The 57,671-nt window shown below is 61.6% G+C and carries 45 protein-coding genes (1 of these 45 running past the window's edge); 21 read left to right on the forward strand and 24 right to left on the reverse strand.

Annotated features, from left to right (window positions below; all coding sequences use genetic code 11):
• The 5 genes from E8A46_RS09585 to E8A46_RS09605 form a co-directional block, all read left to right on the forward strand.
• Window positions 1–212: sigma factor-like helix-turn-helix DNA-binding protein (locus E8A46_RS09585; protein WP_291559831.1), on the forward strand; the 212-nt coding region annotated here is incomplete at its 5' end.
• Window positions 209–985, forward strand: coding sequence for an anti-sigma factor (locus tag E8A46_RS09590; RefSeq protein WP_291559833.1), 777 nt, complete (start codon window positions 209–211; stop codon window positions 983–985). The genes E8A46_RS09585 and E8A46_RS09590, both read left to right, overlap by 4 nt.
• A gap of 151 nt (window positions 986–1,136) precedes the next feature.
• A complete protein-coding gene (locus tag E8A46_RS09595; RefSeq protein WP_291559835.1) occupies window positions 1,137–2,498 on the forward strand; it encodes a cytochrome c in 1,362 nt (453 codons plus the stop codon).
• The gene (locus E8A46_RS09600) at window positions 2,495–3,004 is read left to right on the forward strand and encodes a (2Fe-2S)-binding protein (RefSeq protein ID WP_291559837.1); all 510 of its coding nucleotides are present in this window, start codon (window positions 2,495–2,497) and stop codon (window positions 3,002–3,004) included. Before E8A46_RS09595 ends, E8A46_RS09600 begins: the two co-directional genes overlap by 4 nt.
• Complete coding sequence (locus E8A46_RS09605) at window positions 3,001–5,241, forward strand: molybdopterin cofactor-binding domain-containing protein (RefSeq protein WP_291559839.1); 2,241 nt, start codon at window positions 3,001–3,003, stop codon at window positions 5,239–5,241. The genes E8A46_RS09600 and E8A46_RS09605 overlap by 4 nt, the downstream gene beginning before the upstream one ends.
• Window positions 5,242–5,354: 113 nt before the next feature.
• Here E8A46_RS09605 and E8A46_RS09610 read toward each other — a convergent pair whose 3' ends face one another.
• The 4 genes from E8A46_RS09610 to E8A46_RS09625 all read right to left on the reverse strand — a co-directional run bounded on the left by E8A46_RS09610 (window position 5,355) and on the right by E8A46_RS09625 (window position 11,546).
• The gene (locus tag E8A46_RS09610; protein ID WP_291559960.1) at window positions 5,355–6,389 is read right to left on the reverse strand and encodes a 5-methyltetrahydropteroyltriglutamate--homocysteine methyltransferase; all 1,035 of its coding nucleotides are present in this window, start codon (window positions 6,387–6,389) and stop codon (window positions 5,355–5,357) included.
• A gap of 134 nt (window positions 6,390–6,523) precedes the next feature.
• Window positions 6,524–7,156, reverse strand: coding sequence for an HAD-IA family hydrolase (locus E8A46_RS09615; protein ID WP_291559841.1), 633 nt, complete (start codon window positions 7,154–7,156; stop codon window positions 6,524–6,526).
• A gap of 99 nt (window positions 7,157–7,255) precedes the next feature.
• Window positions 7,256–8,185, reverse strand: a complete 930-nt coding sequence (locus E8A46_RS09620; protein ID WP_291559843.1) for a response regulator transcription factor — start codon at window positions 8,183–8,185, stop codon at window positions 7,256–7,258.
• Entirely contained in the window at window positions 8,175–11,546 is a 3,372-nt protein-coding gene (locus tag E8A46_RS09625) for an ATP-binding protein (RefSeq protein ID WP_291559845.1), read from the reverse strand. Before E8A46_RS09625 ends, E8A46_RS09620 begins: the two co-directional genes overlap by 11 nt.
• A 156-nt stretch (window positions 11,547–11,702) precedes the next feature.
• Here E8A46_RS09625 and urtA point away from each other — a divergent pair, with 156 nt between their 5' ends.
• The 8 genes from urtA (at window position 11,703) to E8A46_RS09665 (ending at window position 19,599) form a co-directional block, all read left to right on the forward strand.
• Entirely contained in the window at window positions 11,703–12,962 is a 1,260-nt protein-coding gene (gene urtA, locus E8A46_RS09630) for an urea ABC transporter substrate-binding protein (protein WP_291559847.1), read from the forward strand.
• 130 nt (window positions 12,963–13,092) lie between these two features.
• Window positions 13,093–14,019 carry an urea ABC transporter permease subunit UrtB gene (gene urtB, locus E8A46_RS09635; protein WP_291559849.1) on the forward strand — a complete coding sequence of 309 codons (927 nt, stop codon included), beginning with the start codon at window positions 13,093–13,095 and terminating at the stop codon, window positions 14,017–14,019.
• Between the two features lie 21 nt (window positions 14,020–14,040).
• Window positions 14,041–15,195: an urea ABC transporter permease subunit UrtC gene (urtC, locus tag E8A46_RS09640; RefSeq protein ID WP_291559851.1), complete on the forward strand. Its 1,155-nt coding sequence runs from the start codon at window positions 14,041–14,043 to the stop codon at window positions 15,193–15,195.
• Between the two features lie 10 nt (window positions 15,196–15,205).
• On the forward strand, window positions 15,206–15,961 hold the full coding sequence (gene urtD / locus E8A46_RS09645) for an urea ABC transporter ATP-binding protein UrtD (protein ID WP_291559853.1): 756 nt from the start codon (window positions 15,206–15,208) through the stop codon (window positions 15,959–15,961).
• Between the two features lie 71 nt (window positions 15,962–16,032).
• Entirely contained in the window at window positions 16,033–16,722 is a 690-nt protein-coding gene (urtE, locus tag E8A46_RS09650; protein WP_291559855.1) for an urea ABC transporter ATP-binding subunit UrtE, read from the forward strand.
• Window positions 16,723–16,756: 34 nt separating this feature from the next.
• Window positions 16,757–17,986 carry a formamidase gene (fmdA, locus tag E8A46_RS09655; protein ID WP_291559858.1) on the forward strand — a complete coding sequence of 410 codons (1,230 nt, stop codon included), beginning with the start codon at window positions 16,757–16,759 and terminating at the stop codon, window positions 17,984–17,986.
• 92 nt (window positions 17,987–18,078) lie between these two features.
• Window positions 18,079–18,417, forward strand: a complete 339-nt coding sequence (locus E8A46_RS09660) for a zinc ribbon domain-containing protein (RefSeq protein ID WP_291559859.1) — start codon at window positions 18,079–18,081, stop codon at window positions 18,415–18,417.
• A 141-nt stretch (window positions 18,418–18,558) separates the two neighbouring features.
• Entirely contained in the window at window positions 18,559–19,599 is a 1,041-nt protein-coding gene (locus E8A46_RS09665) for an aliphatic amidase (RefSeq protein WP_291559861.1), read from the forward strand.
• 56 nt (window positions 19,600–19,655) lie between these two features.
• Here the strand turns inward: E8A46_RS09665 and E8A46_RS09670 are convergent, their stop codons facing one another.
• The 3 genes from E8A46_RS09670 to E8A46_RS09680 form a co-directional block, all read right to left on the reverse strand.
• The gene (locus E8A46_RS09670) at window positions 19,656–21,155 is read right to left on the reverse strand and encodes an HWE histidine kinase domain-containing protein (RefSeq protein WP_291559962.1); all 1,500 of its coding nucleotides are present in this window, start codon (window positions 21,153–21,155) and stop codon (window positions 19,656–19,658) included.
• A gap of 14 nt (window positions 21,156–21,169) precedes the next feature.
• Entirely contained in the window at window positions 21,170–27,448 is a 6,279-nt protein-coding gene (locus E8A46_RS09675; RefSeq protein ID WP_291559864.1) for a HAMP domain-containing protein, read from the reverse strand.
• A 365-nt stretch (window positions 27,449–27,813) separates the two neighbouring features.
• Window positions 27,814–28,656 carry an MlaD family protein gene (locus E8A46_RS09680; protein WP_291559866.1) on the reverse strand — a complete coding sequence of 281 codons (843 nt, stop codon included), beginning with the start codon at window positions 28,654–28,656 and terminating at the stop codon, window positions 27,814–27,816.
• A gap of 278 nt (window positions 28,657–28,934) precedes the next feature.
• On the opposite strand from E8A46_RS09680, the gene E8A46_RS09685 reads away from it, so the two are divergent.
• The gene (locus tag E8A46_RS09685; RefSeq protein WP_291559869.1) at window positions 28,935–29,768 is read left to right on the forward strand and encodes a phytanoyl-CoA dioxygenase family protein; all 834 of its coding nucleotides are present in this window, start codon (window positions 28,935–28,937) and stop codon (window positions 29,766–29,768) included.
• A 79-nt stretch (window positions 29,769–29,847) separates the two neighbouring features.
• Here E8A46_RS09685 and E8A46_RS09690 read toward each other — a convergent pair whose 3' ends face one another.
• From E8A46_RS09690 to E8A46_RS09735, 10 genes are all read right to left on the reverse strand, one after another.
• The gene (locus E8A46_RS09690; RefSeq protein ID WP_291559871.1) at window positions 29,848–30,570 is read right to left on the reverse strand and encodes an ABC transporter ATP-binding protein; all 723 of its coding nucleotides are present in this window, start codon (window positions 30,568–30,570) and stop codon (window positions 29,848–29,850) included.
• Complete coding sequence (locus tag E8A46_RS09695) at window positions 30,567–31,316, reverse strand: ABC transporter ATP-binding protein (RefSeq protein ID WP_291559873.1); 750 nt, start codon at window positions 31,314–31,316, stop codon at window positions 30,567–30,569. Before E8A46_RS09695 ends, E8A46_RS09690 begins: the two co-directional genes overlap by 4 nt.
• Window positions 31,313–32,266 (reverse strand): branched-chain amino acid ABC transporter permease, encoded by a 954-nt coding sequence (locus E8A46_RS09700; RefSeq protein ID WP_291559876.1) that lies wholly within the window; start codon window positions 32,264–32,266, stop codon window positions 31,313–31,315. Before E8A46_RS09700 ends, E8A46_RS09695 begins: the two co-directional genes overlap by 4 nt.
• A complete protein-coding gene (locus tag E8A46_RS09705) occupies window positions 32,263–33,132 on the reverse strand; it encodes a branched-chain amino acid ABC transporter permease (RefSeq protein ID WP_291559878.1) in 870 nt (289 codons plus the stop codon). Before E8A46_RS09705 ends, E8A46_RS09700 begins: the two co-directional genes overlap by 4 nt.
• Window positions 33,133–33,210: 78 nt before the next feature.
• The gene (locus E8A46_RS09710; RefSeq protein ID WP_291559880.1) at window positions 33,211–34,473 is read right to left on the reverse strand and encodes an ABC transporter substrate-binding protein; all 1,263 of its coding nucleotides are present in this window, start codon (window positions 34,471–34,473) and stop codon (window positions 33,211–33,213) included.
• Window positions 34,474–34,573: 100 nt separating this feature from the next.
• Complete coding sequence (locus tag E8A46_RS09715; RefSeq protein ID WP_291559882.1) at window positions 34,574–35,755, reverse strand: ABC transporter substrate-binding protein; 1,182 nt, start codon at window positions 35,753–35,755, stop codon at window positions 34,574–34,576.
• A 252-nt stretch (window positions 35,756–36,007) separates the two neighbouring features.
• Window positions 36,008–38,848, reverse strand: coding sequence for a PAS domain S-box protein (locus E8A46_RS09720; protein ID WP_291559883.1), 2,841 nt, complete (start codon window positions 38,846–38,848; stop codon window positions 36,008–36,010).
• Between the two features lie 262 nt (window positions 38,849–39,110).
• Window positions 39,111–40,106, reverse strand: a complete 996-nt coding sequence (locus E8A46_RS09725) for a c-type cytochrome (RefSeq protein WP_291559885.1) — start codon at window positions 40,104–40,106, stop codon at window positions 39,111–39,113.
• 20 nt (window positions 40,107–40,126) lie between these two features.
• Window positions 40,127–42,340 (reverse strand): acetate--CoA ligase family protein, encoded by a 2,214-nt coding sequence (locus E8A46_RS09730; RefSeq protein WP_291559887.1) that lies wholly within the window; start codon window positions 42,338–42,340, stop codon window positions 40,127–40,129.
• Window positions 42,341–42,480: 140 nt separating this feature from the next.
• The gene (locus E8A46_RS09735) at window positions 42,481–43,197 is read right to left on the reverse strand and encodes a DUF1614 domain-containing protein (RefSeq protein WP_291559890.1); all 717 of its coding nucleotides are present in this window, start codon (window positions 43,195–43,197) and stop codon (window positions 42,481–42,483) included.
• A gap of 234 nt (window positions 43,198–43,431) precedes the next feature.
• Here E8A46_RS09735 and E8A46_RS09740 point away from each other — a divergent pair, with 234 nt between their 5' ends.
• Complete coding sequence (locus E8A46_RS09740) at window positions 43,432–44,082, forward strand: glutathione S-transferase family protein (RefSeq protein WP_291559892.1); 651 nt, start codon at window positions 43,432–43,434, stop codon at window positions 44,080–44,082.
• A 99-nt stretch (window positions 44,083–44,181) separates the two neighbouring features.
• Here E8A46_RS09740 and uraD read toward each other — a convergent pair whose 3' ends face one another.
• From uraD to E8A46_RS09755, 3 genes are all read right to left on the reverse strand, one after another.
• The gene (uraD, locus tag E8A46_RS09745) at window positions 44,182–44,778 is read right to left on the reverse strand and encodes a 2-oxo-4-hydroxy-4-carboxy-5-ureidoimidazoline decarboxylase (RefSeq protein ID WP_291559894.1); all 597 of its coding nucleotides are present in this window, start codon (window positions 44,776–44,778) and stop codon (window positions 44,182–44,184) included.
• A 28-nt stretch (window positions 44,779–44,806) separates the two neighbouring features.
• Window positions 44,807–45,208 (reverse strand): hydroxyisourate hydrolase, encoded by a 402-nt coding sequence (gene uraH, locus E8A46_RS09750; protein WP_291559965.1) that lies wholly within the window; start codon window positions 45,206–45,208, stop codon window positions 44,807–44,809.
• 168 nt (window positions 45,209–45,376) lie between these two features.
• Window positions 45,377–45,721, reverse strand: coding sequence for a hypothetical protein (locus tag E8A46_RS09755; RefSeq protein WP_291559897.1), 345 nt, complete (start codon window positions 45,719–45,721; stop codon window positions 45,377–45,379).
• A gap of 174 nt (window positions 45,722–45,895) precedes the next feature.
• On the opposite strand from E8A46_RS09755, the gene E8A46_RS09760 reads away from it, so the two are divergent.
• Window positions 45,896–46,567: a spermidine synthase gene (locus E8A46_RS09760; protein ID WP_291559899.1), complete on the forward strand. Its 672-nt coding sequence runs from the start codon at window positions 45,896–45,898 to the stop codon at window positions 46,565–46,567.
• Between the two features lie 86 nt (window positions 46,568–46,653).
• On the opposite strand, the gene E8A46_RS09765 is transcribed toward E8A46_RS09760, so the two are convergent.
• Both E8A46_RS09765 and E8A46_RS09770 read right to left on the reverse strand, forming a co-directional pair.
• Window positions 46,654–48,204, reverse strand: a complete 1,551-nt coding sequence (locus tag E8A46_RS09765) for an AMP-binding protein (RefSeq protein WP_291559901.1) — start codon at window positions 48,202–48,204, stop codon at window positions 46,654–46,656.
• 17 nt (window positions 48,205–48,221) lie between these two features.
• Window positions 48,222–48,437, reverse strand: a complete 216-nt coding sequence (locus tag E8A46_RS09770; protein WP_291559904.1) for a hypothetical protein — start codon at window positions 48,435–48,437, stop codon at window positions 48,222–48,224.
• A 563-nt stretch (window positions 48,438–49,000) separates the two neighbouring features.
• On the opposite strand from E8A46_RS09770, the gene E8A46_RS09775 reads away from it, so the two are divergent.
• The 5 genes from E8A46_RS09775 (at window position 49,001) to E8A46_RS09795 (ending at window position 56,666) form a co-directional block, all read left to right on the forward strand.
• Complete coding sequence (locus E8A46_RS09775) at window positions 49,001–50,110, forward strand: efflux RND transporter periplasmic adaptor subunit (protein ID WP_291559967.1); 1,110 nt, start codon at window positions 49,001–49,003, stop codon at window positions 50,108–50,110.
• Window positions 50,107–53,265, forward strand: a complete 3,159-nt coding sequence (locus tag E8A46_RS09780) for a multidrug efflux RND transporter permease subunit (protein WP_291559906.1) — start codon at window positions 50,107–50,109, stop codon at window positions 53,263–53,265. Before E8A46_RS09775 ends, E8A46_RS09780 begins: the two co-directional genes overlap by 4 nt.
• A 118-nt stretch (window positions 53,266–53,383) precedes the next feature.
• Complete coding sequence (locus E8A46_RS09785) at window positions 53,384–54,580, forward strand: ABC transporter substrate-binding protein (protein WP_291559909.1); 1,197 nt, start codon at window positions 53,384–53,386, stop codon at window positions 54,578–54,580.
• A gap of 231 nt (window positions 54,581–54,811) precedes the next feature.
• The gene (locus E8A46_RS09790; RefSeq protein ID WP_291559911.1) at window positions 54,812–55,525 is read left to right on the forward strand and encodes a hypothetical protein; all 714 of its coding nucleotides are present in this window, start codon (window positions 54,812–54,814) and stop codon (window positions 55,523–55,525) included.
• Between the two features lie 208 nt (window positions 55,526–55,733).
• Window positions 55,734–56,666 (forward strand): LysM domain-containing protein, encoded by a 933-nt coding sequence (locus E8A46_RS09795; protein ID WP_291559912.1) that lies wholly within the window; start codon window positions 55,734–55,736, stop codon window positions 56,664–56,666.
• Between the two features lie 46 nt (window positions 56,667–56,712).
• Here E8A46_RS09795 and E8A46_RS09800 read toward each other — a convergent pair whose 3' ends face one another.
• Together E8A46_RS09800 and E8A46_RS09805 are read right to left on the reverse strand one after the other, a co-directional pair.
• Window positions 56,713–57,339, reverse strand: a complete 627-nt coding sequence (locus E8A46_RS09800) for an isoprenylcysteine carboxylmethyltransferase family protein (RefSeq protein ID WP_291559914.1) — start codon at window positions 57,337–57,339, stop codon at window positions 56,713–56,715.
• Between the two features lie 67 nt (window positions 57,340–57,406).
• On the reverse strand, window positions 57,407–57,671 hold the 3' portion of the coding sequence (locus tag E8A46_RS09805; protein ID WP_291559916.1) for an NAD-dependent epimerase/dehydratase family protein. 722 nt of this gene lie beyond the right edge of the window; only the last 265 of its 987 coding nucleotides appear in the window; its start codon lies off the right edge, out of view; it ends in the stop codon at window positions 57,407–57,409.

Consider the following 57,671-nt stretch of genomic DNA (forward strand, 5'->3'; position numbering starts at 1 on the left):
TAGCCGTTTTCAAGGCCGACGCCGAGCAGGTTCAGAAAGCCCTGGCGCAGTTGCCGGTGCAATTTCGCGAAGTCATCGTTTTGCGGGAAATAAACCAGATGAACTATCGCGATATTGCCGAGGTCACCAATGTTCCGATCGGGACGGTCATGTCCCGTCTGTCCCGGGGCAGGCAGCTTCTGACGGCCCTTCTGGGAGATCGAAAGCAATGACGGTTGCATCCTCGAGAGACAGCGACGAATTGCAGTTGAACGCTTATTGCGATGGCGAACTCGATCCGGTTTCCGCGAACCGGTTCGAGCGCCGGTTGGCCAGTGACCAGTCCCTGAAGGCCCGATATGACCGGCTGGTGTCGTTGCGACAGGCCGTTCGTTCGCTTCCGCAACTTGACATGCCCCCCGGGCTGCAAGCCCGCATTCAGTCGAGACTGGACGCGGAGCGCCCGAGCCCGGTCAGGGTTCTGCGTCAACGAAGCCGGTCATTTCAGGCCTTGGCGGCGGCAGCGGTGTTCGGCGCGGTGATCTCAAGTTCCGCCATGATGACGATTGAGCGCTACAGTCAACGCGAGGAGGTTGCGAGGGAAGTGGTTGCCGGCCATATCCGGAGTTTACTGGCGCCTCAACCCTTCGATATTGCGTCTTCCGACCGCCATACGGTCAAGCCCTGGTTCACGGCCCGCCTGCCGGAATCGCCGCAGGTGCCTGACCTCACGGCGCAAGGCTTTGCGCTGTTGGGGGGCAGGGTGGATGTCATCGGCCATGATCCCGTTGCCACGATCGTCTACAAGCATGCGGCGCATACGGTCAGCCTGACGACGCTGCGGCCCGGTCAATCGGTCTCGGAGCAGATGATTGCCGGATACAATGTCCGGAGCTGGAGCGATGCGCATTTCACCTATGTTGCGGTTTCGGATTTGCCGAGCCCGGATCTGGCAACGTTCGAGCGGGTATTCTCAGCCGCAGCGCCGGCGCCCGAAATCAAATAGCGGTGATCCCGAGACGGGCTTTTCCCGGTTGAATGTCCTGACCTGTCGACCGGCCCGCCCACCATGAAACCGGACTCAGGCTCGGGGTGGCGCACTGGCCGTGGATTTGTGCTAGCAATATCCCCAACAGCAACAAGAGCTGATGGGACGGATGCCAAAGCCACGAACTACCGCCGGCATTATCGCGGCGCTCTTGATCGGCGGCGCGGTCGCGGTCTTTGCGGTCGTGTGGCGACCGGCGATATCGGCGACTGAACCGCCGGCGCCGCAGTCGTTCGACGCAAACCTCGTCAAACGGGGTCGTGATCTCGCAGCGATCGGCAATTGCAACGATTGCCATACCGTGCGAGGCGGCAAAGCCTTTGCCGGCGGCCTTCCGGTGCCGACGCCGTTCGGCACGATCTATTCGTCGAACATCACCCCGGATCCGGAAACCGGCATCGGCCGGTGGTCGGAGGCGGCGTTCCTGCGGGCAATGCGCTCCGGGGTTGATCGCGCCGGCCGGCACCTCTACCCGACTTTCCCCTACGACCACTTCATCAATGTCAGCGACGAAGACGACCGCGCGCTGTATGCGTTTCTGATGACGCGGCCGGCGGTCCACGCTCCCGCCCACGCCAACGATCTCGCCTTTCCGCTCAACCAGCGCTTTGTGGTTGCGGGCTGGAAATTGTTGTTCCTCCGGCACGGAACTTACCAGCAGGATGCGGCGCAAGGCGCGGAATGGAATCGCGGCGCCTATCTGGTCGAAGGCTTGGCGCATTGCGGCGCGTGCCACACGCCGCGCAATGCCCTGGGCGCGGAGCGGGCGAGCGCCTCATTTTCCGGAGGCGACGTCGATAACTGGCATGCTTATGCGATCAACGCGCGTTCGCCTGCGCCGGTGCCCTGGGACACCGACGCGCTGTTCCGCTATCTTCGTCAGGGTTGGCATCCCGATCATGGCGTCGCGCGTGGACCGATGGCCGAGGTTGTCAGCAACCTGTCGTCGGTGCCGGAGAGCGATGTGCATGCCATCGCGGCCTATATGGCGAGCGTGTTCGGCCCACCTACGCAGGATCACCTCCGCCAGGCCAGCGATGTCCGGGCGCAGATCAAATCTCCCCCGCTTGAATTGTCGCCGACCCACGCGGCCGGTGCGTCGATCTATTCCGCGGCCTGCGCGAGCTGTCATGAAACCGGCAGACCGCTGCCCTATGGCGGGGTCAATCTCGGTCTCAGTACCGCCCTCAGCGCTCCCGATCCACGCAACGCCGCCAACATTGTTCTCTCCGGTATCCGCCCCGTGGAGGGAGAGCGCAGCCCGATCATGCCGGGATTTGCCAGCAGCATGACCGACCAGCAGGTTGCGGCGCTGCTGGACTATCTGCGCTCCCGCTTCAGCAACCAACCGCCGTGGAACGGCGTTGAAAAAGCCGTCCAGGATGCCAGGCTCACGCAGACCGTGTTTGTCCAGACCTCTGCGGGGCCGCAAAACGCTCCCGCCGATCCCACGCAGCGAGACAAGCCATGATGACATTGAAGGTCAATGGTCACGATCACCAGATCGATGCGGACCCCGATACGCCCCTGCTTTATGTCCTGCGCGACGACATCAAGCTCAATGCCGCCAAATTCGGCTGCGGGCTCGGGCAATGCGGTGCGTGCACCGTCATCGTCGACGGCAAGGCGGTGTTGTCCTGCGTGACGCCGCTGCTTCTGCTTGAGGGCAAGCAGGTGACGACGCTTGAAGGTTTAGGCACGATCGACGCGCCCGCGCCGATCCAGCGCGCCTTCATGGAAGAGCAGGCGGCGCAATGCGGTTACTGCATTGCCGGAATGATGATGCGGGCGCAGGCGTTGCTGCAGAAAAATCCCAAGCCGACCGACGCGCAGATCAGGGCCGAACTGGAGCCGCATCTCTGCCGCTGTGGCACCCATATGCGCATCCTGCGCGCGGTGCACCGGGCCGCGAGGCTGATGGATACCGCCGAATTGTCATCGACCACCCAGGCAATCGTACATGGGAGCGCGCCATGAACGTCCCTGTGATTCTCGACCGCCGCAGCGTGCTCGCGGGCGCCGGCGCGCTGATCGTCAGCTTCTCGATGTCGGAGGCCTTCGCGCAGGATCAAACCCCTCCCGCCGCCGCCCCGCCCCATCCGCCAAGCCTTCCTGGCAGCCTGAAGGACGCGCCGTTGCTGGATTCCTGGGTCCGCATCGATGCCGACGGCAGCATCACGGTATTCACCGGCAAGGCCGAACTCGGCCAGGGTTTCAAGACCGCATTCCAGCAGATCGCCGCCGAAGAACTCGACGTTCCCTTTGCCTCGCTGAAGGTCATCACCGCCGATACGGGTCTCACCGCCGATGAAGGCTACACGTCCGGCAGCCAATCCACGCAATACAGCGGCACCGCGATCCAGAACGCCGCCGCGCAGGTCCGCGAGCTTCTGGTCGCGGAAGCCGCGCGGCGGCTCAATCTGCCGGTGGAGAATTTCCGAACCGAAAGCGGCGCGGTGATCGCGCCGGACGGCCAGCGCTTCGGCTATGGCGATCTGGTCGCAGACGATATGCTGCATGTACAGGCGCAACCAAAATCGAAGCTGAAGAATCCGGCGACCTACAAGGTGATGGGGCAGCCGGTGCCGCGCGTCGACATTCCGGCCAAGGTGACGGGCGGCGAGGCCTATGTCCAGGACATGCGGCTGCCCGGCATGGTGCATGCCCGCATCGTGCGACCGCCGAGCTATGGCGCCGAACTGACGGAGTGCGACACGTCGGCGGTCGAAAAACTGCCCGGTTTCGTCAAGGTCGTCCGTGACGGCAATTTTCTGGCCGTTGTCGCCCAAAAGGAATTCCAGGCGATCAAGGCTATGAAGCTGTTGTCGGCGGCGGCGAAATGGAAGGAGAAGCCGAGCCTGCCGAAGCAGGACGACCTGCTTCGCGTCCTCACCGGCCTGAAGTCGAACGATTCGACCATCTTCCAGCAGAGCAATCCGTCCGCTACCGGCCAAAAGACCATTGAGGCCATCTATACGCGCCCCTATCAAGCACACGGTTCGATCGGACCGTCCTGTGCGATCGCGCAACTCGTCGACGGCGCGATGACGGTGTGGACGCATACCCAAGGTGTCTATCCCGATCGCCAGGGCATCGCCGAGATGCTGAAAGTCCCACCGGCGAGCGTCCGGCTTATCCATGTCGAAGGCTCCGGCTGTTACGGCCATAATGGCGCCGACGATGCGGCGGCGGATGCCGCGTTGATTGCGCGTGCGCTGCCGGGCATGCCGGTTCGGGTGCAATGGAGCCGCGAGCAGGAGCATGCCTGGGAGCCGTTCGGACCGGCGATGGTCACGAAGCTGAAGGCGTCGCTCGACGGCAACGGCAAGATTGCCGACTGGAATTTCGATGTCTGGACCAACACCCACTCGATGCGGCCCGGCGGCGCCGGGTCGATGCTGGCGGCCCAGCACATGGCGCAGCCATTTGCGGTGCCGGAGCCGAAGCCGATTCCGTTGCCGGCAGGCGGCGGCGACCGCAACGCGATCCCGATCTACAAATTTCCCAATGCGCAGGTGGTGCACCACTTCATCCCGGCCATGCCGGTTCGGGTCTCCGCGATGCGGGCGCTCGGCGCCTATCACAACGTATTTTCTATCGAAAGTTTTATGGACGAACTTGCGAGCGCCGCCGCTGCCGACCCGGTCGAGTTCAGGCTGAAGCATCTGGAGGATCAGCGCGGCCGCGATGTGATCGAGAAGGCTGCCCAGGGTTTCGGGTGGCGGAAAGGCCAGAAAGCGCCGCCGGATCGCGGCTTCGGCTTCGCCTTTGCGCGCTACAAGAGTCTGGCGGCCTATTGCGCCATTGCGACCGAGGTGGAAGTTAACCGGGAGACCGGGCGGCCGCGTCTGGTACGCGCGGTGGCAGCGGTCGACAGTGGTCAGGTGGTCAACCCGGACGGGTTGATCAACCAGATTGAAGGCGCGATTCTGCAGTCGATGAGCTGGACGCTCTACGAGGCCGTCACCTTCGACGATACCAGAATCACCAGCATCGACTGGCAGACCTATCCGATCCTGCGGTTCAATTCGGTGCCGGAAAATATCGAGGTGCATATCATCAACCGGCCAGGCCTGCCCTTCCTGGGCAGCGGCGAAACCGGGCAGGGCCCGGCTGCGGCATCGATCGCCAACGCCATTGCCGACGCCACGGGAAAGCGGCTGCGCGATCTGCCGCTGACGCGGAAGAAGATCAAGGACGCGATCGACGCCTAGGTCCGCGCGCTCTTGCGCCCTTTCCGTTTCGATTTAATCGAAACGGGGCTCCAGATTCCTGATCTGACGCGTTGTCTTGACGCGAACCGATCGCCACTTCGCTTGAAAACGCTCTAGCTGATTTCCTTGCGCACGATGGCCGCCGCGTCGCACATCGCCTTGAGCTTTCCGAACGCGATATGGCGCGGCATGTATTTCATGCCGCAATCCGGCGCCGGGATCAGCCGGTTGGCGTTAACATATTTGAGGCCGTGCCGAATGCGGTTGGCGATCACAGAGGCAGTCTCGATGTTCGGGTCGCCGAGGTCGATCACGCCGAGCATGATGGTCTTGGATGACAGGTCGGCGAGGACGCCAAGATCGAGCCTGGGTTGGGCTGCCTCGATCGAAATTTGCTCGGCGGTGGAATCCGCCAGTTCAGCCAGGAACGAATAGCCGGTCGGCTTGGTCTCGCCGGGAACGACGGCGGCATAGCCGAAGCAGACATGGACGGCCGTAGGCACCGTGATGCCTTGCAGCGCCCGGTTGATCGCCTTCACGGCATAGCGTTTGGCGGCCGCGGGATCTTGGCGCACCCACGGCTCGTCGAGCTGGATGACGTCGGCGCCAGCCTTCTGCAATTCCAGCGCCTCGGCGTTGACGGCGGCGGCCAGGGCCATCGCCAGCTCTTCATCGTCCTTGTAGAACTCGTTTTTGGCCTGCTGGCTCATGGTGAAGGGGCCGGGCAGGGTGATCTTCGCGGCATGATCGGTATTGCGGCGAAGGAACTCCATGTCACGCAATTCGACTGGACCTTTGCGGCTTATTTTCCCGACAATGCGGGGTACCGGCGTCTTCTGGCCCGAACGCGAGACGATCATAGCGGGATTTTCGATATCGATTCCCTCCAGCGCCGTCGCGAAGCGATTGGAGTAGCTCTCGCGCCTGATTTCGCCGTCGGTCACGATGTCGATGCCGGCGCGCTCGAGGTCGCGGATCGCGACGACCGTCGCGTCATCCTGAGCCTGCTCAAGATAGGCTTGAGGGATGCGCCAGATCTCGGTCATGCGGGTGCGGGGCACCGATTTGGACAGCATCTCGCGATCCACCAGCCAATCGGGCTGCGGATAGCTTCCAACGACGGTCGTCGGCAATAGATGTTTGGGCAGTGGCAATTTTTCGGCTCCCCGGCGGCAAGACGGGCCGTTCCGTTATTGGATTGTATTGGTATTGGACAAAACCTTGTCAGTCCAGAACCGGCCCGGCCTAAAATCGTTGGCCGGTCGAAGATCGAGTTCAGCACCTACCGCAGCGACAGCCCGGTCGCCGCCTCCAGCTCGGCGAGGGCCTGCGGCGCGTTGAGCACCTTGATCGTGGTCATGCCCATTTCGCGCGCCGGTTTCAGGTTGACACCGAGATCGTCGAGATAGACGCAGCCTTTCGGATTGACACCGAGCGCAGCCACCATCATCTGATAGATGCGCGGGTCGGGCTTCCTCAAGCCGATTTTGGCCGACTCGATGACATGGTCGAACAGTGCCATCACTTCTCCGACGTAAAGCGTTCGGCCGCTCACGCTGCCGATGGCGTTCGCGGGAAGGTTATTGGTAATGCAGCCGGTCTTGAGCGTGGTCTTTACCCGCTTCAGCGCTTCCACCATCTCCGGTCGCAGATCCCCGAAAAGCAGCGGCAGCACGTCCCGGCCTCGAACCTCAGCTCCCAAGGCAAGCGATTCAGCCGCGAACAGCCGATCGAACGCTTCAATGTCCACCTCGGCCCGCTCGAATTTCGCCCAGGCATTCTCCAGATGATTGGCGGCATTGGTGCGCCGGATGATATCGGCGGGCAGCCCGCGCTCGGTCTCAAAGCGGGCGAACGCCTCAAACGGCGATGACGTGAGCACGCCGCCAAAATCCCAGATCACTGCTTCGAACATCAATTGCCTGCCATGCGCGCCAGTTTGCAAGCGGCTAACACGATGCAACGGTCTGCGCCAGCCCCGCGTCAGAACGGTCGAACGATGCGGGTTCGGGAATTACGAGTTGCGCCGGCCGGTGCTGGTCGCGATGGCCGCGGCCGCGGTGCGGTTTTCGACGCCGAGCTTGGCGTAAATTTGCTCAAGATGTTTGTCCACCGTCCTGGGGCTGAGGCCGAGAATCTGGGCGATGTCGCGGTTGGTTTTTCCTTTGCTCAGCCACGACAGCACCTCTCCCTCACGGGTGGTCAATCCGAGTTCGCTGGAGAATTCCGCGGGCGTGTCGGTGCCTGCATCCTTTGCCAGCCGCAGCAGGAATTCATTCGGCCCGAGTTTTCCCATATATTGCAGCCGAAGCTGCTCATTTTCCGGAAATGACGCCATGGCCTGGGTCCTGGGTCCGGCTTTGCCCTTCTGGGCCTGCTCGAGCCATTGCAGCATGGGGTCGGGTAGCACGAATTCGTCATCCGCGGAGCCCGACAGATTCTCCGACAGCAACTTCTGCGCCTGCGGCGTCGCCCACACGATCGTGCCTTGCCGGCTGACGGCGAGCAAAAAGCGGCCGGATACGTCAAGCGCCGCGCGGGCGCTCTGGGTCAGTCGGGCGTTGGCAAGATGAACGCGGATCCGCGCCAGCATTTCTTCGATGACGATCGGCTTGGTGACATAATCGACGCCACCGGCTTCCAGCCCGCTGACGATGTGCTCGGTCTCGGCCAACCCGGTCATGAAAATGACCGGCACATTGCTCAAGCCGGCATCGCGCTTGAGGCGCCGGCATGTTTCAAAGCCGTCCATGCCAGGCATGACGGCGTCGAGCAGAATGATGTCGGGCGTGATCTGGTCGACAATTCGCATGGCGGCCGCGCCGTCCATCGCAACCATGACGGTCATGCCGGCATTATCAAGGGCATCGGTGAGCAGGCGCAGCGTTTCCGGCGAGTCGTCGACGACCAGTACGACGTCGCGCTTTTTGGGTTCAGTGATCATAGCTGTGCAGCGTCTTCAAGGTGGCCATGTACTGATCGAGGTCGAAGCGATCGATCAGGGAATGCATCTGCGATACGAAGCCGGCATGCTCGGGATAGTCGGTCCCTATTTCGTCGAGCTTGACCTGAATCGCCCGAATATATCCCAGCTGCCCAAGGCTGATCAGTTCCTCGACATGCCTCAGCGGCGGCCGCGAGCCGCTGTCCGGCTTCCAGTGCGGAACGGCGGCCTGATAGGTTTCATACTGCCATTCGATCTTGAGGAGCTGGCGGATTGATTCCAATAACCTTGGAATATCGATTGGCTTCATCAGATAGCCGTCGTGAAAGGGCCGCGCCAGCGGCGCGCCGTGCGCTTCCAATGCGCTGGCCGAAACCATCAGGATACGGGCCTGATGGTGACCGGTCGAACGCAGCGTCTCCGCCACCGTCCATCCATCCATGCCCGACATCGAGATGTCCAGCAGGAACAGGTCCGGTCGGCAATGCTGGGCAAGCGCGAGACAACCAGCGCCATCCGGCGCGCTGAGCAGGATAAAGCCAAGCGGTGTAAGCACTTCGCGCAGCAGATCGAGCTGGACGGGATCATCGTCGGTGATCAGGATCGTCTTGCGCGGGCCGTGATAGCCGAACACCGGCGCGTCGACGGGCGCGATCCGCGTCGGGTTCGTCACTTCCGACAGCAGGATTTTCATCCGGAAGCTGCTGCCGACGCCAACGGTGCTGGTAACCCGAATGTCGCCGCCCATCACGCCCGCGAGCAACCGGCTGATGGTGAGCCCGAGACCGGTCCCGGTCTGCGGCTGCGAGACGCCCAGCGCTCCGCGCTCGAACGGTGCGAAGATGCGCTCAAGGTCGGATGCCTGAATTCCAGGGCCGGTGTCGATCACTTCGAATTCGGCGACGGGGCTGCGATAGTGAACGACGAACTGCACGCTGCCGGCCTGGGTGAACTTGATGGCGTTCGACAACAGGTTGATCAGGACCTGGCGTAGCCGCTTTTCGTCGGCGAAGACCACGACCGGCAGCACTGCCGGCCGCTTGAACACGAAATCGATGCCCTTGGCGGCGGCCTGCAGGCGAAACATGCCGACCAGCTGTTCGAGGAATTCGCCGAGGCGAACTTCGTCCCGCGACAGATAGAGCCGGCCGGCTTCGATCTTTGAGATATCGAGAATGCCGTCGATCAGCCCGGACAGGTGATCGGCGCTGCGGCGGACCACGCGAACCTGATCTCGCGGCTTGGCGCTCAGGCTAGCGTCCTGCTCCAGCAATTGCGCGTAGCCGGAGATCGCATTCAATGGCGAACGCAATTCATGGCTTAACCCGACCACATACCGGCTCTTCGCGAGGTTGGCGGACTCCGCGACCTCCTTGGCGCGCTGCAATTCGGCGTCGGTGCGCTTGTGGGCGTCGATCTCCTGAATCAGGAGCGCGGTCTGTCGCCTGGTTTCCGCTTCCGCCGCGCGCCGGCTCTGCTGTGCAAGGACGAACAGCCACGCAACGACACCGATAATGATGGTCAGTGCGAAGAATACCTTCCAGAGAACGTCGGATAGCTGCTGACTATCGGCTTGAACAGCCGCGGACGTCTGCAGATAGATCAGGCCGAGCGTCAGTCCGACCAGCCCGGCGGAAATCGCAAAGACGCCGAGATAATGTCCGAGCTGCGAATTGATCCGCGCATAAATCGGCTGCGGCAGCAATTTGCCGAGGGTCTCGGAGACCTGCGCCTGAATCCGCGCGTGCGGCTTGCAGAGATCGTGGCAGCGCGCGTCAAGCGAACAGCATAGCGAGCAGATCGGTCCGGCATAGGCAGGGCAGGCCGCCATGTCCTCGGGCTCGAAGGTATGTTCGCAAATGCAGCACTGGATCGCCTCGACATTCTGCCAGCTGCGCTTGGGCTTTCGCGCGATGTAATATCTGCCGCCGGTAGCGAATGCGATCAGCGGCGCGGTGACGAAGGCGACGATCAGCGCCACAAAGGGCGCCAGCGCTTTTGCCGTCGGTCCGAACAGGCCATAGAACGCGCTGATGGAAACGATGGTGGCGATGGTCATGGCGCCGACGCCGACCGGATTGATGTCGTAGAGATGAGCGCGCTTGAACTCCATGTGTTGCGGGCGCAGGCCGAGCGGCTTGTTGATGACGAGGTCGGAGACCAGCGCGCCGACCCAGGCGATTGCGACGTTTGAATAAAGCGCCAGCGTCTGCTCCAGCGCCTTATAGACGCCGATCTCCATCAGCAGCAACGCGACCAGCACGTTGAACACCAGCCAGACCACGCGGCCGGGATGGCTGTGGGTCAATCGGGAGAAGAAATTCGACCACGCGATCGAACCGGCATAGGCGTTGGTGACGTTGATCTTCAACTGCGAAAGGATCACGAAGGTGCCGGTCAACGCCAGAGCGAGATTCGGCTCCGACAGTACGTAGCGAAAGGCTTCGAGATACATGTGCGCGGGCTCGGCGGCGTGCTCGTTGGTGACCCCGTGGCTGAGCGCAAAGAAGGCCAGGAAGGATCCGGCCAACAGCTTCAGCGCGCCGAGAATGATCCAGCCGGGGCCGGCGCTTAGCAGCGCGATCCACCACGAGGTCTTCGAGGTCCGCCGGTCACGCGGCAGGAAGCGAAGAAAGTCGACCTGCTCGCCAATCTGCGCCACCAGCGAGAACACCACCGAGGCGGCGGTGCCGAACAGCAACAGATCGAGATGGCCCGCGGGGCTGCCGTGCTCGCCGGGAAATTTGGTCCACTCCGCAAAGGAGTGCGGATTGGCGTAGGCGATCGCCGCGAACGGCATGATGTGCAGAACGATCCACAGCGGCTGCGTCCACAGCTGGAAACGGCTGATCAGCGTGATGCCATGGGTGACCAGCGGAATGATGACGACGGCGCTGATGAGATAGCCGAGCGGGCGGGGAATTCCGAAGCACATCTCCAGCGCGGTGGCGAGAATGACGGCTTCGATCGCAAAGAAAATGAACGTGAAAGACGCGTAGATCAGCGAGGTGATGGTCGAGCCGATGTAACCGAAGCCGGCGCCGCGGGTTAACAGATCGATGTCGATGCCGCATTTCGCGGCGTGGTAGGCAATCGGCAGACCGCAGCAGAAAATGATGACGCTGACGACGAGGATGGCGGCCGTTGCGTTGGTGACGCCGTAATTGAGCGTGATGGTGCCGCCGATCGCCTCAAGCGCCAGGAACGAGATGGCGCCGAGCGCCGTATTGGCGACGCGGGCCGCCGACCATCGCCGCGCGCTCTTGGCCGTGAAGCGGAGCGCGTAATCCTCCAGCGTCTGGTTTGCAACCCATTGATTATATTGGCGTCTGACGCGGTCGATCCGCTGCCGCCCTGCCACTTTCCAACTCCCTCACCCCGACTGGAAACCCGGTGACAAAACCTACGTCGCTATTTTGCGGTGCAATATACGCGATCTTGCGTATCTGTGCACTGCACAATTTCAGCAATCCTCGTCTGACCAATAGCGCGTCCTCGAACCAAAAATGGGGTAATCATGTCAGACGACACTAAACAGGGGCTGCAGTCGGCATTTCGCCGCAAGCTGCTGATGGGAATCGCGGCGATACCCGCCCTTACCGTGCTTCCTCGCCCATCTTTTGCACAAGCGCCGGCAACCTCCGCGATCAACACCACGGGTCTCGCGGTTACCGATACTGAAGTCACCGTCGGCATCCTGCATTCGGCCACCGGCACGATGGCGATTTCGGAGACCGGCTCGATCGAAGCCGAGAAGCTTGCGATCGAACAGATCAACGCCGCCGGCGGCATCCTCGGCCGCAAGATCAAGTTCATCCAGGAAGACGGCGCCAGCGATTGGCCCACCTTCGCCGAAAAGGCCAAGAAGCTTCTCGTCAACGACAAGGTCGCGGCGATCATGGGCTGCTGGACCTCGGCGTCGCGCAAGGCGGTGCTCCCGGTCGTCGAACAATACAACGGCATGCTCTACTACCCGACCTTCTACGAAGGTCTCGAGCAGTCCAAGAACGTGATCTACACCGGCCAGGAAGCGACGCAGCAGATACTCGCCGGCCTGAACTGGATCGCCAAGGAGAAGGGCGCGAAATCGTTCTTCTTCGTCGGTTCGGACTACATCTGGCCGCGCACCTCGAACAAGATCGCGCGCAAGCATGTCGAGAACGTGCTGAAGGGCAAAGTCGTCGGCGAAGAATACTACCCGCTCGGCAACACCCAGTTCAATTCGGTGATCAACAAGATCAAGCTGACCAAGCCCGACGTGATCTTTACCGACGTCGTCGGCGGATCCAACGTCGCGTTCTACAAGCAGCTCAAGGCGGCCGGCATCGACCTTTCCAAGCAGCCGCTGCTCACGATCTCGGTGACCGAAGACGAGATCGACGGCATCGGCGGCGAGAACATCGCGGGCGCCTATGCCTGCATGAAGTACTTCCAGTCGCTCGACAATCCCAACAACAAGGCCTTCGTGCCCGCGTTCAAGAAGATGTGGGGCGAGAAGACCGTGATCGGCGACGTGACCCAGGCCGCCTATCTCGGCCCGTGGCTGTGGAAATTAACCGTCGAGAAAGCCGGCAGCTTCGACGTCGACAAGATCGCGGCAGCTTCGCCCGGGGTCGAGTTCAAGGGTGCGCCGGAAGGTTACGTCCGGATTCACGAGAACCATCACCTCTGGTCAAAGACCCGGGTCGGACGTGCGAAGCTCGACGGACAGTTCGAGCTGATCTACGAGACCGCCGACCTGGTCGAGCCCGATCCGTTCCCCAAGGGCTACCAGTAAGAACGCGCGGACTTTATCGCGCTTTCTCCCCAGGCAAAGCCTCTCCCTGGCGTGGATCGTCAATCCACGCTTAAGACCCCCGCGTCGCGAATCCACTTGCGACGCGGGACTTCCCCGACGGAGGACATCGATGTTCGGCGAATACTCGATTGGTGATCTCGGCTCCATCTTCGTGATGCAGGGGTTCGCCGGCCTGATCCTGTTCTCCGTCTACGTGCTGATGGCGCTCGGTCTTGCGATCATCTTCGGCCAGATGGGCGTCATCAACATGGCCCATGGCGAGTTCATGATCCTCGGCGCCTACGTCACCTGGATGACGTCGAATTTCTTCCAGACCTACCTTCCCAATTTATTCAGCGGCTATTTCTTCCTGGCGATGATTCTGGCTTTCATCGCTTCCGGGGCGCTGGGAATGCTGGTGGAATGGGGGCTGATCCGGCATCTCTACCGGCGACCGCTGGATACGCTGCTCGCCACCTGGGGCTTGAGCCTGATCCTGCAGCAGGCCTATCGTTCGATTTTCGGTGCGCGGGAAGTCGGGGTCGAGCTGCCGCAATGGATGCTCGGATCCATGCATGTTACCGACAACATCGAAGTGCCAATCAACGGCGTCTTCGTGATGGGGCTGACGGTGCTGATCACCGTGGCGGTCGCCTACATCATGTACAAGTCGCGCTGGGGCCGCCAGGTCCGCGCCGTGGTGCAAAACCGCGTGATGGCCGGCGCGGTAGGCATCAACACCGAAAAGGTCGACCGCTACACCTTCGCGCTTGGTTGCGGCATCGCCGGAGTTGCCGGCAGCGCCTTCACCATGATCGGCTCGACAGGCCCGACCTCCGGTCAGCTTTACATCGTCGATACGTTCCTGGTGGTGGTGTTCGGCGGCGCGGCAAGTCTGCTCGGCACGATCGCGTCGGCGTTCTCGATCTCCCAGACCCAGTCGACCCTGGAATTCTTCATGTCCGGCTCGATGGCCAAGGTTCTCACGCTGCTCGCCGTTGTCGGAATTCTGATGCTGCGGCCGCAGGGTCTCTTCGCTCTCAAGGTTCGCAAGTAAGCAAGAAAAAGGGCTGAAGCCATGATCGACAATCCGCGCTTTGCCAACCGATCGGAACTTATCGGCATCCTCGTGCTTGCGGTCCTCCTGGTGGTCATTCTGCCGCTCTGCCTCGACGTGTTCCGTCTCAATCTGGTCGCCAAATATCTGACTTACGCATTCGTGGCGCTGGGACTGGTTATCTGCTGGGGTTATGGCGGCATCCTGAGCCTCGGGCAGGGCGTGTTTTTCGGGCTTGGCGGCTACTGCATGGCGATGTTTCTCAAACTGGAGGCTTCCAGTCCCGAGAATACCAAGATCCAGTCCACGCCCGGCATCCCCGATTTCATGGACTGGAATCAGATCACGCAGCTGCCCTTCTTCTGGAAGCCGTTCCACAGTCTCAGCTTCACCATCGCGGCCGTTATCCTGGTGCCGGCATTCTTCGCATTCATCATCGGCGCGGCGATGTTCAAACGCCGCGTCGGTGGCACCTACTTTGCCATCATCACCCAGGCGGTCGCGGCAATTCTCACCATTCTGATCGTCGGCCAGCAGGGCTACACCGGCGGCATCAACGGGATGACGGACCTGCGGACCCTGAAGGGCTGGGACATCCGGCCGGATCACGCCAAGGTCGTGCTTTACTTCTTTGAAGTAGCGTGCCTGTTCGGCTGCATCTTCATCGCGCAATTCATCCGCCACTCCAAGCTCGGACGAATCCTGGTCGCCATGCGCGAAAAGGAAGATCGCGTCAGATTCTCCGGCTACAGCGTTGCGAATTTCAAGATCTTCGCCTTCTGCATCGCCGCCATATTCGCCGCGATCGGCGGCGCCATGTTCGCGCTCAATGTGGGTTTCATGTCGCCGTCCTTTGTCGGCATCGTGCCATCGATCGAAATGGTGATCTATACCGCGGTCGGCGGGCGGCTTTCCATCCTGGGCGCGATTTACGGCACGCTGCTGGTCAATTTCGCCAAGACCAGCCTGTCGGAATCCTTTCCCGAATTGTGGCTGTTTGGACTCGGCGGCCTGTTCATTGCGGTGGTTCTTGCCTTCCCGAACGGTCTGGCCGGGATCTGGGGCGACTACATCCAGCCGCAGCTGAACCGGTTGATGCCGTCGGGCAAATCCGGCTCCGGACCGAAGGCGGGCTGGCACGACAGTTCAGTCGCCGACGGCGCGCCGGCCGAGTGAGGAGATCACCATGCTGATAGGTCACCAGCCCAAACCCTTCCTGCTCTCGGTCGAGGCGCTGACGGTCTCTTTCGACGGCTTCAAGGCAGTCAACGACCTGTCGTTCTATGTCGATGAAAACGAGATCCGCGTCATCATCGGTCCGAATGGCGCCGGCAAGACCACGGTACTCGATCTGATTTGCGGCAAGACCAAAGCGACGTCGGGATCGATCCATTTTCGCGACAAGGACCTCACGAAAATGAAGGAGAACCAGATCGTGCAGGCCGGCGTCGGCCGCAAGTTCCAGACGCCGTCGATCTATGACGATCTGACCGTGTTCGAAAATCTGGAGATATCCTATCCGCGCGGCCGCACGGTGTTTGGCGCGCTGACCTTTACCCGCGACGCCGTGGTGCGCGACCGGGTCGAGGAAGTCGCCGAGATCATCTTCCTCAAGGACCGCCTCAATATGAGTGCCGAGCTGCTCAGCCACGGCCAGAAGCAATGGCTGGAAATCGGCATGTTGCTGATTCAGGACCCCGAACTTCTGATGCTGGACGAGCCGGTGGCCGGCATGAGCGTCAGCGAGCGCGTCAAGACCGCGGAACTGCTCAACCGCATCATCGAGGACCGCTCGGTGCTGGTGATCGAGCACGACATGAAATTCGTCGAGGACATCGCGCACAAGGTCACGGTGCTGCACCAGGGCCAGATCCTGTCGGAAGGCTCGATGGAACACGTCAAGAATGATCCCAAGGTCATCGAAGTCTATCTCGGGCACTAGCGCATGATCCCGGAAAGTGATGTCCGGTTTCCGGACAAGATCATGCGAAACGCAGGACAAGGAGCATCTTGATGCTGGCTATCTCCGATCTGCATGTTGCCTACGGCCAGAGCGAAGTGCTGCACGGCCTCAACGTGTCCGTCGCGCCCAATGAGATCGTGGCGATCATGGGCCGCAACGGCATGGGCAAGACCACGCTGATGAAGTCGTTGATGGGCATCGTGCCGACCAAGAGCGGCTCGGTGAACATGGAAGGTGCCGAACTCAGCAAGCTGAAGAGCTATGAGCGCGTTGCCAAGGGGTTGGCCTATGTGCCGCAGGGCCGCATGATCTTCTCGGCCATGACGGTCAAGGAAAACATCGAGACCGGCCTGGTCGCTTCGGGCGAGAGGGAAGTGCCGGGCGACCTCTACGAATTGTTTCCGGTGCTGCTGGAAATGAAAGGGCGCCGCGGCGGCAACCTTTCGGGCGGACAGCAGCAGCAGCTCGCGATCGCACGCGCGCTGGCGACCAAGCCCAAGGTTTTGCTGCTGGATGAGCCGACCGAGGGCATTCAGCCTTCGATCATCAAGGAGATGGCCCGCACCCTGAAGCGGATTCGCGACACCCGCGGCCTTTCGATCATCGTCTCCGAACAGGTATTGAGCTTCGCGCTCGACGTCGCCGATCGCGTGCTGGTCATCGAGAATGGTGAGATTGTTCGCGACGATCCGCGCGACGGCGTCGATGCCGCGCAGATCTCGAAATACTTGTCCGTCTGATTCCTGACCGAGCTTGTAAACAGGGGAGCTTTAGATGCCAGAGACACTGATCAAGGTTGATCTTTCCAAGTCGGCTTACGACAATGACATGATCCACAACCGCTGGCATCCCGACGTTCCGATCGTCGCCTGGGTCGGCCCGGGGGATGATTTCATCATCGAGACCTATGACTGGACCGGCGGGTTCATCAAGAACAACGACTCGGCGGACGACGTGCGCGATATCGACCTGTCGATTGTGCACTTCCTGTCCGGCCCGATCGGGGTGAAGGGCGCCGAGCCCGGCGATCTCCTGGTGGTCGATCTGCTCGACATCGGTCCGAAGAAGGAAAGCCTGTGGGGTTTCAACGGCTTCTTCTCCAAGAAGAACGGCGGCGGGTTCCTTACCGAGCATTTCCCGTTGGCGCAGAAGTCGATCTGGGACATCAAGGGCCTCTACACCTCGTCGCGCCACGTCCCCGGTGTGAATTTTGCCGGTCTGGTGCATCCCGGCCTGATTGGCTGCTTGCCAGATCCGAAGCTGCTGGCGAAATGGAACGCGCGAGAAAACGCGCTGATCGCCACCAATCCGACGCGCGTGCCGCCGCTTGCCAATCCACCTTTCGCTGCCACCGCTCACGCGGGGCGCGCGAAAGGCGATGCCAAGGCGAAGGTCGCCGCGGAAGGTGCACGGACGGTGCCGCCGAGAGAGCATGGCGGCAACTGCGACATCAAGGACCTGTCGCGCGGCTCGAAGATCTACTTCCCGGTCTATGTGCCGGGCGGCGGACTATCGATGGGCGACCTGCATTTCAGCCAGGGTGACGGCGAGATCACCTTCTGCGGCGCCATCGAGATGGCCGGCTGGCTGCATCTCAAAGTCGATATCATCAAGGATGGCGTCGCCAAATACGGCATCAAGAATCCGATCTTCAAGCCGTCGCCGATCACGCCGAACTACAAGGACTATCTGATTTTCGAAGGTATCTCGGTCGATGAGAAGGGCGAGCAGCATTACCTCGACGTTCATATCGCTTATCGTCAGGCCTGCCTCAACGCGATCGAATACCTCAAGAAGTTCGGCTATTCCGGCGCTCAGGCCTATACGATTCTGGGCGTTGCGCCGGTGCAGGGACATATCAGTGGCGTGGTGGATATCCCGAACGCCTGCGCCACGCTGTATCTGCCGACGGAGATTTTCGATTTCGACATCATGCCGTCGTCGGCCGGGCCCATCAAGCACATCAAGGGCGGTGTCGACGTGTCGCTCTCGCCCGACAAATAGCTCCCTGCGCGACGGGATGCGGGACGGTCTTCTGAGTATACCGCCCCGCATGCCCTCGTCGCTGCTGTCCGCTTGAACGTGCGAGGTGACAAATGCCGGTCTATGACTATCTCTGCAACGATTGCGGTCCGTTCACGGACATGCGGCCGATGGCGGAGTGCGACGCGCCGCAGAGCTGTCCGAAATGCGAGAATTCGTCGCGACGCGCGATTCTGACAGCGCCGAATTTCTTCTGCATGCCTTCCGACAAGCGCAAGGCCTACGCCACCAATGAACGCAGCGCCAATGCGCCCAAGACGATCGGTGAATACAAGGCGTCGCATGCGCCCGGCTGCGGGTGTTGCTCGGGCAAGCCTTCCCGCCTTGTCAAGAAAACCAGGAGTGGCGCGAAAGGCTTTCCGACCGCGCGTCCGTGGATGATCAGTCACTGATGCCTCGCGATCTTTCGGGATCACCAGGAAAGGTCACGCCGCGGCGCTCGAACCGATCGATACGCTGGCCGGCAACCTTATCCACCCCTCACTTGGCCGTTTGATTGACGGCAAACCCAAACCAAAACAGGAGGCGATCCCATGCTTCACGGTGACATTTCCAGCAGCAACGACACGGTCGGCGTAGCCGTCGTCAATTACAAGATGCCGCGACTGCACACCAAGGCCGAGGTGCTCGACAACGCCCGCAAGATTGCCGATATGCTGGTGGGCATGAAGACCGGCCTGCCGGGCATGGATCTGGTGATCTTCCCGGAATACTCGACCCACGGCATCATGTATGACTCGAAGGAGATGTACGAGACCGCCTCGTCGATCCCGGGTCCCGAGACCGACATCTTCGCCGAAGCCTGCCGCAAGGCCAAGGTTTGGGGCGTGTTCTCGCTCACCGGCGAGCGCCACGAGGAGCACCCCCACAAGGCGCCGTATAACACCTTGATCCTGATGAACGACAAGGGCGAGATCGTCCAGAAATACCGCAAGATCATGCCGTGGGTGCCGATCGAAGGCTGGTATCCCGGCAATTGCACCTATGTTTCCGATGGTCCGAAAGGCCTGAAGGTCAGTCTGATCATCTGCGACGACGGCAATTTTCCGGAAATCTGGCGTGACTGCGCCATGAAGGGCGCCGAGCTGATCGTGCGTTGCCAGGGCTATATGTATCCGGCCAAGGAACAGCAGATTCTCATCTCGAAGGCGATGGCCTGGGCCAACAATGTCTATGTCGCGGTCGCCAATGCCGCCGGCTTTGATGGCGTCTATTCCTATTTCGGTCACTCCGCGATCATCGGCTTCGACGGCCGCACCCTGGGCGAGACCGGCGAGGAGGAATACGGCATCCAGTATGCCCAGCTGTCGAAGAGCCTGATCCGCGATGTGCGCCGCACCGGCCAGTCGCAGAACCACCTCTACAAACTGGTCCATCGCGGCTACACCGGCATGATCAACTCCGGCGAAAGCGCGCGCGGCGTCGCGGCCTGCCCGTACGATTTCTACAAGAAGTGGATCGCCGATCCGGAAGGCACGCGCGAAATGGTCGAGGCGATGACCCGTTCGACCGCGGGGACTGACGAATGCCCGATCGACGGCATTCCGAATGAGTCTTCCTCGAGCAATTTCTAGACCAAAGAGCGCAACCCGGGGCTGACTTGCTGGCGGGAGTTTGCCGGCAAGGACCCTCAGGCTCCCGCGGACACCGAAGCATGCCCGTTGCCGGCAACCGGCGAGTTTTGGCGATTGTTGGGCTGCCGCGCTGCTCCGCCCTGCATCAGCGGGACTGACAGCTGGCAGATCAGGCCTTCGGAACGCCAGTCGAACCTGGCCTGTCCCCCGAGTTGCGATTCGATGCTGGCGATCACGCTTCTCGTTCCGAACCCGCGCGATACCGGCCTTTCCACCGTGGGGCCGTTCCGCTCTTCCCACGATAGCTCAAGGATGTCTCCCTGGACCTCCCATTTGATCGTGAGGCGGCCAGACAGCGTGGACAAGGCCCCATATTTTGCCGAGTTCGTAAACAGCTCGTGCAGGGCCAGGGCCAGCGTTTGCGCGGTCGCGGGCTGCAGCTGAATGTTTGAACCGCTGAATGCGATCTGATCGCCCATGGCATAGGGCGCGATTTCCTCGTCGACCAGCTTTGCTATTTCTGCGCCCTGCCAGCTCGACAGGGACAGAATGGTATGCACCCGCGCCAGCGCGCTGATCCGTCCTTCCACCGCCTGGATGTAGGCCTTGACGCTTTCGCCCTGGGTCAGCCTGACAATCGATTGCGCCAGCGCCAGCGCATTCTTCGCGCGATGATCGACCTCGCGGGTCAGAAGATTTTGCCGTTCCTCCGCCCGCTTCCGTTCGGTGATGTCGACGGTGACCCCGCTGACGCGGATGACGCGGCCGGTCTTGTCGACGGTTGCGGCCGCCGTGCCGACGCACCAGCGAATTTCGCCGTCGGGTCGTATGATTCGAAACTCGGCTTCGTAAGACCTTGTGCCTTTGTTGAATTGGGCCATCGTCTTGCGCAATTCGTCAAAATCGTCGGGATGCAGCAACGCCTGGACATTTTCCGGATTGACGACAAAGCTTCGTGAATCGACGCCGAAAATCCGGAATTGCCCTTCGTCCCACATCCAGTCCCCGTTGATCCAGTCCCAGTCCCAGGAGCCCATGCTTCCCGCCGCAAGCGCAAGGCTGCGGCGCTGCTCGCTTTCGAGCAGCCGCGCATTTGATTCTTCAAGCTCGCCCGTGCGCGCACGAACCCGATCTTCCAGCTCGGCATTGAATTGCTCCAGTTGCCGGGTCTTGCGATAGAGTTCGGCGAACACCCTGATCTTTGCGCGCAGGACCTCCGGGATCACCGGCACCGGCACGTAGTCCACCGCGCCCATCTCGTAGCCGCGAAGGCGGTCCAGATCGCTGACCTGGATGGCGGAAATGAAAATCATCGCCGTTTTCTGGAATCGCGGATGGTCGCGGATCATGGCGGCAAGCTCGAACCCGTCCAGTTCCGGCATGCAGACGTCGACCAGAATGACCGCAACTTCATTCTTGAGCAGGTATTCGAGCGCCTCGCGCCCCGAGGCCGCGACGACAAGATTTTCGCCGAGCTCCTTGAGAATGACTTCATAGGCCAGCAACTTCGCCGGCTGATCGTCGACCAAAAGGATGTTTACCTTTTCGTGGTCCATCATCTGGCGCACCATCAGCGATGTAGCCACATGCGTATCGCAAGCAGCAATTGCTCGGTATTGACGGGTTTGGCGAGATAGTCGGAAGCGCCCGCCTCCAGGCATTTCTCCCGGTCACCCTTCATCGCTTTCGCGGTGAGGGCGATGATAGGAAGCCGGCGGAATGACGGGTTGGTCCGGATCGCCCCGATGGTTTGGTAACCGTCCATCTGCGGCATCATGATGTCCATCAGAACGACGGCGATCTCGGGGTTGGATTCCACCAACGCGATCGCCTCGCTGCCGGTCGTGGCGGTAAGCACCTTCATGCCGCGCCGCTCCAGCACGCTCGAGAGCGCGAAGATATTGCGGGCATCGTCATCGACCAGGAGCGCGGTCCGACCGACGAGGTCCTCGTCAGAACTGTTGAGCTTCTCCAGCATTCGCTGTTTTTCGACCGGCAGTGCCGTGATCACGCGATGCAAGAACAGCGATGTTTCATCGAGCAGGCGCTCGGGCGATTCCACGCCCTTCACCACGATGCTCCGGGCCATCGTATGCAGTTCCGCGTCTTCCTCCACCGAGAGCTCGCGGCCGGTGAACACGACGACCGGCACGTCAGACAACGAATCGTCGTTGCGGATGGAGTCCAGTACTTCAAAGCCGCTCATGTCAGGCAACCGCAAATCAAGGACGACGCAGTCGCAGGGATTTTCGCGCAACATGGAAAGCGCGCTCGCGCCGGTGTCGGTGGTGACGATCTCAATGTCGTCGTGGTCCAGAAGTTCCCTGATGCTCATTTGCTCCGCCACATTGTCCTCGACGATCAGGAGGCGCTTGCGACGGGGCTTGGCGTATTCCTTGATCTGGGACAGCGCTGCGCTCACCCCTTCGGTCGTGGTCGGCTTGCTGACAAAGGAGAACGCGCCCCGCGCCAGCGCATGCTGGCGATCTTCGTCCAGCGTGATGATCTGGACGGGGATATGCCGCGTCAGCGGATTGTGCTTGAGCTGGCTCAACACCGTCCAGCCGAGCATGTCGGGCAGGAAGACGTCGAGCGAGACGGCGGCGGGCTGATATTGCTTGGCCAGATCCAGCGCCTCCGAGCCCCGCGCCGCGACCAGGACCTTGAAGTCCTTGTCGCGCGCGAGATCCACCAGCACCCCCGCGTAATGCGGGTCGTCTTCAACAATGAGGAGAATGGTATCTCCCGGTTCGAGATCTAGCCGGTCGTCCGAGAGCTGTTCGACGGCGCGTTCCTGCGCGGCCGGCAGCGCCGGCGCGACGCTGTATTGCGACGATGCGCTGACCCGCGGAGCCACCGTCGGCCCGGCGTATTTGAGCGGCAGATACAGCGTGAAGATGCTGCCTTTGCCGGGCGTGCTCTGAAGATGGATTTCGCCACCCAAAAGGCTCGCGAGTTCGCGGCTGATGGCGAGTCCGAGACCGGTGCCGCCATATTTTCGGCTGGTGCCCGCATCCGCCTGCTGGAACGCCTCGAAGATCAGCTTTTGCTTCTCCTGGGGAATGCCGATGCCGGTATCGGACACCTCGAACGCGACGACGGCGGGCGAATGGTTGAGAACAGGATGTTCGGCGCTCCAGCCGCGCAGTGCCGCCGAGACGCTGAGGCGCACGCCGCCCTCGGCGGTAAATTTGAAGGCGTTCGACAACAGATTCTTTAGCACCTGCTGCAGCCGCTTCGAATCGGTGTAGATGCTGCGTCCCAGATTGGGGTCGACATCGATATCGAACGACAATTGCCGGTTTTCCGCTTCGTGCCGGAACGGCCGTCCGACCGTCTCCAGGAGGTTGGAAGTCAGGATATCCTCGGCATCCACGGTCACGGTTCCCGATTCGATCTTCGAGAGGTCGAGGATGTCGCTGATCAGGTTCAACAGGTCGGTGCCGGCGCCATGGATGGTGCGGGCAAATTCGACCTGCTTGTGGGTCAGATTGCCGTCGGGATTTTCGGTCAACTGCTGGCCCAGGATCAGGATGCTGTTGAGCGGCGTTCGCAGCTCGTGGGACATGTTGGCGAGGAATTCCGACTTGTACTTGGACGTCAGCGAAAGTTCGGTTGCCTTCTCTTCCAGCGCGCGCCGCGCCTGCTCGATTTCCTGGTTCTTGCGCTCCACTTCGACGTTGCGCTCGGCAAGCTGCTGAGCCTTCTGCTCCAGCTGTTCGTTGGTCTGCTGCAGTTCCTTCTGCTGTGTCTGCAGCTCTCCGGCGAGCTGCTGGGACTGTTTCAGCAGTCCTTCGGTCTGCATCGTCGCTTCGATACTGTTGAGCACGATGCCGATGCTGTCGGTGAGCTGCTCGAGGAAGGTCATTTGGGAGGTGGTGAACGAAGTAAGTGAACCTAGCTCGATGACAGCCTTGACCTGGGTTTCGAACAGCACAGGAAGCACAACGAGATTCTTCGGCACCAGCCGCAACAGCGCCGAATTGATCGGAACCGCGTCGTCGGGGATTTCCGATACCAGCCGCTGGCGCTTGTCCATCGCGCATTGCCCGATCAGGCCCTCGCCAAATTGCACGATTTCCCGATGACGATCGGCGCCGTCGCCGGCGTAAGCCGAAAGCAGCCGCAGGTGCGGGTTTTCCTCATTCTCGACCTGGTAAATCACGCCCATGTGGGCATTTACCAGCGGGGTGAGCTCGGTCAGCAGCAGGCGGCCGACCGTCGTCAGATCGCGTTGCCCCTGCAGCATGTTGGTGAACTTGGCGAGGTTGGTCTTCAGCCAGTCCTGCTCGGTATTGACGTCGGTGGTCAGCCTCAAATTGCCGATCATCGTATTGATGTTGTCTTTCAGCTCCGCGACTTCGCCCCTGGCATCGACCTGGATCGAACGAGTCAGGTCGCCTTTTGTCACCGCGGTCGCAACTTCGGCGATGGCACGCACCTGCGAGGTGAGGTTGGCCGCCAGCAGGTTGACGTTCCCGGTCAAATCCTTCCACGTGCCGGCCGCGCCGGGCACGTTGGCCTGACCGCCGAGCCGGCCTTCCACGCCCACCTCGCGCGCGACGCTGGTGACCTGATCTGCGAAGGTCGCCAGCGTGTCGGTCATGTTGTTGATGGTGTCGGCGAGCGCGGCGACCTCGCCCTTCGATTTCACCGTCAGGTTCTGCTTCAGGTCGCCGTTGGCGACCGCGGTCACCACCTTGACGATGCCGCGAACCTGTTCGGTCAGGTTGGCCGCCATGAAGTTCACGGTATCGGTCAGGTCCTTCCAGGTTCCGGCGACGCCGGGCACTTGCGCCTGTCCGCCCAGCTTGCCTTCGGTGCCGACCTCGCGCGCGACGCGCGTCACTTCGCCCGCGAATGCGTTGAGCTGGTCCACCATCGTGTTGATGGTGTTCTTGAGTTCGAGGATTTCACCCTTCACGTCGACGGTGATCTTGCGCGACAGGTCGCCGCGCGCCACGGCGGTGGTGACTTCGGCGATGTTGCGGACCTGGGTGGTAAGGTTGGCGGCGAGCAGATTGACGTTGTCGGTCAGATCCTTCCAGGTGCCGCCGACGCCTGGCACTACGGCCTGGCCGCCCAATCGCCCCTCGGTACCGACTTCGCGCGCCACGCGCGTCACTTCGGCGGCGAACGAGCGAAGCTGCTCGACCATGGTATTCAAGGTGTCCTTGAGCAGCAGGATTTCGCCGCGCACGTCGACCGTGATTTTCTTGGACAGGTCGCCACCGGCGATCGCGGTCGCGACTTCGGCGATGTTGCGGACCTGGGCGGTCAGGTTCGACGCCATGAAGTTGACGTTGTCGGTGAGGTCCTTCCAGGTGCCGGCCACCTCGGGCACCTCGGCCTGTCCGCCGAGCTTGCCCTCGGTGCCGACCTCGCGGGCCACGCGGGTCACTTCCGAAGCGAAGGCGTTGAGCTGGTCCACCATCGTGTTGATGGTATTCTTCAGTTCGAGGATCTCGCCCTTCACGTCCACCGTGATCTTGCGCGACAGGTCGCCGCGCGCGACGGCGGTGGTCACTTCGGCGATGTTGCGGACCTGCGCGGTCAGGTTGCCGGCCATCGAATTGACGCTGTCGGTGAGGTCTTTCCAGGTGCCGGCGACGCCGGGCACGTTGGCCTGGCCGCCGAGGCGGCCTTCGGTGCCGACCTCGCGCGCCACGCGCGTCACCTCGCCGGCGAAGCGGTTGAGCTGGTCGACCATCGTATTGAGCGTTTCCTTGAGCTGCAGGATCTCGCCGCGGACGTCCACGGTGATCTTGCGGGAGAGGTCGCCCCCGGCGATGGCCGTCGCCACTTCCGCGATATTGCGGACCTGGGCGGTAAGGTTGCCGGCCATCGAGTTGACGCTGTCGGTGAGGTCCTTCCAGGTGCCGGCCACGCCGGTCACCTGAGCCTGGCCGCCGAGCTTGCCGTCGGTGCCGACTTCGCGCGCGACGCGTGTCACCTCGCTGGCAAAGGCGTTGAGCTGGTCGACCATGGTGTTGAGCGTTTCCTTCAGCTGAAGGATTTCACCCGACACGTTCACGGTGATTTTTTTCGACAGGTCCCCCTTGGCCACGGCGGTTGCGACCTCGGCGATGTTGCGGACCTGTCCCGTCAGGTTGCTGGCCATCGAATTGACGCTGTCGGTCAGATCCTTCCAGGTACCGGCGACGCCGCGCACCAGCGCCTGACCGCCCAGCTTGCCTTCGGTGCCGACCTCGCGCGCGACGCGCGTAACTTCGCCGGCAAAGGCGTTGAGCTGGTCGACCATCGTGTTGATGGTGTTCTTCAGCTCGAGGATTTCGCCGCGCACGTCCACCGTGATCTTCTTCGACAGGTCGCCATTGGCAACCGCGGTCGTCACCTCGGCGATGTTGCGAACCTGGGCCGTCAGATTGCTCGCCATCGAGTTGACGCTCTCGGTCAGGTCCTTCCAGGTGCCGGCGACGCCGAGCACGTTGGCCTGGCCGCCCAATCGGCCTTCGGTACCGACCTCGCGCGCGACGCGCGTGACCTCGCCGGCAAAGGCGTTGAGCTGGTCGACCATGGTGTTGAGCGTTTCCTTCAGTTGAAGGATCTCGCCCGACACGTTCACCGTGATCTTCTTGGAAAGATCGCCGCCCGCGATCGCGGTCGCGACATCGGCGATATTACGGACCTGAGCGGTGAGGTTGCTCGCCATGAAGTTGACGTTGTCGGTGAGGTCCTTCCAGGTGCCGGCGACGCCGGGGACCTGGGCCTGGCCGCCGAGCTTGCCTTCGGTGCCGACTTCGCGCGCGACGCGAGTCACTTCCGAAGCGAACGAGTTGAGCTGATCGACCATCGTGTTGATGGTGTCCTTGAGCTCCAGAATTTCGCCGCGAACGTCGACCGTGATCTTGCGCGAGAGGTCGCCGCGCGCGACCGCGGTGGTGACGTTGGCGATATTGCGCACCTGCGCAGTCAGATTTCCGCACATCGCGTTCACCGAATCGGTGAGATCTTTCCAGGTGCCGGCGACGCCGGGCACGATCGCCTGGCCGCCGAGCTTGCCGTCGGTGCCGACTTCGCGGGCGACGCGGGTGACTTCGGAGGCGAACGAGCGGAGCTGGTCCACCATGGTGTTGATGGCTTCCTTGAGCTGCAGGATTTCGCCGCGAACGTCCACGGTGATTTTCTTGGAGAGGTCGCCGTTGGCGACCGCGATGGTGACTTCGGCGATGTTGCGAACCTGGCCGGTGAGATTGTTGGCCATCGAATTGACGCTCTCGGTCAGGTCTTTCCAGACGCCCGTCACCTCGGGGACCTGCGCCTGGCCGCCGAGCTTGCCCTCGGTGCCGACTTCGCGCGCGACGCGCGTCACCTCGGAGGTGAACACACTGAGCTGCTTGATCATCGTGTTGACGAGGGTTGCCGACTGCAAAAACTCGCCGCCCAGCGGGCGGCCATCGACATCGAGCTGCACGGTTTGCAGCAGGTCGCCTTGCGCGACGGCCGCGACCGCTCGCGTCACTTCGCGTGTTGGCCAGAGCAGATCATCGATCAGCGTATTGACCGAGCCTTCCATGTCGGCCCATGAGCCACTGGCAAGCCCGAACTTGACGCGCTGGCGGGTCTTTCCTTCGCGGCCGACCACCTGGCCTACCCGCTCCAGCTGTTGCGCCATGCGTTGGTTGGCGGCGACGATTTCATTGAAGGTATCGGCGATCTTGCCTTCGATGCCGAGATGATCGCCGGTCATTCGCACCGAGAAGTCGCCGCTTCGCATCGCCTGCAATGCTTGAAGCAATTCCTGCGAGGGATCCGGCTTTCCATTGGTGTACGGTTTGAGCTTGGTCCGGCGCCGGGTGGATGGAGCAGCAGAGCCGAGATCACTCATGGCATTCCCCTCAAATGGCCAAAGGCAGCTCAAAACACTGCGCATGCGAACCGAGTTTCAGCCGATAAAATCGCGCGAACGATCTCGACGCAAGCGAAATACCTTAGATATTACAGTTTGTTAGCTCGATGAACAGGGCCGGAGGAAAATAATTCCGTGGTGGAACAATTGTTCCCGCGCGGTGAATTAAAATTATTCGAATCGCGACGTCGACGGCTCGATTCCAGCGGATTTTCGCGACGCTTTTGAGGCTGGCGTCGCGGAACAGATGGGTGTCGAGCGCTTTGGTTTGCCCCGTTGTTCCCCGGTTGACACCTTCTCCGCGCGCCGCGTCTGAAATCCAGCGCGGTGAACGGCGGCAACCATCACTGGCGCTTTGGGTTCGGCTTCCGTGGCGGCGGCGGGTTGCCGCCACTGACCGCCTGCGGATTGAACTTGCGTGTCACCTTGACGGCGCCCTCGCTGATATCCAGAAGCGAGCGCCGGCCTTCCTCGATGAAAGCGCCGGACTTCTTGTTGAAGGTCTCGGCGAATTCACGAATCGATTTCACCTTCTCAAACAATTCGTCGGCCTTTCCGTCGGCAAGGCCGGGAATGACGTTGTCGATCTTTGTCACGGCGCTGTCGAAGCTCGCGAAGGCGTTATTGGCCTTGCCTAGAACCTGTTCGATCGCGTCACCCTTGCCTGCCAGCGACGCGGTGTAGGTCTCAAAGCTCAGCAGGCCATCCTTGATCGTCGCCTGGTTGCCGACGAGGATACGGTCGACGCTGTGCAGGGTGTCGCGGATCGATTGGATCTCGCTCAGGTCGGCGGTCAGGGTCGGAACACCGTCGGCATCGAGCGGAACCGGAGGCGCCTCTGCCGCACCACCGGTCAGCGATATCGCCGCCACGCCGGTCAACCCCTGGAATTCCAGACCCACAACCGTATCCTTGCGGATCGGCGCGGTGTTATCCACCCTCGTGAAAGCGACGATCTTGCGGGGATTGTCGAGTTTGAGCGACAGTATTTCCCCGACCTGAACTCCATCGAAATTGACGCTGCCACCTTTTTGCAGGCCGCTCGCGGAGCCCTCGAAAACGATGCGCAGCGGCCCCCGTTGCTGGATGCTGTGGATTTTCCGGAACCCGAGAACGCCGACGAACGCCGCGGCGATGACCGCGAGCGTCGTGGTTCCGATCATTAGGTTGCTGGCCCGTGCTTTCATCCAGGGATCCGGCTGCGCTCTCTTCGGTCGGGACGGCCAACGCCCCGCGTCACTTCCTGATTGTATGGGTAAAGCAAATCAGGCGAAAGCCCGATCCGGCGCCGCGACACCCCTGCGGGCAAAGCCTGATCGGGAAATGCCGCTGCAATCGCATCGCCAAAAAGCCGAACATGGCCCCAGTCCCGGTCGGCGGCGTCTTGACAGCGCAAAGGGGCAGCGTCAGCCTTGGTCAAGTACGCGCGGGCCAAAAAAAATGGCAGGCGTTTCGGAGGGAACACATGCCAAGACTGCTGGGTGAGGGTGAGGTCGCGGCCTACCATGATCGTGGCTACCACTTTCCGATCGATGCTTTGAGCGCGAGTGAAGTCGCTGATTTTCGCCGCAAGCTCGAGGATTATGAAGCCGGCAGTGGAGGCCCGATCAAGGCCGAGATGCGCCATCGCAGCCACGTCCTGTTCACCTGGATCGATGAGATGGTGCGTCATCCGAAAATCCTCGACGCCATGGAGGATCTGCTCGGACCGAACATCCTGTGCTGGAATACCAGCTTTTTTATCAAGGAGGCCCGCGATCCCGGTTTTGTCTCCTGGCATCAGGACGCCACTTATTGGGGCCTCAGTTCATCCGATGTCGCGACCGCCTGGATCGCGATGTCGCCGGCCAACAAGGTCTCCGGCTGCATGAAGTTCATTGCCGGGACTCACCGGAGCCAGGTCCAGCACGAGGACACGTTCGACCAGAACAATCTGCTCACCCGCGGCCAGGAGATCGCCGTCGAGGTCGACGAAGCCAAGGCCGTCTATGTGGAGCTGAAGCCGGGCCAGGCATCGCTTCATCATGTGCTGCTGTTTCATGGGTCGGAGCCGAATCGCTCCGATGACCGGCGCATCGGGCTCGCCATCCGCTATATCCCGACCCATTTGAAGCAGGCAGTCGGCGCGCGGGACTGGGCGACGCTGGTCCGTGGCAAGGATGACTATCATCACTTCCTCCCCGCCCATGTGCCAAAACGCGACCTCGAGGCCGAGGCCTTGGCTTTTCACAAGGAGGTATCGGAAGAGCAGGTTCGCGTGCTCTATCGCGGCACAAGCAAGACCGCCTACCGCGCGTGAGGCCTGGAAATCGTCACGGCCGGGACAGGCGCGGCCATGACGGAAAAATTCAATCAGGTCGGCACCGCCGGCCGCGCACCTAGGTCAGTGTCCATTCTTCGGCGCTGGCGCCGGCAAGCGCCCGGACACGGGCTTCGTCGGCGCCAAGTTCGCGGGCTGATCCCGAATAGACGACGATCCCGTCGTCCAGAACATAGGCGTCGTCGGCGATTTCCAGACTCATTCGCGCATTTTGTTCGACCAGCAGAACCGAGATGCCCTCGGTCTTCATCTGCTGGACGATGCGAAATACTTCACGGACGATAAGTGGCGCCAACCCCTGCGAAGGTTCGTCGAGAATCAGCAGCCTCGGATTCAAGAGCAGCGCGCGGGCAATCGACAACATCTCCTGCTCGCCGCCGGAAAGCTGACGGCCGCGATTGAGTTTGCGTTCCTCAAGGCGGGGGAACAGCTGGTAGATTCGCGCGATGGTCCACGGACCGCCGCGTTCCAGCGGAACCTTGAGATTCTCTTCGACGCTGAGATTGGCGAAGATGCGCCGGCCTTCCGGCACATAGCCCACCCCTCCGGCCGCGATGCGAAAGGTCGGCCAGCGCGTGGTATCCTGGCCGAACACCGTGATCTTGCCTTCGCGCGCAGGGGTCAGCCCCATCAGGCTGCGCAGCGTGGTGGTTTTGCCCGCGCCGTTGCGTCCCAGCAGTGCGGTGATCTTGCCCTCGGCAACACCGAGGCTGACGCCGTGCAGGATGTGGCTCTTGCCGTAGTAGGTGTGAAGGCCTTCGGCTGTCAGGGCTGGGGTCATGCGGCGTTACCCAGATAGGCGGCCTGAACGGTCTCGTTGGCGGCAATTTCCTGCGGTGTGCCTTGCGCCAGCATCCGGCCCTGATCGAGCACGCAGATGCGGTCGGCGAGATGAAACACCACGCGCATATCGTGTTCGATCAGCACGATGGTGTAGTTGCTTTCACGGTGCAGCCGACGGATCAGCTGCGTGACCTGGAACGTTTCCTGATCGCCCATCCCAGCGGTCGGCTCGTCAAGCAGCAACAGATGCGGCTTCAAGGCCAGCGCCATCGCGATCTCGGCGGCGCGCTGGTCGCCGTGGGCAAGCTCGCCGACCAGCCTGTCGGCCTTGCCTTCCAGCGATACCAGCTTGAGGGTGCCTTCGACGATGGCGTGAAGCTTTGCGGCTTCCGAACGGCTGATCCAGGGTCGCAAGCGATATCCGCCGGCGACTTCCGCTGATATGCGGACGTTTTCGAACACGGTGAGTTCCGGGAAGATTTCAGTGATCTGGAAAGTTCTCGCCATGCCGCGGGTGACGCGCTCATGCGTGGAAAGCCGCGTGATGTCGCGGCCGTCGAAGACGATGTTGCCGGAGGTCGGCGGAAAGAATCCGCTGATCAGGTTGAAGAAGGTGGTCTTGCCGGCGCCGTTCGGCCCGATGATCGCGCACATTTCACCCTTGGCAACGTTAAGTGAAACGTCACGCACCGCCACCAGATTGCCGAACCGCTTGGTGACATTGTTGATTTCGAGAACGTTCATGCCTTGCTCCGCTGCAGGAAGCCCAGCAGTCCGCGCGGGAAGAACAGCACCACCAGCACAAAAAGCAGGCCGACGAACGACATCCAGTTGACGGTGATGCTCGATAGGTAATCCTGCAAAACCACAAACACGGCGGCGCCGAGCAACGGACCCCAGAAGCTGCGCATCCCGCCCATCACTGCCATCATGACGAAATCGCCGGACTGGCTGTAGTGAAGTCCCCTTGGATCGGCGAAGTTGTTGACGAGCGCATAGAGTGCGCCGGCAAACCCCATGAAGAAACAGGACAGCGTAAACGCGATCCAGATATGCCGCTCGACCGGGATACCGAGGAAGCGGGCGCGGCGCTCGTTCTCGCGGATCGCGATCATGGTGCGGCCGAACGGCGAGCGCAGGATAAATGCCATGGCGCCGGCCACCAGCGCAAAACAAAACAACACAAAGTAATAGAAGTTGTTGGCGCTGGAGAGAATGTCGAGCTTGAACAAGCCGAAATCGATCGGCTGACGCGAGAATCCGCGCAAACCGTCGTCGCCGCCGGTCAGCGAGCTCCACTGAAAGGCGATGTAATAAAACACCTGCCCGAACGCGATCGTGACCATGGCGAAATAGACGCCACGCCGTCGTACGATCAGCGTGCCGAGGATGGCGCCACAAACACCGCCCAGCAGCATTCCGAGAACGAGCGCAAGCGGCGTGCTGGCGGCCAGGAATTTCAACGTCAACCCGGCGCCATAGGCGCCGAGGCCGAAATAGGCGGCATGGCCGAACGACAGCACGCCGGTAAATCCCAGCAGGAAATTCACCGACATCGCCGCCAGTCCGAGCACCAGCACGCGGGTCGCGAGCGCGGTATAGCCGCCCAGCGGCACCATCCAATAGGGGGCGAGCAGCAACGCCGCCCAGATCGCCGCGAGGACGACCAGCTTGCGGATCTGTTCGGCGCTCAACTCATCATTCCTTCTTCGCCGAACAATCCGCGCGGGCGCAACAGCAGCACCACCGCCATCATGACATAGATCACGGCCTCGCTGGCGGCCGGGAGAAACACCGCCGTCAACCCCGAGGCCACCCCGATCAGCAGGCCGCCGACCAGCGTTCCCGGCAGGCTGCCGATGCCGCCGACGATGATGGCGATGAAACTCGGCATCAGCAGCCCCGTGCCCATGGTTGGTTCAAGCCCGAGTTGTCCGGCGGCGAGAACGCCGCTGAGACCCGCCAGGTAGATGCCGACGGCAAAATTGAGCGAGCGCAGCATCTGTACGTTGATGCCGAGTGCGGCGACGGTCTCGAGGTCGAGCGTGCCGGCACGGATGCGAATGCCGAGACGGGTGTGGCGCAACAGCAGGAACAGGAGTGCCACCGCGATCATCACCACGGCCACCATGAACAGGCGATAGCCGGTGATGAAGAACAAATCGTTGCTCAGCGGCTGCGCCAGAAAGGGTGGAATGGTGACCGGCTTGCCCTGCGGGCCCCAGATGAAGCGCGTGCCATCCTCGATGATGAACGCCAGGCCGAAGGTCAGGAGCAGGCTGTAGAGCGGATCACGCCCGTACAGCGGCCGGATCAGCACGCGCTCGACCGCAAGCCCGATGACGGCCGTCAGGGGCGGCGCAAGCAGCAACGCACCCCAGAACCCGACATAGGGCGTGATCGTATAGGCGATATAGCCGCCGATGACGAGAAATCCGCCATGGGCGAAATTGATGACGTTGCTCAAATTGAGAATGAGCGAAAGGCCGAGCGCCATCAGCACGTAGAAGGCGCCGATGATGAGCCCGTTGGTGACGTTAAACAGGAGCAGTTGCGTCATAATTCACCGGAAGAAAAACCCATGCAGCTGACCCGGGAGATGTCAGCTCCCGGATCGTAAGGAAAAGAAGGCTTTATGCTATGCCGGCCACTGGATGGTGCAGCCGGTGTCGCCGACCGCCGGGGCCGTCTTGTCGCCGGGAACGACTTGGTCGACGCGATAGAGATCTTCCGGGTCGTCCTTGCCCTTCGACTGCGCCTCGCCGACGAAGGCCGACGTCATCAGCTGATGATCGCCCTTGCGATAATAGACCTTGTTCGGCTGCAGCTTGACGTCATCGGGCAGCTCGAAATTCTCGAGCGCGGCAGCGAGCTTGACCGCGTCGGTGGTTTTCTGCTGGTTCGCGACCAACGCAAAGCTCATCGCCGAAACATAGCCAAACCAGTGCCGCGCGGTCGGTACATTGCCGGCGTTGACCTTGCGAATATCGGCGACGAATTTTTCGACGCCGGGAACGCCAGGTTGTTTCCAGTACCATTCGAACATCCAGATGCCGATACGCGCTTCCGGCGGCAGGCCGGCAAGCGATTCGAGCTCCTGCTGGGTTCCTGCCACGTGGATCTGCTTGTTGAGGCCGAACTGCACGATCTGCTTGAGGCAGTTGATCATGTCGGAGCCCTGCACCAGGAGCAGCAGCACGTCCGGATTGGCCGCGCGCGCCTTGATCAGGTAGGCGGAGAAATCAGTCGTGCCGAGTGGTGTCAGCTCGTTGCCGGTCACGGTGCCGCCGAGCTTCTTCAGATTGTCGGTGCAGGCGCTATAAAGCGTGTGGCCGAAGGCGTAGTCCGGCGTGATGAAGTGCCACTTCTTGCCGTACTTGCTGAAGAGCAGATCGGAAACCGAGTTGGCCTCCATCCGGGTGGTGTTGCAGACGCGGAACACGTTCCATTTGCAATCCTTGCCGGTGATCGAATCGGTGTGGCCGCCGGAAACAATATGCAGGATCTTCTTTTCGGCGGTGACCTGGGCGATCGCCGCCGCGATACCCGAATTGACATCGCCGATCATGAAGTTGACCTGATCCCGTTCGATCAGCTTGCGCGCCTTTTGCACGCCGGTGCCAACGTCATTGGCGGAATCCTCTACCAGCAGCTCGACCTGGCGTCCGAGCATGCCGCCTTTGGCGTTGATCTGTTCGACCGCGAGCTTGGCGCCCATCACCTCGTTGCCGGCCGGTGCTGCGTAGACGCCGGTGAGGGGATCGACCATGCCGATCCGGATCGGGGTCTCGCCGCGTGCCTGAATGAGGAAGGGGGAAGCCACCTGAAAGGCGCCAAGCGCGGCGGCGCCCTTCATCAGCCTGCGCCGATCGAATTTGGGGGTGAAAGTCTGCGATGTCATGAGTTCTTCTCCGAACGGTCATTGTTTCTGTTGTTGGACGTTTCGTCTCGTCTGATGCCCCGAAGCGCCAGCCGCCAAAGCCTGCCCTGTGTGATTTGTGTCAGGCTGGCCATTGTATCTTGCAGCCGGTGCCCTCCGCCGGACCCGCGGCCTTCTCTCCCGGCACGAGAGTGCGTACCGTGAACATATTGTCGGGATCGCCTTGCGGCGGGTGCGCCTCGCCGACAAACACGCTACTCATCAATTCGTGGTCTCCGGCGCGGAACGCCGGCGCGCCCGGTTGCAAGGCGATCTCCGGCGGCAGCTTGAATCCGGAAAGCGCACGCGACAGCTTCACGGCGTCGAGTGTTTTCTCCTGGTTGGCGATCACCGCCAGCGTCTGCACCGACGCATAGCCGAACCAGTTGCGCGCGGTGGCCGAGAGGCCTGTGATCTTCTTCATCGCGGCGTTGAACTCGGCGACATGCGGCACGCCCGGCTGGTCCCACCACCATTCCATAGTCCACCATCCGACGCGTGCGCCGTCGGGCACGGCACGGATGCTCTCGAGTTCGAACAGGGTGCCGCCGACCGCCATTTGCTTTTCCAGGCCGAATTGGACGAATTGCTTGAGACTGGAGACCTGATCGCCGCCGCCCATGACGTTGATCAGCACCTGCGGGCCGTAAGCCCTTGCCTGGATCAAATAGGCGGAATAATCCGGCGTGCCGAGCGGGACGAGGGACCCGGCGGAAGTGCCGCCCGCGGCCTTCAACAGCTTCTCAAAGCCGGCCTGGACCGAGTGTCCATACGCATAGTCCGGCGTCAGGAAGTACCACTTCTTGCCGAATTTCTCGATCAGGGTCGATGCGATGGCATTGGCGTCCATCGCGGTAGAATTGCAGACCCGAAACACGTTCCACGAGCAGTTGGTGCCGGTGATTGGATCGGTATGACCGCCGGACACGATATGGAGCACCTTCTTCTCGCTGGTGACCTGCGCTATCGCGATCGCAATGCCGGAATTCACGTCGCCGATGATGAAGCTTACCTGGTCGCGTTCGATTAGCTTCCGCGTCTTCTGCACCCCGGTGCCGACATCATTGGCGGAGTCCTCGATCAGGAGTTCGACGGGCCTGCCCAGAATGCCGCCGTTCTTGTTGATCTCTTCGGCGGCGAATTTGGCGCCCACCACCTCGCCTTGAGCGATTGCGGCATAAACCCCCGTCAGCGGGTCGACCAATCCGATCCGGACCGGCGTTTCGCCTCTGGCCTTGATGATGAACGGGGATGAGAATTGCACTGCAGCAAGCGCCGCGCTTGTCCGCAAAATGGCTCGCCGGTCGACCGGCCAGGATCGTTGCGAGATGCCCATGCTGTCCTCCCAGACAAGGTGATGTGTCTTGAAACCCGGCATTCTTCGATGCCGTTGGAGGCGGTGAACGTAGCCTTTCCGGCTCGTCTTTGCCAATGACGATCGCAGGGAAAATCCCTGCAACCTTCGGCCTAGGTTGCGCGCTCTGAAAACGCCGCCGGGGCAAGCGTGTTGATCGGGTTATAATCGTTCCGAAATGGCCCTGCGCAACGTACGGGACAGCGCTTCGACCGAATATGGCTTCTGAATCAGTTCGAAGCCGTGATGGGCATTCTCCGCCAGCACGCTGCTGTAGCCGCTGGTCAATACCACGGGCAGGCCGGGGTATCGCTCGCGGATGATCGTCGCCAGTTCGACGCCGTTCATTCCGGGCATGATGACGTCGGAAAACACCAGATCGAACGCCAATTCGTCCGCGGCGATCAGCGCCAGCGCCTGCTTGGCGTTATCGGCACGCCTGGTGGCGTAGCCCAGGTCCTGCAGCAGCTCCGTCGAGAATTTTCCGACATCTTCGTTGTCTTCCACGACCAGAATGCGATGGCCGCGCCCGCTCGTCGTCGCCTCGCTACTGGCGGCAGCTGCGTCCGCCTGACCGCTGGGGACCTCCGCTTGCGGCAAGTAGATCGTGAAAGTCGAGCCCTCGTTCAAAACGCTGGTCACCACAATCTCGCCGCCGGATTGCTTGGCAAATCCGACGGCCTGGCTAAGACCGAGGCCGGTGCCTTTTCCCACTTCCTTGGTGGTGTAAAACGGCTCAAAAATCGCTGTCAGCCTCTCGGGTGGGATGCCGGTACCGGTATCTTTGACCGAGATGGCGATGAATTTCCCGCTCTGCTTTCTGCTCGTGCCCGAGGCCGGGATCGCCTCGGCCTTCTCGACATTGATCGAAATCAGACCCTCATCCTGCATGGCGTCCCGGCTGTTCACGGCAAGATTGATAAGGGTGGTCTCGAATTGTGCGACGTCCGCCATTGCAAAACACTCGGGATCGCGAATCGTCAGTTCGATCTGGATTCTTCCGCCAACCAGCGGGCGGATGAGCTGCGCGATGGCTTCGACTTGCACGCCGACATCGAACACCTGGGGCGTCAAAGGTTGTCGCCGCGCGAATGCCAGAAGCTGCCGGGTCAATTTCGAGGCACGGTCTACCGTATCGGAAATCGCATCGATGTAGCGTCGGCGCCGACCCTCGTCCAGATCGCGGCGGCGAAGGAAGTCCGTGGCCGAGCGAATAATCGTCAGCAGGTTATTGAAATCGTGGGCCACGCCGCCGGTAAGTTGACCAATGGCTTCCATCTTCTGGGATTGACGAAGGGCTTCTTCCGCCTGGCGCCGCTCGGTGATATCGACCGCCTCCGGCAAGACGGCGGCCACCGCGCCGTGCTGATCGAATACCGGCCGCATCGCAAAATCAAAATACCGGTCGCCGATCGGCAAATGCAGCAGCATTTCCGCCCGTACGCTCTCGCCACGAAGGACCGTGGCAAAGCCATCGCTGACCACTTCGCGCGCGCCCGATGTTCCCGAAAACCATGGCGAATCCCAATATGGCTTGCCGGCGACGTCGGCAGCAGCAGCCCGAATACCCGCCAGCGCGGTCTTGTTCGCGTAAATGACGTTGCCCTGCAGGTCCAGAAGCCCCTGATACTGGTTGCTGGTCTCGAACATGGCGCGCAGTTGTGCTTCGTTCGACTCAAGCTGCGAGGTGCGCTCCTTGATGCGCTGCTCCAGCGTTTCATTGAGGCCGCGCAGTTCGTTCTCGGCTTCCTTGGCGGTCGTGATGTCGTGAGCCACGCCGATGAAGCCGATATGTTTTCCCGCCGGGTCCCAGCGCGGCTGCGATTCCGATCGCATCCATCGCCATGCGCCGTCCGCCCGGCGATACCTCGCTTCCAGGACGAACGGCTTGAGGGAGGCTTCTCCGGCGACGCTCTCTTTGACAATTCGGCTGAGATCGTCGGGGTGAAGGACCTTGCGCCAGTCGAATACCAGCGCCTCGCCGTAGCCGAGGCCGAGAAACTCCAGGTAAGCCTGGTTTGCAAAACCCCGCGTGCCGTCCAGTTTGCTGACCCACATCGGCACCGGCGCACTGTTGGCGATCAACCGAAAGCGCGCTTCGCTTTCCCTGAGCAGTTCCTTCGCCAGATTGCGATCGGTAATGTCCATATGCGCGCCGACAAGACGGAGCGGCTGGCCCTTTTCGTTCCGCTCGATCTCGGCCTCGCAGGCGATCCATCGAATTTGTCCGTCGTTCGGACGCACGATCCGGTATTCGGAAGAATAATGTGTTGCGCTGCCGTTCACCGCTTCCAGAAAATGTTGCAGCGCGCGGTCGCGGTCATCGGGATGAAGTCGCCTGACCCAGTCCTCGTGGGTGTCGGTGGTATTCGGAGCAAGTCCATGCACTTCAAGATATTCAGGTGCCCGCCTGCCATTGTCGAAGCCGTGTCTCAGGTCGACGTTGACGCCTCCAATGCGGGCGATTTGCTGAACGCGGGCAAGATCGCTTTCACGGTCCTTTAGCGCCCTCTGTGATTCGAACAGGACTTCATTGACACGACGCAATTCGTCGCGTTTTTCCCGTACGCGGCGTTCGGCGATCACCCGTTGCGTTGTTTCGACCACGACGGCGATCACGCCCGCGGGCTCGCCCGCCTCGTTCAGAACGGGCGAGTAGTCGAGATTCATCCAGACTTGCTCGGGCTGGCCGTGACGATAGAGCGTGAGCTCCTGATCCTTGTAGGCAAGCGTGCGGCCGCTTAAGCCCACCTTCATGACGTTGTCGTTAAAGTCGGTGACCTCGGGCCATCCGTCGCGCACTTTCGATCCCAGCAGCTTCGGATGTCTGCCGCCGGCAAAAGCCGAGTAGGCGTCGTTGTAGATCATGATGCCGTCCTCGCCCCACAGCAGCACGATGGGGACGGGGGATCGGAGCAGGGTTTCAGTGACGGTCTTTAGGCTTTGAGGCCACGTCGCGAGCAGGCCAAGGCTGGTCGTTGCCCAATCGAATCGCCTGATCAACGCGCCAAGTTCGCCGCCCCCGGTCGGGAATGATCCACCCGATCGGGCAGATAGACCTTGGTTACGCAACGCCCTTCCCCTCGCAATGCCCCAGGCTCAACCAAAACGGTGAACCCCGGCCAACGCCGTGCACCGGCCTTTGTTCCAGGGGGTAACGGACATTTCTCACCCGAAACTCACCCGAACCGGCACAATTGGACGACCTAAAGCCGGCAGCCGCAGCCTCGCCCAGCCGGAAAGCGCGTTCTCGCGCCGCAGTCGGTCAGGGCTTCAGGGACGAAACATAGGCCGCAAGCGAGATCATGTCGCCATGCGTGAGTTTCTCGACCACCGGTGCCATCGGCGCACCCGCGCTTCCGGCTCGGGCGTGTTGCTGGAAGTCATAGATCTGGCGCACGAGATAGCTGGGCGAGCGTCCGGCTATTCCGGGAACGGAATCCACGCCCCTGAGGTCGGGGCCATGGCAGGTGGCGCAGGGCGTTGTAATGCCATTCCCCCCGGTTTTGGCCAGGGCTTCGCCCTTGGCGATGCTTTCCTGCGGGACATAGGCGATGAACTGCGAACGGGTGTCGCGGTGCTCGAACTGTTCGGCATCCACCGGAACCTCGACGATACGTTCGCCGATCGGCTCGGTGCCGCCATCCTTCGAAAGCATGTAGAACACGCGGGCAATCTGCGTCTTCGGCACGGTATCGGCCTCGACGACCCTGATATTTGCCTTTGGCTTGAGCGCCGCGAAATAAGCCGCCGCGGCTTTCGCTTCTTCCTCGGTGGTGGCTTTGGCGATGGCCGTCATCAGCAGGCTCGGACTTCGCTGTGGGCCGGCGAATTTCCGCGCGCCGCTTTTATAGTCGGCTATCTGCTGGACGATGTAGGAAGCGGGCAGCCCGGCCAGGCTTGCATTCTCCGGGCCGCCGGTCCCTTCGGCGCGATGACACGAGCCGCAGGCCCGAACGTCCGGCTGTCTGCCGTGTGCGACGACGTCCGGCATCGCCGGATGGTCGTCGGGATGCCAGTCCGGAACGAAGAACAGATTGCGCTCCTGGGTGAGCGTGAAGGCTGCCGCGCTGTCAGGCACGTGGCGGGGAACGCCGTCGTCAGGTGGGCCCTTGAAGTCGGGAGCCCATGGATAGGCCCACGCCGGAAACGATGGCGACGGCACGGATGCAGAAGAAGAACCAGCCGCTGGCGCCTGCGCCATCGCGGCGCCGGAAACGGTTGCGCCCACCATCGCCAGGATACCTAACGCAAATCTCATCGGAACCCCCATTATCAGCATCAATGGCCGGCGGCGCCGTCGGCCGCGGCACTATTGAGGACAATCAGGCCGTCGACGGCAACGCCGGTCCGAGTATTGACGAGAAACGGATTAACGTCGATGGAGGAGATCCGGCTTCCCGCGTCGGCCATCATGTTGGACAGGCCGACGAGCGCCCTCACCACTGACGCTTCGTGCAGTGCGGGTTTGCCGCGATAACCCCTGAGCTTCACGCCGGCCTTGGTGCGGCCGATCAACTCCCTGGCCTCGGCCGCATCGAGCGGGGCGCCGGCCAGCGCGACATCCTTCATCAGTTCGATATCGACGCCGCCGGTTCCGAACAGCACCACCGGACCCATTTCGGCATCGAGTGCGGCGCCGACGACGAGCTCAAGCTCGGACTTGACCTGTTGTGCGACCAGGATGCCTTCGAGCTTCGGCTTGCTCTTCAGCTTCTTCACCCGCGCGGTGATGTCGTTGAAAGCCTTCCTGACCTCGGCGACGCTGTTGATGTTCAGCACCACGCCGCCGATGTCGGACTTGTGCAGGATCTCCGCGCTGACAACTTTGGCGACGACGGGAAAGCCGATCTTCCTGGCTATCCTGACGGCGTCAGCCGCGGTCCGCGCAATCTCTTCCCTCGACACCGGAATGCCGTAGGCCCTCAGCAGCTTTTTTGAGGCGACTTCGTCGAGTGCCGGCCCTTTGGCGTTTTTGAGCATGCGCTCCAGCGTCGCGCGCGCCGAGGCGCTGGAGCTCGACACGATATCCGGCACTTGCTTGCGCAGCGAGGCGTAACCGATCAGCGACTTGATTGCGCCCACCGCCCGGTCCAGACCCTGCATCACGGCGATATGCGGCAGCGACTGGCGCAATCCCTTGGTGAATTCGGTGAAGCCGATCGACATCGCCGAGACATAGACAACCGGTTTGCCCGCGGCCGACGCCATCTGGTTGACGATACGCAAATTCCGCTCGCGCAATTCATGCGGCGCCTTCGGCAATTCAGAGTCGATGATGACGATGTCGGTGTCGGGATCATCGACCATGATCCTGATCGACTGCATGTAGACCGAAGGGTCGACCACGGCCGCGAACCCGGCATCGAGCGGATTGCCGACGATAGAGCCAGGCCCGAGCATTTTCGCGAGCTTGTCGCTGACGCCTTGGCTCAGTTGAGCGAAATTGAGGCCTGCCGACGAGAAGGCATCGATCAGCAGGCCTCGCTTGCCGCCCGACAAGGTCACGGCAGCAAGGCGCGAGCCCTTCGGCAGGTCGGCGTGGACGAAGCATTCGGTGGTTTCGATCAATTCGTCCAGACCCCGCGCGCGGATCACACCTTCACGGGTCGAGATCGCGTCGAAGGTCTCGATCGAACCGGCCAGCGCGCCGGTATGCGCCATCGCGGCGGCGCGGCCACCTTCGGACGCCCCGAGCTTGAGCGCGATCACCGGCTTGCCGGCAGCGCGGGCGGCCTTGCAGGCTTCGCGGAAGATCTCGGTATTGCGCACGCCTTCAAGATAAACCACGATCACGCGGATCGAGGGGTCGGCCGCGAAATAGGTCATCAGGTCGGGTGTCTCGAGTCCGGCCTCGTTTCCGGTCGTGACCATGTAGCCGACGCCGACGCCGCGATCTTCCAGCGCCTGGCGGATCGCCATCACAATCGCGCCGGATTGGCCGGCGATCGCGACCGGACCGGCCTCCATCGTGACCACGCGGTCGTCGATGTTGGTGAATAATTTTTCGCCGGCGCTCAGATTGCCAAGACAATTCGGCCCGGTGACGGCGAGGCCGGTTTCCCGGATCGCCAGTTGCAGCTCGGCGGCAAGTTTCTGGCTTTCGTCGTCCTGCAATTCGCTGAAGCCGGAGGTCACGATCGTCGCCGAGCGGGCGCCGGCCGCCGCGGCCTCCCGGATCACCTGAACCGCGAAACGGGCCGGCACCAGCACGAGCACGTGATCGGGTTTGTCCGGCAGGCTGGCAAAATCCTTGTAGCAGGGGACGCCCCAGATCGTTTCGCGCTTGTTGTTGAGCGGATAGAGGCCGCCTTCGAACTTGTAATGTTTCAGGTTGTTCCAGATGCGCTCGGCGTAATTACCCGGCTTGTCGGTCGCGCCGACCAGCACAATATTGCGCGGGTGCAGCATGGCATGAATGCCTTTGACGACGCTGCTGGCATGGGAGGAGGGCGACCATTTACCGGTCGGCGCACTACTTGACCGAGCTTCCATAGGCGTAACCGCGACCCCTTGTTTGTTGGACGGAATGGACGGTCGACAGGGATCGCCCGCTCCGGGATTTTTCATTTCTTATTATTGATAGTTGGGGAGGGTAGCAACTCGCCGGAGAGAGTGCCGGCACAGCCCTTCGCTCACCAGGCTGGTCTCGGGCGTGAGGGAGAAGCAATGCCGGCGAGCAGGACGGCGAGAATCCCGGTGAGAAAGATGCCGTCGAACGTTCCCGCGCCGCCAATCGATGCGACCGGAGCACCCAGGCCAGCGATCTTGTCGAGATTGAGAAGATCGGCGCCGATCAGCGTTCCCATCGAGCCGCCGATATAGGCCAGTGGGGCCGCGTATTCGCGGGACAGGATGAACGCAAGGATTGCCGTGGTCACAACGGGCGCGAAGACCGGCACCGCGATGCCGATTCCATGTACCGGGGTGGCCATGGAATGGATGATGAAAGCGATGGCGGCGATCGCGATCGCTGACTTGAGCCATAGCTGATATCGGATCACCAGATAGGTCGACATGATCGTCGGTATCACCGCGCCGCCGACATTGACCGCGAGAACCGTGCCGGGCCATGAGGTCACGAGCGGCACGACGTATTGCATGCCGAAGAAATCGACGATTTGCCCCGACCTGACCAGCGGTCCGGGCAGGAAGGTAACCGGAATATTGAAATAGCTGCCGATCAGCGAGCCGAACAGCAGAACAAGCGCGCCCCCCGGACTCAACCCGAGCTTCATATAGGCATATCTGAGAATGCGAAGCTGAACCAAGATGATCAGCCCGATAACCAGGAAGACCAGGATGGAAAACAATACTGGCGTCAGCGGCAGATAGTGCATCTGCGATCCCATGGCGGTTCGGCGTCGTTTGCTCCAGCTCTTTTACTTGGGGCACCTCCCGCAGGACCGCAAGGCGCGTTGTTGCGAGGATTAACGATCAGCGGTCCAGACTTTACGGCTGTCCTCGAAGGGACACTAGCGGCTTTTGCTTGCCGCGCGGTTTAGCTTCGAAAGGCGCTTCCGCAAAGATAGAGAACGCTTTCGAGATATAGAGCGGCCGTGAATCTGAGGCAGGAGTGGAACGACATGATCACACTTTATCACTGCGCCGCGGCGCGCTCGTTCCGGCCGTTATGGACGCTCGAAGAGCTCGGACTGACCTACGATCTCAAGATGCTGCCGTTTCCGCCAAGGGTGTTCGCCAAGGAATATCTTGGCCTCAATCCGCTCGGCACCATTCCGCTGCTGCTCGAAGGCGATACGCGCATGACGGAATCGGCGGCGATCGCGCAATATCTGGTGACGCGCTACGGTCCGACGCCGCTCGCGGTAGGCGTCGATGAGCCTGATTTCGGTGCGTATCTGAACTGGCTGCATTTCGGCGAGGCAACGCTGACCTTCCCGCAAACCCTGGTGCTGCGCTATACCGAGCTCGAACCGGAAGAGCGGCGCAATCCGCAAGTGGCTGCGGATTACACCAAGTGGTTCTTCGGCCGGCTGCGCGGTGTGGAAGCCGCCGTCACAAATAGCGGTATGCTCTGTGCCGGCCGATTTACTGCTGCCGATATTTCCGTCGGATATGCGCTGTTGCTGGCGCAGAGAATCGGACTCTCCAGGGAGTTCGGTCCGGCGGTTGCGGCCTACTGGCAGCGATTGCAGGCGCGCAAAGGGTTTCGCCGGGCTGTCGCGGCCGAGAATCTCGCCGGTGAGCAGCAGAAGGTCGCGCGACGTTTCTAGAGTCTTTGACCCTCCTTCACAATGCGTTTTCTTCACGCGGCCCGGTGCCCGCCCACGGATCAAGTCCGAGGGCATGCTTTGCTTGAAAACGCGTTCCGCTCAACTCGCGTCCAGCAGCTTGTTCAGCCGCAGCCTGGTGATGATGTAGACATTTTCCAGATCGTTGGCGAATTCGGTTTGGGTATCGTTCTGCAGCCGGCGGTTAAACTCGAACAGAATTCCCTCTTTGGTGTGCATCCTCACCGCGATGATGAACGGAAATCCGAACTTCTTCTTGTAGGCGGCATTGAGGTCCGACATCCGCGTCATCTCGGCATGCGACAGGGCGTTGAGCCCGGCGCTGGCCTGCTCGGCGACCGATGACGCGGTCATCGTGCCGGCCTCGGCCTCCTTGCCGGCGAGGTCGGGGTGGCTCTGCAACAGGGCGAGCTGCATCGCCGCCGGTGCGTATTTCGCCGCCGCCACCATCGCCGCGTGCATGTCATCGAGGCTTGCAAACGGCCGCTTTTCCCAGGCCTTTTCGGCGACCCATGGCGAGTTCTCGAAGATGCCGCCAAATTTCTGGACGAAGGCCGCGCGATCCATCGCATTGATCGATGCCATGTCGACCGGGCCGGCGATCGCGACGGCGATCATGACCGGCCCAAGCAACCAGGCACCGAGCAAGGACGACAGTATTCTGTGACGGCTCATCATCGCGGCCCCCCGCTTGAATGCGACGTTCCTAGCTGCCGCGATAGGTCGTATAGCTCCAGGGTGATGCCAGCAGCGGGACGTGATAATGCGAAGCCGCATCGGCCATGCCGAACTGGATCACGGCCTTTTCGATGAACGGCGGATTGGGCAGCACGGTGCCGAGCTTCGTGTAATATTCGGCGAGATAGAACACCAATTCGTATTGCCCGACTTTCATGTTCTCGGGGGTCAGCAGAGGTTCGGCGTTCCGGCCATCGGCGTTGGTGTGAACCGTCTTGATCAGTTTGTACGCGCCGCCCTCGAGCACACTGAAATCGATCCTCACGCCTTCCGCAGGCTTGCCGTTGGCCGTGTCGAGCATGTGGGTGGTCAATCCCGGCGATCCCGCCGCCAGGGCGGCCTTGCTGCCAAACGCCGCGAGCGCCAACATGGCGGATCCCGTGCCCAGCAGACCCCTTCGATTTAGTAGCGTCATGACGTTGCTCCTCTGATTGGCCTCGCTTGCTGTCGGCAACGGGCTAGCCGATTAAAGTCTGCAAAAATCGCGCCATGCAGGCCGTTTTCCCCGCGCTTGGGGACCGCGTCGGCAAGATCCGGATCAATGTTTGCCCGGCTGATGGCCCGGCGCCGTGGATTGGTGCTCCGTGGAAGCGCGAACCTTCGCCAGGACAGAGTCACAATATTCGTCGCGGTGACGATTGAAGAGCTCCTGGTGGGCGCGGAACGCCGCCACCCTTCCCCGGATTTCTTCGCGAAGTTCACTGTGACGAACCGGAGACGGGCGCATGATCGCTGCGGTCTCGACAGGTCGTTCCACCTTGTCGGGTTCATTCAGCGGAATTGGTTCAACCCGGCCTGCAACCTCCGTCGTCTTCACTGCGACGGACTGAACAAATGCCATTGTTTGCGCGATCAGAAGGTCGCGCTCCTTTTTCCACTTCATTGTGCACCTCAGCCCGCACCCATTTCAGCAAAAACCTGCAGATCAATCAAGCGGCGTATTTTATGGCTATCGGCGAGGGTGATCGAATAGGGTGGCGATCCGGACCCGACGGCGGTCGCGCAGGCTGCCTGTGCTACTCCGGGTTGCGAAACCTTTATAGCATAGAAGCGTCGCATGATTCCATGGTTGCAGATCGATACCGCACGGGTGCCTGGCGCAGACATCGAACTTCGCCTGATGCGAAGAGGCGCCGAGTTCTCGATGATGCTGGGCCAGAACGAGTTGATGAACAGCCGCCTCAGCGGATCCGAGGAGGTGCTCGCCACGCTCGCCTGCAAGACAATCGAAGCGGTCAAGCGTCCACATTTATTGATCGGCGGATTGGGCATGGGGTTCACGCTCCGCGCCGCGCTTGCCGTGCTGGGATCCGACGCGCGGATCACGGTGGCCGAACTGGTGCCCGCCGTGATCGCGTGGGCGCAAGGTCCGATGGCTGACATTTTCGGCGATAGCCTTGCCGATCCTCGCGCAAGCATTCGCGCCGCTGACGTCGTCGATGTGATTCAATCTCATCGGTCGGCGTTCGACGCGATCCTGCTCGATGTCGACAACGGGCCGGAGGGTCTGATCCGCAAAGCCAACGATGCGCTCTACGATCTGAAAGGGCTGAAGACCATCCGCCGGGCCTTGCGGCCGGGCGGCGTGCTCGCGGTTTGGTCGTCGGGGCCGCATCCCTTGTTTTCCAAGCGGCTTCGCGACGCCGGCTTCGCTGTGAACGAGGTTGCCGTGCGCGCCACCGCAAGGCGCAGCGGTGCGCGCCATCTTATCTGGCTTGCAACGAGGTAAGATGCTGCGCGTGGGAGCTACGCCGAGGGTTTTGCCGTCGCGCCGGTGTGTTTCAAGAGCGCCGCCCCTTGCGAATGCTGGCACTATCACAAAATGCGTGATGCCTTGTTGCCCCAGTAACGGTCGCGCAACAGCCTCTTGTAGAGCTTGCCGGTTGGCAGCCGCGGCAGTTCGTTATCAAAATCGATCGATCGCGGCACCTTCTGGCGCGACAGCGACTGGCTGCAGAAAAGGATCAATTCCTCGGCGAGATCCGGCCCCGGCTGGATCCCGGGCATCGGTTGCACCACCGCTTTTACCTCCTCGCCAAGATCGGTGTTGGGGACGCCAAACACCGCGGCGTCCGCGATCTTGGGATGGGTAATCAGGAGGTTCTCGCATTCCTGCGGATAGATGTTGACGCCTCCCGAGATGATCATGAAGGTCGCGCGATCCGTCAGATGCAGAAAGCCGTCGCTGTCGACATAGCCGACATCGCCGACCGTGCTCATGCTGCCGTCCGGCGAACGGGCCTCGCGGGTCTTGTTCGGGTCATTAAAATATTCGAACGGCGTCGCGGTCCTGAACCAGACCGTGCCGGGCGTGCCGGCGGGGCTGGGCTTCATGTCCTCATCGAGAATGTGAAGTTCGCCAAGCAGGACCCGGCCCACGGTCCCTCGGTGGGCAAGCCACTCGGCGCTGTTGCAGGCGGTAAACCCGAGGCCTTCGGTGGCGCCGTAATATTCGTTGATGATCGGTCCCCACCATTTGATCATGTCGTCCTTCACCGCCGCGGGACAGGGGGCGGCAGCGTGAATCGCGATCTCGAGGGATGACAGGTCGTAGCGCTTTCGTGCCGCCTCCGGCAGCTTCAGCATGCGCGAGAACATCGTCGGCACCAACTGGCTATGGGTCACACCCCATTTCTCGACGAGTTCGAGATAGCGTTCCGGGTCGAAGTTCTCCATGATGATGACGGTGCCGCCCATCTTGATCGTGAGATTGACCGCAGCCTGGGGCGCCGAATGGTAGAGCGGCGCGGGTGACAGATAGATCATGCCCTCGCGGTACTGCCAAAGTTTTTGCAGGAAATCGAAAAGCGGCAGCTGCTGTCCCGGGGGCTGTTCAGGCAGTGGCCGCAAGATGCCCTTCGGCCGCCCGGTCGTGCCCGACGAATAGAGCATCGCGGTGCCGATATACTCGTCTTCTATCGGCTTCTTGGGCAATCCGCGCGTGGCTTCGTGCAGGCCGACAATGCGCTCGCTTTCGCTGGCGCCGTCCACCACGATGCAGAGTTCGACCTTGGGGCATTGCGCGAGCGCCTCGCGGGCAACCTCAAGCTTTGCACCGGAGGTGATGAGGATCCGGGATTCGCTATTGGCGACGATGTAGGCCAATTCGCTTCCCGTCAGGTATGAATTGACGCAGGTATAATACAGGCCGGCTCTCTCGCCCGCGCCGCAGGCCTCCAGATAGCGGCTATTGTTCTCCATGTAGATCGCGAAGTGGTCGAGCCGCTTCAGGCCGTGGTTGCGAAACAGGTGCGCCAGGCGGTTGCTGCGCGCCTCGAGTTCGGCGTAGCTCACGGCCTCGCCGGAATTCGCCATGATGAAGGCGGGCTGAAGGGGACGCAGATGAGCATGCTTGCCGGTATACATCTTTCCTCCAAACGATTTTAGGATGCAGGCAAAAGAAGAGCTTCGCGTATGGGTGCCGGGCGCTCGATCTTGCGCGGAATCTCCGACGTTGTTTTCCTGATCGCGTTCTTGATCGCGGAGGTCCCGCGGCTGAGCGTGTCGCTGACGATCAGAAATGCGCGGGCAGCGCCGAAACGGTCGATTTGCCCGACCACGGCGTCGGCGGCCCGGCGGCCGAAAACGACCTCCGCCATCGCGCCGAAAGCTGTGCGCCCCCCGTACACGGCGATTGTCCTCCCCGGACCCTTGGTTTTGTTCGTTAGAGGCAATCTAGCGGAGTAGCTGCAAGCTGGGGAGCCTCAAAATGCGTTCCGCCATGTTCGGCGCTCCAGCCGGGAGCGGGCCGGTTTGCTTTGACGCGAACGTAAGGTTGCACGCGCACGCAGATCCGACCGTGTGTCGGCGCCGTGCAATGTGCCTGTCACACAGCACCTTGAATGGAATTGCGCCGGAGGCTGCTCTTCAAACTTGCCGGCCAGTAAATTATTCCGGCGGTTCCGGCCGACGCAGATATTTTTTTGTTTGCTGGCCGCGCTGCGCAAGACAAATTTTGCTTGATCCCGACCGGTTCTTGAACAGACTGTCGGCTGATCTCATCTTGGTCCTGCCGCGGGTCCTGGTCACCTCGATCGATCGCGACAATAGTTCAGGGGAGAAGGCAGTGAGCGCGACTGAGAAATCGGGGCGTTTGGCTCGAATTGTCAATATTGGTTCGTTCTGCAGTCTCGGGCCGATCATCGTTCTGCTCGCGGTCAATTTGTCGGGCTGCGATGACAAGGCGGCGCCGCCGGTCGCGGCGGCTGCACCGCCCGTCACGGTTGCCCAGCCCACCAAACGCACCGTCACGGACTGGGACGAATTCACCGGACGGTTTGACGCGGTCGAAGAGGTTCAGGTTCGCGCCAGGGTCGGCGGGTTCGTCACCAACGTCGAATTCCGCGACGGCGCCTTCGTCAAGGCCGGCGACCTCTTATACATCATCGATCCGCGCCCCTTCGAAGCAGTTGCCGAGCAGGCCGATGGCCAGCTCGCGGATGCGCGCGCCAAGGCGGAACTTGCCAAGCGTGAACTCGACCGTGCGCTTACGCTGATTAAAACCCAGGACGTCGCGGACTCCACCGTCGACCAGCGCCGCCAGGCGCTGCAGGCGGCGAAGGCGGCGCAGACCCAGGCCGAAGGTCTGCTCAAGGCGGCCCAGCTCAATATCGAATTCAGCCATGTCGTCGCCCCGATCGGCGGCAGGGTCAGCCGGCATCTCGTCAGCGTCGGCAACCTCGTCCAGGGCAGCGAGGGCAGCTCAACGCTGCTGACGTCGATCGTTTCGCTCGACCCGATCTACGTTTATTTCGACATGGATGAGGCTACCTACCTCAAATACAACCGGCTGTTTTTCGAGGGCAAGCGCCCGAGTTCGCGCGACAACCCAAATCCGGTCCAGGTGACGTTGACCGGCGAAACCAAACCATCGCACGACGGCAAGGTGGATTTCCTCGACAACCGGCTGGATGTTTCGACCGGCACGCTGCGTGGACGAGCGGTAGTCCCGAACAAGGACTTTTCGATTCTGCCGGGGCAGTTTGGCAGGGTCCGCCTGATCGCAAGCGCGCCTTACGAGGCGCTGCTCGTGCAGGACACTGCCATTGCCACCGATCAATCGCGCAAGATCGTCTTCGTGGTCAAGGACGACGATACCGTGGAGGCGAAGCCGGTTGTCCTCGGACCGATCGACGAAGGCTTGCGCGTGGTCCGCGAAGGCCTGAAGCCGGACGACCGCGTGATCGTCGATGGTCTGCAGCGTGCGCGCGTTGGGGCGAAGGTGACCCCGCATGCCGCCAAGGCGGCCGCCCCTGCCGGTAGTAAGACATGAACCTCCGCCAGCTTTCCATCAACCGGCCGATTCTGGCGATGGTGCTGTCCATCGTGCTCCTGATCGTCGGTGCGATCGCCTACACCACGCTGCCGGTCGCGGAATATCCGCAAGTGGTGCCCCCGACCGTCGTGGTCACCACGCAATATCCCGGAGCTTCCGCGCAAACCGTTTCTGACACCGTTGCGGCGCCGATCGAGCAGCAAATCAACGGCGTCGAGGACATGCTCTACCTCTACAGCCAGGCGACCTCGAACGGCCAGCTCACGATCACGGTCACGTTCAAGCTCGGCACCGATCTCGACAAGGCCCAGGTGCTGGTTCAGAACCGGGTCGCGATTGCGCAACCGCAATTGCCTGACGAGGTGCAGCGAAACGGCGTCGTCACACGCAAGAACAGCCCGGACATCTTGATGGTGGTGTTCATGCTGTCGCCCGACGACAGCTTCGATCAGCTCTATATCAGCAACTACGCCCTGCTTCAGGTTCGCGACCAGCTGCTTCGGCTTGACGGTATCGGCGACATCCAGATCTTCGGCGCGCGCGATTACTCGATGCGCCTGTGGCTGGATCCCGACAAGATCGCGAATCTCGGATTGACGGCCGGCGACGTGCTGGCGGCGATCCGTGCGCAGAACCTGCAGATCGCCGGAGGCCAGCTCGCGGCGCCTCCGATCGCGGATCGCGCCTTCCAGCCCAATCTCACCTTCACCGGCCGGTTGAAGAATATCGAGCAATTCGAGGACATCCTCGTCAAAGCCGGCGCAGACGGACGCACCGTGCGGCTGCGTGACGTGGCCCGTATCGAATTGGGGGCGCTGGACTACACCACCAACAGTTTCCTGCTTCGGAAGACCGCGGTTGCGATGCTGGTGACCCAGCGCCCCGGCTCGAACGCGCTGGCTACCGCGAAGAACATTTCCGATGCCATGGTCAGGCTCAAGGCCAATTTCCCGAAAGGTCTCGACTACAATATCGGGTATAATCCGACCGAATTCATCGCGCAGTCCGTCAGCGAATTGATCAAGACGATCTACGAGGCGATGATCCTCGTGGTCATTGTCGTGCTGGTGTTCCTGCAGGGATGGCGCCCCGCCATCATCCCGATCGTGGCGATCCCGGTTTCCCTGGTCGGTACCTTTGCCGCGATGGCAGCGCTCGGTTTCGCGATCAACAATCTTACCCTGTTCGGCCTCGTGCTCGCGGTCGGCATTGTGGTCGATGACGCGATCGTGGTGGTCGAAAATGTCGAGCGCCATCTTCGCGACGGCATGAGCCGGCGGGATGCCGCGCTGCGCACCATGGAGGAAGTCGGTGGCGCGCTGGTTTCGATCGCGCTGGTGCTGTGCGCGGTGTTCGTGCCGACCGCGTTCCTCGGCGGAATTTCCGGGCAGTTTTTTCAGCAATTTGCCATCACCATCGCGGTGGCGACCGCGATCTCGTGCTTCTGCTCGCTGACATTGTCGCCGGCGCTGGCTTCGCAAATCCTGCAGCCCCACGAGGAGAAGCGGCCGCCGGCAAGCTGGAACTTGATCGGCCGCGGCTGGGAAAGATTCACCGACATTTTCAACCGCGGATTTGACTGGCTGTCCCATCGCTACGCCGGTGCCGCCAGCCTTGTCATCAAACACTCGGCGCTGATGCTTCTGATCTACGTGGCGTTGATCGGCAGCGCCGGCTGGTTGCTCGTCTCGACGCCGCAGGGGTTTATTCCGGCCCAGGACCGTGGCTACGTCATCGTCTCCGTGCAATTGCCGGGCGCGGCCTCGCTGGCGCGAACCACCGAGATCGTACGTGAGGTCGAAAGCATCGCACTCGACACGCCTGGCATCGTGCGCGTGGCGGCGTTCGCCGGACTGTCCGGCGCAACGCGCACCCAGGCCAGCAATTCGGCCGCGCTGTTTCCGGTGTTCGAAGAACCGGAGGTGCGTCTGAAAAAGGGCTTGTCGGCCGCGAAGATCACGGGCGAACTGCGCAAGCGGCTTTCCGCCCTTGAGGGCGCTTTCATTATCGTGATCCCGCCGCCCTCGATTCCCGGCATTGGTACCGGCGGCGGATTCACCATGCGGATCCAGGACCGGCAGGGCCGCGGTCCTGAATTGCTGGCGGCGGCAACCGACGAACTCGTCGCCGCGGCTCGCAAGGCGCCGGGGCTGACCTCGGTGTTTTCGCCATTCAGCGCCAATACGCCGCAGGTGTTCGTGGATATCGATCGCATCAAGGCACAGAAGCTCGGCGTACCGATCCAGAATGTGACGGACGCGATCGAGACCTATTTTGGCTCGGCCTATGTCAACGATTTCAATATTCTTGGCCGGACCTATCACGTCACCGCGCAGGCGGACCTGCCGTTTCGCAAGGAGACCGCCGATCTTGCCCGCTTGCGCACCCGCAACGCCGCCGGCGATATGGTGTTGTTGGGCAGCGTCGTGGATTTCCACAACACCGCCGGTCCGGATCGCGTGGCGCGCTACAATCTGTATCCGTCATCGGAACTTCAGGGCGATACGGCCCCCGGAACGAGTTCGGCGACGGCGATCGACATCATGAAGCGGCTGGCAGACCAGACCCTGCCCAGCGGCTTTTCGTACGATTGGACCGACCTGTCGTATCAGCAGGTCACCGGCGGCAATTCCGGCCTCTATGTGTTCCCGATCTGCGTGCTGTTCGTGTTTCTGGTGCTGGCGGCGCAATATGGCAGCTGGAGCCTGCCGTTCGCCGTGATCCTGATCGTGCCGATGTGCCTGCTGGCCGCGACCATCGGCGTGCGGATCATGGGACAGGACGTCAATATTCTCACTCAGATCGGCTTTGTGGTGCTGGTCGGACTGGCGGCGAAGAACGCCATCCTGATCGTCGAATTTGCCCGCGATATCGAGCTTGAGGGCCGCGACCGGCTGCAAGCTGTTATCGAAGCCTGCCGGCTGCGGTTGCGTCCGATTCTGATGACGTCGTTCGCGTTCATTCTCGGCGTGCTGCCGCTGGTCGTCTCGTCCGGTTCGGGATCGGAAATGCGTCAGGCGGTGGGGGTTGCCGTGTTCTTCGGCATGCTCGGGGTGACCCTGTTCGGGCTGGTCTTCACGCCGATCTTCTACATGCTGGTCCGCAACCTGGCGGACCGATCGCACCGGAAAACGCCGGCTCAAGCCGGATAGCAGGTGCCCATCGTCTAAAACAGTTCGCGACCCTACTTTCGGCTCATTCCTAAATAGATGGGCAGCGTTAAAGTTATAAAATATCATGATCAGAATCGGGATTTTGGGGGAGGCAAATATGAAATTGGGAATGTTGCCGGCTGCTGTTGCGGCATGCGGGCTGTTACTCGCGGTTCCGGCGTCGGCGCAGGGTGTCAAGATCGGCATTCTCAACGATCAGTCAGGGGTCTACGCGGACTATGGCGGCAAATATTCCCTCGAGGCGGCCAGGATGGCGATCGAGGATTTCGGCGACAGCGTGCTCGGCCAGAAGATCGAGATCGTCTCCGCCGACCACCAGAACAAGCCCGATCTTGCCACCAGCATCGCGCGGCGCTGGTATGAGGTCGAAGGCGTCGACATGATCACCGAACTGACGACGTCGTCGGTCGCGCTCGCCGTACAAGAGCTGTCCAAGGAAAAGAAGAAGATCGATATTGTCGTCGGCGCTGCGACCTCGCGCCTGACCGGCGATGCCTGCACGCCCTATGGCTTCCACTGGGCCTACGATACCCATGCGCTCGCCGTCGGCACCGGTGGCGCGCTGGTCAAGGCCGGCGGAGACACATGGTTCTTCATGACCGCCGATTACGCCTTCGGCTATGCGCTTGAAAAAGATACCAGCGAGATCGTCACGGCAAACGGCGGCAAGGTACTGGGTTCGGTCCGCATTCCCCTCAACTCGTCGGACTTCTCCTCGTTCCTGCTGCAGGCGCAGAGCTCGAAAGCGAAAATAATCGGATTAGCCAATGCCGGGCTGGACACCACCAACTCGATCAAGCAGGCGGCGGAATTCGGTATTGTTGCCGGCGGCCAGAAGCTGGCCGGACTGCTTCTGACACTCGCCGAAGTGCACGGCCTCGGGCTGCAGGCAGCGCAGGGTCTCGTGCTGACGGAAGGTTTCTACTGGGACCAGAACGACAAAACCCGCGCGTTCTCGGAGCGTTTCATGAAGCGAACCGGACGCATGCCTAATATGATCCAGGCCGGCACCTATTCGGCGACGCTGCAATATCTGAAGGCCGTGAAGGCGGCCGGCACCAAGGATTCCGATGCTGTTGCCAAGAAGCTGAAAGAGCTGCCGGTCGACGACATGTTTGCCCAGGGCGGCAAGGTGCTGCAGAACGGTCGGATGGTGCACGACCTCTATCTGTTCGAGGTCAAGAAACCATCCGAATCCAAGAAGCCATGGGATTACTACAAACAGCTTGCCGTCGTGCCGGGCGACAAGGCTTTCCCTTCTGCGAAAGACAGCGGCTGCCCGCTGACGCAGTGATCGCAAGCTCGCTATGTCCGGGACCCAGCGCAGCGTCACTCCGACCTGCGCCACAGAGCCAGCACAGTTAAGATGCAGAGGCAGAGCCCAAAGCAGCTTTAAATTCACCAGGGTGTTGCAATAGGGACACGCAGCGGGCATTAAATCACCTGCGGTGGCTCCCTATGTTGCAGATGCGAGCGCGCCGAGTCTACGGTCCGACCAACCAATTTGGGCGTCCGAGGAGAACCAATGAAGTCATCCAGCGGCTACACGGAATTTGTCGACAGGTGTCGGTTGTCTGGCCGATTGTGGCTGCGGTCGCTGCAAGTCCTTGCGGTTACGTTGCTGCTGCTGATGCTTCCGATCGGCTCAAGCGCGAATGCCGCGGTTCCCGCGTCGGGGGGCGGGGCCGGGACCCATGTCTATCTGCTGCGTGGTGTGCTCAATATCTTCTCCCTGGGGCTCGACGACATCGCCGCCAAACTGCAGGCGCAGGGCATCCCCGTCACCGTCGTCAATTATCTGTCCTGGTCATCCCTCGCCGACGAAGCCGCGGCAGAATACAGGAGTGGACGGGTGCGGACGATCGTTCTGGTCGGGCACTCCTCGGGTGCAACGGTCCTGCCGGACATGGTAGCGCGCCTCGACCAGCTCGGTGCTCCCGTCAAACTGGCGATAGGCCTGGATTCGGTGTTTCGCACCAGCCTGGCCGGCCGTGTCGGGCGTTATATCAATTTCTACATCGGCAACGGCAACGGCGAGCCCGTGGCCAGAACAAATCAGCTGCACGGATCACTGGAGAACGTCAACGTGCAGAATGTCCCGGGTGTCGGCCACATCACCATCGACAAGAACGAGATCATCCAGCGCAAGGTGATAAGCGCCATTGATGCCGTTGCGTTTAGCAGCCGGCCGAGAGAGGCGTCTGCGGCGCCGAAGCCAGAGACGAGCACAGCAAGGTAAATCCTGGATGCAGCCGGCAATGGCGCGACGTCGCGCCATTGCCGCTTGTGCGGGTTACAGGCGTGATATCAAAGCGCGCCACAATTCTACCAATTCGACGGCTGTAATGTACGCGTCGTGCATCGAATGGCGTACTCTCTGCTCCGAATGCGCCGAGGCCGGCGCCATGTGATGGGGCTACCAGCGTCTACAATGGTTCGCGGAGCGCATGATCAATCCGACGCGAGTTGCAACGGTCGTTCTTGGAGCGATGCTGTGGGCCCTGCTCTTCCATGGCGGCTTCGATCTGGCGGTAGCGGGTCCGGCCGCGGTATCGAGCGAGACCGCCGCGCTGCCACCCGCGCCTCAGCCAACGGCTGAGCTGCACGGGCGCGCCTACCTGTTCCGCGGTGCCATGGGTCCATTTTTCTCGCGCGGAATGGATTGGCTGACCGAGCGGATCGAACATGCAGGTATTCCGGCGAGTGTCTACGAGTTCACGATTTGCCGCATCATCGCCGCGCAAGCGATTCGTGACTACCGGGAGAATCCCGCCCCGATCATTCTGATCGGGCATTCAATGGGCGGGTTTTGCGTGCTGAAGTTCTCCGAAATCCTTGAGGCTGAAGGCATCCGGATAAGCCTGGCTGTCGCGATCGATCCAGCCCATGTCACACCCAGCGTTCCGCTCAATGTCGATCGCTTCATCAACGTCTTCCTGTCGAAAAGCGTTCTGGGCGGCGGTGACGTCAAGCCGCAGCCAGGATACCGGGGCCACTATGCGAGCTTCGACCTCTCGGAACATGATGAAGTTTCGCATATCAACATCGAAAAGATGGAAACGGTCCAAGTCCAGTTACTTGCCAAGATCGTGCAGCTCGCGACAACGTCGGTGAGGGTCGAAGACGAGCCTGTGCCGATTCGCTTTGTCGTTCCTGCCAAGGCCGCGATCGACCTCTGGGATAGCGGCATGCCGGTGTTCGCCCGTGCGGGGGATACGTTGCAGACGATCGCGGCCACCTACCATGTGCCGCTCTGGTCGGTCACCCAGATCAATAAGGGAGCGGAACGCACGCCGCTGGTGCCGGGCGAACGCGTCGTCGTTCCGCGCCATCTGGTGCCGCTGGTCGAGGTCTCGGGGCAGTCGCCACCCAAGCACTAATGCCGCAAGCCGCAGGCGCCATACGCGACGGCAAGATAAGTTGAACTCAGCGTTGCGGAAGGAACGGAATCAGCATTGGAACGCGGCGGCAGTACGGTCCGTAGGCGTCCGCGCCGAGCTCGGTCGTCAGAAAGCCTTCCTCCATGCGCGCCTTCTGCCAGAGGCCGATTGCGATCAACACCGTGCCGAGCAGCGCTGTCGCCGTCGCGACCGCGATGCCCGTCGCGATCATGGCGCCGATAAGCCCGGTATAGATCGGATGACGAACCAGTCCGTAAGGGCCGGTGTCAATCACCCGGTGGCCTTCCTTGCGCGTGATCGCGTTCGACCAGAAACGTCCGAGGTGGATTCGCGCCCACCAGGTGAACAGGCAGCCCGCTGCGGTCAGGGCCGCGAGCAGATATGTGCCCCCAGTGCCGACCTGCCATAGCGGTTTCTCTGCGAGAATCTCCGCCGTCCAGGGCGTCAGCAGGATGGCTCCCACGAGAATGGGGATGCGGTAGGCCCGTGAGTCCCAGGTCCGGACGTGCTTTTCGGTTCGACCGGAAAAGAATGAGCCGATGCCCCAGCTGATGAGCCATGCAACCCAGATCAGCGCCAGCAACTGCGTGGGCCACGTTGCGGTCCAGCCGCTCCAGACGAAGGCTAGAAACTGGTTCGGATCATGCATCATGGGCTGACTTATATTCCTGATTGGACGGTGCTGGCAAATGCGGCGAAAGCCGAGGAAGAGACCGGATTTACAACCCTTTGCCGCGGCCGCCGAGAAGATAGGCAATCGTCTCGCGCAACGTGGGTTCAATGGGGCGAGGCGCATAGCCAAGCTCGCGTTGCGATTTTTCGATCGATAGCTCCGTCGCCCGCAACGCGATCCGCACGCCCTCAGCCGTACCGGTCGGCGGACGGTGCGTCACATGATCGGATATGAATTCCAGCATTGCCGCGGACATTTCCGCCACTCGGCCGGGAACCGGAATCGAGACATAGCGGCGGCCGCTGATCGTC

Origin of the sequence: Bradyrhizobium sp., from assembly GCF_004799445.1 — a bacterium.
In the GTDB taxonomy this organism is placed as follows: Bacteria; Pseudomonadota; Alphaproteobacteria; order Rhizobiales; family Xanthobacteraceae; genus Bradyrhizobium.

What these genes read in the sequence shown, in the direction of transcription:
- E8A46_RS09670 (WP_291559962.1), bottom strand. Translation starts at nt 21,155, where the DNA reads ATGGACCACGAAAAGGTAAACATCCTTTTGGTCGACGATCAGCCGGCG.
- E8A46_RS09605 (WP_291559839.1), top strand. Translation starts at nt 3,001, where the DNA reads ATGAACGTCCCTGTGATTCTCGACCGCCGCAGCGTGCTCGCGGGCGCC.
- urtC (WP_291559851.1), top strand. Translation starts at nt 14,041, where the DNA reads ATGATCGACAATCCGCGCTTTGCCAACCGATCGGAACTTATCGGCATC.
- E8A46_RS09785 (WP_291559909.1), top strand. Translation starts at nt 53,384, where the DNA reads ATGAAATTGGGAATGTTGCCGGCTGCTGTTGCGGCATGCGGGCTGTTA.
- E8A46_RS09710 (WP_291559880.1), bottom strand. Translation starts at nt 34,473, where the DNA reads ATGACATCGCAGACTTTCACCCCCAAATTCGATCGGCGCAGGCTGATG.
- E8A46_RS09690 (WP_291559871.1), bottom strand. Translation starts at nt 30,570, where the DNA reads ATGACCCCAGCCCTGACAGCCGAAGGCCTTCACACCTACTACGGCAAG.
- E8A46_RS09765 (WP_291559901.1), bottom strand. Translation starts at nt 48,204, where the DNA reads ATGTATACCGGCAAGCATGCTCATCTGCGTCCCCTTCAGCCCGCCTTC.
- E8A46_RS09695 (WP_291559873.1), bottom strand. Translation starts at nt 31,316, where the DNA reads ATGAACGTTCTCGAAATCAACAATGTCACCAAGCGGTTCGGCAATCTG.
- fmdA (WP_291559858.1), top strand. Translation starts at nt 16,757, where the DNA reads ATGCCAGAGACACTGATCAAGGTTGATCTTTCCAAGTCGGCTTACGAC.
- E8A46_RS09790 (WP_291559911.1), top strand. Translation starts at nt 54,812, where the DNA reads ATGAAGTCATCCAGCGGCTACACGGAATTTGTCGACAGGTGTCGGTTG.
- E8A46_RS09755 (WP_291559897.1), bottom strand. Translation starts at nt 45,721, where the DNA reads ATGAAGTGGAAAAAGGAGCGCGACCTTCTGATCGCGCAAACAATGGCA.
- urtA (WP_291559847.1), top strand. Translation starts at nt 11,703, where the DNA reads ATGTCAGACGACACTAAACAGGGGCTGCAGTCGGCATTTCGCCGCAAG.
- E8A46_RS09760 (WP_291559899.1), top strand. Translation starts at nt 45,896, where the DNA reads ATGATTCCATGGTTGCAGATCGATACCGCACGGGTGCCTGGCGCAGAC.
- E8A46_RS09800 (WP_291559914.1), bottom strand. Translation starts at nt 57,339, where the DNA reads ATGATGCATGATCCGAACCAGTTTCTAGCCTTCGTCTGGAGCGGCTGG.
- E8A46_RS09675 (WP_291559864.1), bottom strand. Translation starts at nt 27,448, where the DNA reads ATGAGTGATCTCGGCTCTGCTGCTCCATCCACCCGGCGCCGGACCAAG.
- E8A46_RS09795 (WP_291559912.1), top strand. Translation starts at nt 55,734, where the DNA reads ATGATCAATCCGACGCGAGTTGCAACGGTCGTTCTTGGAGCGATGCTG.
- E8A46_RS09665 (WP_291559861.1), top strand. Translation starts at nt 18,559, where the DNA reads ATGCTTCACGGTGACATTTCCAGCAGCAACGACACGGTCGGCGTAGCC.
- E8A46_RS09590 (WP_291559833.1), top strand. Translation starts at nt 209, where the DNA reads ATGACGGTTGCATCCTCGAGAGACAGCGACGAATTGCAGTTGAACGCT.
- E8A46_RS09730 (WP_291559887.1), bottom strand. Translation starts at nt 42,340, where the DNA reads ATGGAAGCTCGGTCAAGTAGTGCGCCGACCGGTAAATGGTCGCCCTCC.
- E8A46_RS09735 (WP_291559890.1), bottom strand. Translation starts at nt 43,197, where the DNA reads ATGGGATCGCAGATGCACTATCTGCCGCTGACGCCAGTATTGTTTTCC.
- urtB (WP_291559849.1), top strand. Translation starts at nt 13,093, where the DNA reads ATGTTCGGCGAATACTCGATTGGTGATCTCGGCTCCATCTTCGTGATG.
- urtE (WP_291559855.1), top strand. Translation starts at nt 16,033, where the DNA reads ATGCTGGCTATCTCCGATCTGCATGTTGCCTACGGCCAGAGCGAAGTG.
- E8A46_RS09615 (WP_291559841.1), bottom strand. Translation starts at nt 7,156, where the DNA reads ATGTTCGAAGCAGTGATCTGGGATTTTGGCGGCGTGCTCACGTCATCG.
- urtD (WP_291559853.1), top strand. Translation starts at nt 15,206, where the DNA reads ATGCTGATAGGTCACCAGCCCAAACCCTTCCTGCTCTCGGTCGAGGCG.
- E8A46_RS09770 (WP_291559904.1), bottom strand. Translation starts at nt 48,437, where the DNA reads ATGGCGGAGGTCGTTTTCGGCCGCCGGGCCGCCGACGCCGTGGTCGGG.
- E8A46_RS09595 (WP_291559835.1), top strand. Translation starts at nt 1,137, where the DNA reads ATGCCAAAGCCACGAACTACCGCCGGCATTATCGCGGCGCTCTTGATC.
- E8A46_RS09600 (WP_291559837.1), top strand. Translation starts at nt 2,495, where the DNA reads ATGATGACATTGAAGGTCAATGGTCACGATCACCAGATCGATGCGGAC.
- E8A46_RS09685 (WP_291559869.1), top strand. Translation starts at nt 28,935, where the DNA reads ATGCCAAGACTGCTGGGTGAGGGTGAGGTCGCGGCCTACCATGATCGT.
- E8A46_RS09740 (WP_291559892.1), top strand. Translation starts at nt 43,432, where the DNA reads ATGATCACACTTTATCACTGCGCCGCGGCGCGCTCGTTCCGGCCGTTA.
- E8A46_RS09660 (WP_291559859.1), top strand. Translation starts at nt 18,079, where the DNA reads ATGCCGGTCTATGACTATCTCTGCAACGATTGCGGTCCGTTCACGGAC.
- E8A46_RS09725 (WP_291559885.1), bottom strand. Translation starts at nt 40,106, where the DNA reads ATGAGATTTGCGTTAGGTATCCTGGCGATGGTGGGCGCAACCGTTTCC.
- E8A46_RS09780 (WP_291559906.1), top strand. Translation starts at nt 50,107, where the DNA reads ATGAACCTCCGCCAGCTTTCCATCAACCGGCCGATTCTGGCGATGGTG.
- E8A46_RS09705 (WP_291559878.1), bottom strand. Translation starts at nt 33,132, where the DNA reads ATGACGCAACTGCTCCTGTTTAACGTCACCAACGGGCTCATCATCGGC.
- E8A46_RS09680 (WP_291559866.1), bottom strand. Translation starts at nt 28,656, where the DNA reads ATGAAAGCACGGGCCAGCAACCTAATGATCGGAACCACGACGCTCGCG.
- uraD (WP_291559894.1), bottom strand. Translation starts at nt 44,778, where the DNA reads ATGATGAGCCGTCACAGAATACTGTCGTCCTTGCTCGGTGCCTGGTTG.
- E8A46_RS09620 (WP_291559843.1), bottom strand. Translation starts at nt 8,185, where the DNA reads ATGATCACTGAACCCAAAAAGCGCGACGTCGTACTGGTCGTCGACGAC.
- uraH (WP_291559965.1), bottom strand. Translation starts at nt 45,208, where the DNA reads ATGTTGGCGCTCGCGGCGTTTGGCAGCAAGGCCGCCCTGGCGGCGGGA.